The sequence below is a fragment of the Paenibacillus sp. BT-177 genome (assembly GCF_025846815.2).
Lineage (GTDB): Bacteria > Bacillota > Bacilli > Paenibacillales > Paenibacillaceae > Paenibacillus > Paenibacillus polymyxa_C.
This window is the reverse complement of the sequence record NZ_JAOYTP010000011.1, coordinates 57,672-111,267: the sequence shown is the minus strand read 5'-3', so window position 1 is coordinate 111,267 and position 53,596 is coordinate 57,672. Positions and strand designations below refer to the sequence as shown.

General features: G+C 46.5%; 45 protein-coding genes and 1 riboswitch (1 of these 46 running past the window's edge). Of the genes, 16 read left to right on the top strand and 29 right to left on the bottom strand.

Translation table 11 applies throughout. From position 1 onward, the window contains the following. The first annotated feature begins 625 nt into the window (after nucleotides 1-625). A complete protein-coding gene (locus OIU26_RS23015) occupies nucleotides 626-760 on the top strand; it encodes an SDR family NAD(P)-dependent oxidoreductase (RefSeq protein ID WP_436449196.1) in 135 nt (44 codons plus the stop codon). 396 nt (nucleotides 761-1,156) lie between these two features. Here OIU26_RS23015 and map read toward each other — a convergent pair whose 3' ends face one another. Further along, the gene (gene map, locus OIU26_RS23010) at nucleotides 1,157-1,903 is read right to left on the bottom strand and encodes a type I methionyl aminopeptidase (RefSeq protein WP_013369117.1); all 747 of its coding nucleotides are present in this window, start codon (nucleotides 1,901-1,903) and stop codon (nucleotides 1,157-1,159) included. 193 nt (nucleotides 1,904-2,096) lie between these two features. Here map and OIU26_RS23005 point away from each other — a divergent pair, with 193 nt between their 5' ends. The 3 genes from OIU26_RS23005 (at nucleotide 2,097) to OIU26_RS22995 (ending at nucleotide 4,850) form a co-directional block, all read left to right on the top strand. Next, nucleotides 2,097-2,792, top strand: coding sequence for a GntR family transcriptional regulator (locus tag OIU26_RS23005; protein ID WP_264218135.1), 696 nt, complete (start codon nucleotides 2,097-2,099; stop codon nucleotides 2,790-2,792). Between the two features lie 239 nt (nucleotides 2,793-3,031). Beyond that, nucleotides 3,032-4,579, top strand: coding sequence for a gluconokinase (gntK, locus tag OIU26_RS23000; RefSeq protein WP_264218134.1), 1,548 nt, complete (start codon nucleotides 3,032-3,034; stop codon nucleotides 4,577-4,579). 91 nt (nucleotides 4,580-4,670) lie between these two features. After that, complete coding sequence (locus tag OIU26_RS22995; RefSeq protein WP_080567850.1) at nucleotides 4,671-4,850, top strand: hypothetical protein; 180 nt, start codon at nucleotides 4,671-4,673, stop codon at nucleotides 4,848-4,850. 183 nt (nucleotides 4,851-5,033) lie between these two features. Here the strand turns inward: OIU26_RS22995 and OIU26_RS22990 are convergent, their stop codons facing one another. From OIU26_RS22990 to OIU26_RS22980, 3 genes are all read right to left on the bottom strand, one after another. After that, entirely contained in the window at nucleotides 5,034-5,153 is a 120-nt protein-coding gene (locus OIU26_RS22990) for a hypothetical protein (protein WP_013369112.1), read from the bottom strand. A gap of 107 nt (nucleotides 5,154-5,260) precedes the next feature. Then, nucleotides 5,261-6,088 (bottom strand): protein kinase domain-containing protein, encoded by an 828-nt coding sequence (locus tag OIU26_RS22985; RefSeq protein WP_264218133.1) that lies wholly within the window; start codon nucleotides 6,086-6,088, stop codon nucleotides 5,261-5,263. Between the two features lie 145 nt (nucleotides 6,089-6,233). Next, nucleotides 6,234-7,049 (bottom strand): MerR family transcriptional regulator, encoded by an 816-nt coding sequence (locus tag OIU26_RS22980; protein WP_264218132.1) that lies wholly within the window; start codon nucleotides 7,047-7,049, stop codon nucleotides 6,234-6,236. A 538-nt stretch (nucleotides 7,050-7,587) separates the two neighbouring features. On the opposite strand from OIU26_RS22980, the gene OIU26_RS22975 reads away from it, so the two are divergent. Then, nucleotides 7,588-8,544, top strand: a complete 957-nt coding sequence (locus OIU26_RS22975) for an L-lactate dehydrogenase (RefSeq protein ID WP_016818814.1) — start codon at nucleotides 7,588-7,590, stop codon at nucleotides 8,542-8,544. A 106-nt stretch (nucleotides 8,545-8,650) separates the two neighbouring features. On the opposite strand, the gene OIU26_RS22970 is transcribed toward OIU26_RS22975, so the two are convergent. Genes OIU26_RS22970 through OIU26_RS22950 form a run of 5 tightly spaced genes read right to left on the bottom strand, consistent with a single transcriptional unit; the run spans nucleotide 8,651 to nucleotide 13,173 of the window. Beyond that, the gene (locus OIU26_RS22970) at nucleotides 8,651-9,379 is read right to left on the bottom strand and encodes an ABC transporter permease (protein WP_264218131.1); all 729 of its coding nucleotides are present in this window, start codon (nucleotides 9,377-9,379) and stop codon (nucleotides 8,651-8,653) included. Then, a complete protein-coding gene (locus OIU26_RS22965) occupies nucleotides 9,379-10,095 on the bottom strand; it encodes an ABC transporter permease (RefSeq protein WP_264218130.1) in 717 nt (238 codons plus the stop codon). Before OIU26_RS22965 ends, OIU26_RS22970 begins: the two co-directional genes overlap by 1 nt. Beyond that, nucleotides 10,092-11,009: an ABC transporter ATP-binding protein gene (locus tag OIU26_RS22960; RefSeq protein WP_264218129.1), complete on the bottom strand. Its 918-nt coding sequence runs from the start codon at nucleotides 11,007-11,009 to the stop codon at nucleotides 10,092-10,094. Before OIU26_RS22960 ends, OIU26_RS22965 begins: the two co-directional genes overlap by 4 nt. 59 nt (nucleotides 11,010-11,068) lie before the next feature. Then, nucleotides 11,069-12,499 (bottom strand): sensor histidine kinase, encoded by a 1,431-nt coding sequence (locus OIU26_RS22955; RefSeq protein ID WP_264218128.1) that lies wholly within the window; start codon nucleotides 12,497-12,499, stop codon nucleotides 11,069-11,071. Next, the gene (locus tag OIU26_RS22950) at nucleotides 12,499-13,173 is read right to left on the bottom strand and encodes a response regulator transcription factor (RefSeq protein ID WP_064962229.1); all 675 of its coding nucleotides are present in this window, start codon (nucleotides 13,171-13,173) and stop codon (nucleotides 12,499-12,501) included. Before OIU26_RS22950 ends, OIU26_RS22955 begins: the two co-directional genes overlap by 1 nt. 150 nt (nucleotides 13,174-13,323) lie before the next feature. Here OIU26_RS22950 and OIU26_RS22945 point away from each other — a divergent pair, with 150 nt between their 5' ends. After that, nucleotides 13,324-15,126 (top strand): alpha-glycosidase, encoded by a 1,803-nt coding sequence (locus tag OIU26_RS22945; protein ID WP_264218127.1) that lies wholly within the window; start codon nucleotides 13,324-13,326, stop codon nucleotides 15,124-15,126. 730 nt (nucleotides 15,127-15,856) lie between these two features. Here the strand turns inward: OIU26_RS22945 and manZ are convergent. From manZ to OIU26_RS22920, 5 genes are all read right to left on the bottom strand, one after another. Continuing rightward, the gene (gene manZ, locus OIU26_RS22940) at nucleotides 15,857-16,699 is read right to left on the bottom strand and encodes a PTS mannose transporter subunit IID (RefSeq protein WP_269203258.1); all 843 of its coding nucleotides are present in this window, start codon (nucleotides 16,697-16,699) and stop codon (nucleotides 15,857-15,859) included. 11 nt (nucleotides 16,700-16,710) lie between these two features. Continuing rightward, nucleotides 16,711-17,481 (bottom strand): PTS mannose/fructose/sorbose transporter subunit IIC, encoded by a 771-nt coding sequence (locus tag OIU26_RS22935; RefSeq protein ID WP_013369101.1) that lies wholly within the window; start codon nucleotides 17,479-17,481, stop codon nucleotides 16,711-16,713. A 31-nt stretch (nucleotides 17,482-17,512) separates the two neighbouring features. Then, on the bottom strand, nucleotides 17,513-18,001 hold the full coding sequence (locus OIU26_RS22930) for a mannose/fructose/sorbose PTS transporter subunit IIB (protein ID WP_013369100.1): 489 nt from the start codon (nucleotides 17,999-18,001) through the stop codon (nucleotides 17,513-17,515). Between the two features lie 2 nt (nucleotides 18,002-18,003). Continuing rightward, a complete protein-coding gene (locus tag OIU26_RS22925) occupies nucleotides 18,004-18,423 on the bottom strand; it encodes a PTS sugar transporter subunit IIA (protein ID WP_013369099.1) in 420 nt (139 codons plus the stop codon). Between the two features lie 199 nt (nucleotides 18,424-18,622). After that, entirely contained in the window at nucleotides 18,623-21,415 is a 2,793-nt protein-coding gene (locus OIU26_RS22920; protein ID WP_165083849.1) for a sigma-54-dependent transcriptional regulator, read from the bottom strand. 254 nt (nucleotides 21,416-21,669) lie between these two features. Between OIU26_RS22920 and rpoN the strand changes: the two genes are divergently transcribed. Further along, nucleotides 21,670-22,986 carry an RNA polymerase factor sigma-54 gene (gene rpoN, locus OIU26_RS22915; RefSeq protein WP_264218126.1) on the top strand — a complete coding sequence of 439 codons (1,317 nt, stop codon included), beginning with the start codon at nucleotides 21,670-21,672 and terminating at the stop codon, nucleotides 22,984-22,986. Nucleotides 22,987-23,127: 141 nt separating this feature from the next. On the opposite strand, the gene OIU26_RS22910 is transcribed toward rpoN, so the two are convergent. The 3 genes from OIU26_RS22910 to OIU26_RS22900 all read right to left on the bottom strand — a co-directional run bounded on the left by OIU26_RS22910 (nucleotide 23,128) and on the right by OIU26_RS22900 (nucleotide 31,018). Then, nucleotides 23,128-24,279, bottom strand: coding sequence for a response regulator (locus OIU26_RS22910; RefSeq protein WP_264218125.1), 1,152 nt, complete (start codon nucleotides 24,277-24,279; stop codon nucleotides 23,128-23,130). A gap of 159 nt (nucleotides 24,280-24,438) precedes the next feature. Next, nucleotides 24,439-27,579 carry an ATP-binding protein gene (locus OIU26_RS22905; RefSeq protein ID WP_264218124.1) on the bottom strand — a complete coding sequence of 1,047 codons (3,141 nt, stop codon included), beginning with the start codon at nucleotides 27,577-27,579 and terminating at the stop codon, nucleotides 24,439-24,441. Nucleotides 27,580-27,739: 160 nt separating this feature from the next. Then, nucleotides 27,740-31,018 (bottom strand): S-layer homology domain-containing protein, encoded by a 3,279-nt coding sequence (locus tag OIU26_RS22900; protein ID WP_264218123.1) that lies wholly within the window; start codon nucleotides 31,016-31,018, stop codon nucleotides 27,740-27,742. 273 nt (nucleotides 31,019-31,291) lie between these two features. Between OIU26_RS22900 and OIU26_RS22895 the strand changes: the two genes are divergently transcribed. Then, a complete protein-coding gene (locus OIU26_RS22895) occupies nucleotides 31,292-32,272 on the top strand; it encodes an aldo/keto reductase (RefSeq protein ID WP_264218122.1) in 981 nt (326 codons plus the stop codon). A gap of 132 nt (nucleotides 32,273-32,404) precedes the next feature. Here OIU26_RS22895 and OIU26_RS22890 read toward each other — a convergent pair whose 3' ends face one another. Continuing rightward, nucleotides 32,405-33,070 carry a methionine ABC transporter permease gene (locus OIU26_RS22890; RefSeq protein WP_044787773.1) on the bottom strand — a complete coding sequence of 222 codons (666 nt, stop codon included), beginning with the start codon at nucleotides 33,068-33,070 and terminating at the stop codon, nucleotides 32,405-32,407. Further along, nucleotides 33,067-34,089, bottom strand: coding sequence for a methionine ABC transporter ATP-binding protein (locus tag OIU26_RS22885; RefSeq protein WP_264218121.1), 1,023 nt, complete (start codon nucleotides 34,087-34,089; stop codon nucleotides 33,067-33,069). Before OIU26_RS22885 ends, OIU26_RS22890 begins: the two co-directional genes overlap by 4 nt. A 273-nt stretch (nucleotides 34,090-34,362) precedes the next feature. Here OIU26_RS22885 and pdaA point away from each other — a divergent pair, with 273 nt between their 5' ends. Continuing rightward, nucleotides 34,363-35,160, top strand: coding sequence for a delta-lactam-biosynthetic de-N-acetylase (gene pdaA, locus OIU26_RS22880; protein ID WP_058831382.1), 798 nt, complete (start codon nucleotides 34,363-34,365; stop codon nucleotides 35,158-35,160). Between the two features lie 145 nt (nucleotides 35,161-35,305). Continuing rightward, nucleotides 35,306-35,947 (top strand): HAD hydrolase family protein, encoded by a 642-nt coding sequence (locus OIU26_RS22875; RefSeq protein ID WP_264218120.1) that lies wholly within the window; start codon nucleotides 35,306-35,308, stop codon nucleotides 35,945-35,947. Nucleotides 35,948-36,018: 71 nt separating this feature from the next. Here OIU26_RS22875 and OIU26_RS22870 read toward each other — a convergent pair whose 3' ends face one another. Further along, nucleotides 36,019-37,719, bottom strand: a complete 1,701-nt coding sequence (locus tag OIU26_RS22870; protein ID WP_264218119.1) for a glycoside hydrolase family 13 protein — start codon at nucleotides 37,717-37,719, stop codon at nucleotides 36,019-36,021. Nucleotides 37,720-37,990: 271 nt separating this feature from the next. Between OIU26_RS22870 and OIU26_RS22865 the strand changes: the two genes are divergently transcribed. Continuing rightward, nucleotides 37,991-39,082 (top strand): hypothetical protein, encoded by a 1,092-nt coding sequence (locus OIU26_RS22865; protein WP_264218118.1) that lies wholly within the window; start codon nucleotides 37,991-37,993, stop codon nucleotides 39,080-39,082. Between the two features lie 306 nt (nucleotides 39,083-39,388). Here the strand turns inward: OIU26_RS22865 and OIU26_RS22860 are convergent, their stop codons facing one another. The 6 genes from OIU26_RS22860 to OIU26_RS22835 all read right to left on the bottom strand — a co-directional run bounded on the left by OIU26_RS22860 (nucleotide 39,389) and on the right by OIU26_RS22835 (nucleotide 46,798). Next, nucleotides 39,389-40,177 carry an SDR family oxidoreductase gene (locus OIU26_RS22860; RefSeq protein ID WP_264218117.1) on the bottom strand — a complete coding sequence of 263 codons (789 nt, stop codon included), beginning with the start codon at nucleotides 40,175-40,177 and terminating at the stop codon, nucleotides 39,389-39,391. 18 nt (nucleotides 40,178-40,195) lie between these two features. Continuing rightward, on the bottom strand, nucleotides 40,196-41,353 hold the full coding sequence (locus OIU26_RS22855; RefSeq protein WP_264218116.1) for an SMP-30/gluconolactonase/LRE family protein: 1,158 nt from the start codon (nucleotides 41,351-41,353) through the stop codon (nucleotides 40,196-40,198). A 31-nt stretch (nucleotides 41,354-41,384) separates the two neighbouring features. Then, nucleotides 41,385-42,398 carry a zinc-dependent alcohol dehydrogenase family protein gene (locus OIU26_RS22850; protein WP_264218115.1) on the bottom strand — a complete coding sequence of 338 codons (1,014 nt, stop codon included), beginning with the start codon at nucleotides 42,396-42,398 and terminating at the stop codon, nucleotides 41,385-41,387. Between the two features lie 308 nt (nucleotides 42,399-42,706). Continuing rightward, nucleotides 42,707-43,768: an EAL domain-containing protein gene (locus tag OIU26_RS22845; RefSeq protein WP_264218114.1), complete on the bottom strand. Its 1,062-nt coding sequence runs from the start codon at nucleotides 43,766-43,768 to the stop codon at nucleotides 42,707-42,709. A 275-nt stretch (nucleotides 43,769-44,043) separates the two neighbouring features. After that, nucleotides 44,044-46,146, bottom strand: a complete 2,103-nt coding sequence (locus tag OIU26_RS22840; RefSeq protein ID WP_137077692.1) for a bifunctional 2',3'-cyclic-nucleotide 2'-phosphodiesterase/3'-nucleotidase — start codon at nucleotides 46,144-46,146, stop codon at nucleotides 44,044-44,046. 217 nt (nucleotides 46,147-46,363) lie between these two features. Continuing rightward, a complete protein-coding gene (locus OIU26_RS22835) occupies nucleotides 46,364-46,798 on the bottom strand; it encodes a pyridoxamine 5'-phosphate oxidase family protein (protein ID WP_165083831.1) in 435 nt (144 codons plus the stop codon). Nucleotides 46,799-47,068: 270 nt separating this feature from the next. After that, nucleotides 47,069-47,178, top strand: a riboswitch (TPP riboswitch). Nucleotides 47,179-47,374: 196 nt separating this feature from the next. Between OIU26_RS22835 and OIU26_RS22830 the strand changes: the two genes are divergently transcribed. Further along, nucleotides 47,375-48,418: an ABC transporter substrate-binding protein gene (locus OIU26_RS22830; RefSeq protein ID WP_264218113.1), complete on the top strand. Its 1,044-nt coding sequence runs from the start codon at nucleotides 47,375-47,377 to the stop codon at nucleotides 48,416-48,418. 35 nt (nucleotides 48,419-48,453) lie between these two features. Here the strand turns inward: OIU26_RS22830 and OIU26_RS22825 are convergent, their stop codons facing one another. After that, nucleotides 48,454-48,591 carry a hypothetical protein gene (locus tag OIU26_RS22825; RefSeq protein ID WP_165083776.1) on the bottom strand — a complete coding sequence of 46 codons (138 nt, stop codon included), beginning with the start codon at nucleotides 48,589-48,591 and terminating at the stop codon, nucleotides 48,454-48,456. Nucleotides 48,592-48,933: 342 nt separating this feature from the next. Here OIU26_RS22825 and OIU26_RS22820 point away from each other — a divergent pair, with 342 nt between their 5' ends. The 4 genes from OIU26_RS22820 to OIU26_RS22805 are packed head-to-tail and all read left to right on the top strand — an operon-like array spanning nucleotide 48,934 to nucleotide 51,837. Then, nucleotides 48,934-49,227 (top strand): MTH1187 family thiamine-binding protein, encoded by a 294-nt coding sequence (locus OIU26_RS22820; protein ID WP_013369080.1) that lies wholly within the window; start codon nucleotides 48,934-48,936, stop codon nucleotides 49,225-49,227. Next, nucleotides 49,224-50,000: an ABC transporter permease gene (locus OIU26_RS22815; RefSeq protein ID WP_264218112.1), complete on the top strand. Its 777-nt coding sequence runs from the start codon at nucleotides 49,224-49,226 to the stop codon at nucleotides 49,998-50,000. The genes OIU26_RS22820 and OIU26_RS22815 overlap by 4 nt, the downstream gene beginning before the upstream one ends. Nucleotides 50,001-50,045: 45 nt before the next feature. Continuing rightward, nucleotides 50,046-50,999 (top strand): ABC transporter ATP-binding protein, encoded by a 954-nt coding sequence (locus OIU26_RS22810; protein ID WP_264218111.1) that lies wholly within the window; start codon nucleotides 50,046-50,048, stop codon nucleotides 50,997-50,999. Further along, nucleotides 50,992-51,837 carry a TatD family hydrolase gene (locus tag OIU26_RS22805; RefSeq protein ID WP_264218110.1) on the top strand — a complete coding sequence of 282 codons (846 nt, stop codon included), beginning with the start codon at nucleotides 50,992-50,994 and terminating at the stop codon, nucleotides 51,835-51,837. The genes OIU26_RS22810 and OIU26_RS22805 overlap by 8 nt, the downstream gene beginning before the upstream one ends. 176 nt (nucleotides 51,838-52,013) lie before the next feature. On the opposite strand, the gene nfsA is transcribed toward OIU26_RS22805, so the two are convergent. Next, on the bottom strand, nucleotides 52,014-52,757 hold the full coding sequence (nfsA, locus tag OIU26_RS22800) for an oxygen-insensitive NADPH nitroreductase (RefSeq protein WP_013369076.1): 744 nt from the start codon (nucleotides 52,755-52,757) through the stop codon (nucleotides 52,014-52,016). A 289-nt stretch (nucleotides 52,758-53,046) separates the two neighbouring features. Beyond that, nucleotides 53,047-53,596 carry the end of a heavy metal translocating P-type ATPase gene (locus tag OIU26_RS22795; RefSeq protein ID WP_264218109.1) on the bottom strand. The gene runs 1,907 nt beyond the window's last position, so the window shows 550 of its 2,457 coding nt (coding positions 1,908-2,457); its start codon lies off the right edge, out of view; it ends in the stop codon at nucleotides 53,047-53,049.

Here is a 53,596-nt window from a genome sequence, read left to right as displayed (position 1 = left end):
GGCACGCCGCCAGCGTTCGTCCTGAGCCAGGATCAAACTCTCCATTAAAGACCAACCGAAGTTGGTTATAGAAAGAGCGATTAGCTCATGTTGAAACTGACGAGATAAAATATCTCATTGTTGATTTTGCGAACAAAATCAGCTTACTCACTCGTTGTTCAGTTTTCAAAGATCAAATTCTTTTTCACTGCGTTTTTCAGCAGCTATAATATCATATCATGTTCGTTTCAAAAATGCAAGGGTTATTTTTTTCTTCTTTTCGAAGGTTGTTTCGCCCTAGTTATTCTTTTTCGAAACGGCTGTTTTGTTGTCAGCTCAAATAATATACCATTTAGCTTTACTGATTACAACATGTAAAAAATTCCAGTTAATAACCACCGACCGATTTTTTTCAACATCAGTTCTACAACTGTATCCATTAAACCTTTGAATTTGTTTTTCTTCATTATAGACATCGTGAGTATTTAACTGGATCTATTGCATGCAGGCAATTGCTTTAGAGCAAGCATCATTAGCTAAAGTCAGATAATGACCTTGTTTTTGAATACCATAAAACTAATGCATTTAAGTGTATATTGGAGCATGAAAATCGAGATCCAACAAATGCTAAAATGGCGGAGGGTCAATTGTCAATGGTTCTTCCATTGCTGGTCTGAAAGCATTTCCGGCATACGGCGCTTACGTGGCATCAAAACATGCAATTCAAGGTCTTACCAATGAAGCGAGCTGGCGATCCAGCAGTTGCAAAAGGTTTGCTTAATTCTCTCTTACGAAGCTTTCTATATAATTGGATCAACGTTAACGATTGATGTTGGCTTGGTACTTTTTAAAATCACTTACCAAAAATGGCATCCTTGTATATTTCACATATATGTTTTCCCATCACCGTCAGCATCACCCCCATACCTCTGGATCAGCATCAGGCTCTTCTTTTCTTCAGCAGAAAATCAGCCTTCTTCCATAGGTTGTCAGTCCGGTCATTCTCACTACATGCAGAACCGTGAAATACGGGTCCACTTACAGAATTAATCCGCGTCAGAGAATTCTTTTATAGAATGCATGTGGAAAAAGAGGCTGTCCTCTGGACAGCCTCTTTTCTGTAATATGTCTACTAATTTAACTCGTTAGTCTATACGTTACTGATGGATGCCTGCTTTTATTGCTGGGTCAAAATGATTGGACCGTCTGCTGTAATTGCCAGCGTATGCTCGTATTGTGCCGACAAACCGCCGTCCAACGTACGTGCGGTCCAGCCGTCCGCATCAATTTTACTGCGGTATGTGCCTGTATTGAGCATCGGCTCAATTGTAATGACCATACCCTCTTTCAAGCGTGGTCCACGGTGCGGAGGTCCGTAATGCGGAACCTGCGGTTGCTCATGCATTTCTTCACCGATGCCATGCCCAATAAATTCGCGTACGACCGAGAAGCCTTCCGCTTCCGCGTAAGTTTGAATCGCATGGGAAATATCCCCGATCCGATTACCAACAACAGCTTGCTCAATCCCTTTATACAGAGACTCTTTGGTAACGTCCAACAGCTTTTGGGCCTGCTCAGACACATTCCCAACCGCATATGACCAAGCGGAATCTGCCAGCCAGCCATTCAGGTTCACAACCATGTCGATCGTCACGATGTCGCCGTCCTTCAATGGTGTTTTGTTCGGAAAGCCGTGGCAAATAACATCATTAGGGGAACCACAAGTTGCAAACTGGTAGCCGTTATAACCCTTTTGCTCCGGCGTTGCGCCATGCTTCTTCATAAATGATTCTGCAAAGGCGTCAATTTCCAGTGTCGTAATACCTGGCTTAATCATTTTAGCAATTTCCCGGTGGCAAGCAGCCAAAATTTCGCCGGCTTTTTTCATATTTTCAATTTGTTCTTTGGTTTTAATGATAATCATTAAATGTTCTCCTTCTTATCCATGTTCGTTCCACTTTTCACTGTTTCTTTTTTTCTACTTCTATTGTAACGCTAAAAGCAGTGAAATGGAACCGATGTCAATTGATACCGTTTACAAGGGATTAAACGGGGTTTATAATACTCCATAATTTGTATACAAGTATGCAAAATTATTTGCAGGATAGGAGTATTCTATGAAATATCCAACAACCTGGTTACAGGGCGCATCGCTTGGAGAGAGGATTGCTTGTGAACTCCGACTTCAGATTATACGCGGTATGCAGACACCCGGCACTGTTCTATCTGAGAATCAGATTGCTACCGATTTTGGTACCAGTCGTTCTCCTGTGCGTGAAGCCATGAAAGTGCTCTCAAGCGAAGGACTTATCCGCTTGGAGCGCATGGGGGCGGTTGTGATCGGCATGACACCCGATGATATGGAGGAGCTATTCGACGTACGAATGCTGATTGAACATTTTGTTGTTCAAAGGTATGTACATAGGGATAATACCATATTGGTAACCACTTTAAATCAGATGATCGACAAAATGGAAGTCGCTCTCAAGCACAGGGATATCGCTGAATTTTCTCTTCAGGATTTTAATTTTCATGAAAGTCTGGTTCTGGAAGCAGGCCATACCCGTATTCTCCATACCTGGAATGGTATGAGACAGTTGATCCTGACAGTTATGCTGGCTGCGACAGAACAACGATTTGCGTCTAACATCGAAGAATCTCAAGTCACAATTCGCAAGCACCGCACCTTTGCAAATGCTTTAAACCAAGCGAGTGCTCAGGAGTTGTCACGACTTATCGAGGAACATTATCGAGACACCCGCAACGCGGTTAACGATAGCGTTTTGTCCTCCTATAGAAAGACATTATCCTAGTTGCAACTTGCTTGGCAAAGAGCCAATGTACCGCGTCTTTATGCGTGCTCCAGCTGACGCGGCTCTTTTTCCAGACTCAATTGTCGACAAGTATACAATTATCTATACATATTGTTGCCTTCATTCTTTTGAATGTTATGGAACCATCCTCTCCCTGGTCGCTTTCGGTTTGATTATGCTGCTGAATGTGTTAATTTAACGATAATGAGCCAATAAGGTAAGTGAAGGGGAGAATGAATATGACTGAAACCCGATATATGATCGGCGTCGATATTGGCACAACCAGTACCAAGGCAGTGCTTTTCGAAGAAAACGGCAATATTGCCGCGCAGCATCATGTGGGCTATCCACTCCATACACCTGAGCCAGATGCGGCAGAACAGGACCCTGAAGATATTTTCAAAGCTGTCGTAGCGACGGTGCAAGAGGTCATGACACAAAGCGGAGTACCCGCCGAACATGTGCTGTTCGTCTCCTTTAGTTCGGCTATGCACAGCGTACTGGCGGTAGACAAGAACGGTAAACCACTGACCGCCTCCATCACTTGGGCAGATAACCGTAGTGCCAAATGGGCTGAAGCGCTCAAACATAAATACAATGGACACGATATTTACTTACGCACTGGAACGCCCATTCACCCCATGTCACCGCTGACGAAACTGATGTGGATTACACGAGACTTACCGGATGTTGCGGCCCAGACGTACAAATTTATTTCTATAAAAGAATATGTCTTTGCCCGGTTATTCCACCAATATGTCGTGGATCACTCGATCGCCTCCGCTACCGGACTCATGAATTTGAAGCAGCTGGATTGGGACGAGGAAGCGCTCACTATTGCAGGTGTGACGAAGGAGCAACTGTCCGAACTGGTGCCGACAACTCATGTGCTAAAAGGGCTTGACGCAGCCTATGCACATGACATGGGCCTGCTGGAGACGACACCTTTTGTGATCGGAGCCAGTGACGGTGTCTTATCCAACCTCGGTGTGAATGCAATCAAACCTGGAGTTGTCGCTGTTACCATCGGCACCAGCGGAGCCATCCGTACTGTAGTTGATAAGCCTCTCACCGATGCCAAAGGGCGCTTTTTCTGTTACGCCTTGACCGAAAAGCTGTGGGTCATCGGCGGCCCGGTGAACAACGGCGGTATCGTTTTCCGCTGGATACGGGATGAATTTGCAGCCTCTGAGGTGGAAACTGCCAAACGCTTGGGAATTGATCCGTATCATGTACTGACCCAAATCGCGGAACAGGTGCGTCCCGGCTCGGACGGTCTGCTTTTCCTTCCGTATCTATCCGGCGAACGCGCTCCTCTGTGGGAACCAAATGCGCGCGGCTCCTTCTTCGGCCTGTCCCTGCGGCACAAAAAAGAGCACATGATTCGCGCCGCACTGGAGGGCGTACTGTTCAATCTGTATACAGTCATGCTCGCTATGGAAGAAGTCATCGACAGACCGTCAGTCATTCATGCCACGGGTGGATTTGCACGCTCGGAGCTATGGAGACAGCTCATGGCGGATATTTTCGACCAGGAAGTCATTATTCCCGAAAGTCTGGAAAGCTCATGTCTAGGTGCAGCCATTCTAGGCTTGTACGCGTTAGGGCGAATTGATTCGCTAGATGCAGTATCCGGTATGATCGGCACCACTCATCAGCATAAACCTGCGGCAGAGCATGTAGATATCTATCGCGATTTACTGCCGATCTATATTCGCATTTCGCGTAAATTTGAAGAAGAGTTCAAGGATATTGCAGAATTTCAGGCCAAGTCCCTACAATTTTAAATTAGTGGAACCTGTTCTAACACTGTTGCGTATTATCGTTTTATAAGACCTGTCTATGTCAGTTGGATAGGATAAGAAGGAGGATTAGACGATGCTCAAAAACTTACTGCACCGCCTGCTACATTCCACCTCTCATTCCCATAAGCGGCGATACAGCAGCTCAGATCGTTATTACGACCGTAAACGCCATTCTTCATCAGACGGATACAAGAACAGCCATAACGGTCACCGATATTACAAGGATAAACGCCGTCATTACTCCAGTTCCTAGCCAAACCACACGAAGCAGGGGCGGAGTACAACGTAACACAGAAGCAAACCACAGGCTCCTTAAACTTATAAAGCGAAGCCCCTTCTCATCAAGGGCCTTCGCTTTATTGTTGTGCGCCCTTCGTTTTGCAGAGCAACATCAGTGCACCTTACAGGAAATCGGCTATAACCGAAATTACATAAATTACAGAAACAGGGTTTTAGAGATAATCACCAGCAAAATAAACAGTACCAGAATCGCCCCTACAGAGGTCCAGGCACCTACACCGCAACCCATACCGCCTACTCCGCACATATGACTCATTTACAACACTCCCTTCGCTCATTTACAGGATCATTGTATGTAGACCTGGCCTAATGCGTAAGGGGGGCATTCCCCCATTTTTGCGGCGGATGCCTGTTTATTTTCAGCTACCATTCTGGATTAACCTCTAGCAGCAACAATGCTTCCTCCAGCTCCTGCATAAACTGTCGACTGTTTTCATAACGTGGGCGAATTTGAAAAAGCCGCTCCAATATATGACGCACTGGTTGACTTAATACTAATTCTTCCTGCCAGCTTCCAGGCGGTTGATCCGGCTGAGGCTCATAACTGCTATACAGCATAAAGAGCATGAAATGCCCGATATCGTACAAATCGCTGTAAAAAGCGACATCTTGTCGCTCAGGTGCGCGCTTTTCCAGCATGGCTTCGGTGAATACATCCTCCTGTCGTTCTCCCACGGCCAGAGCAAGCCCAAAGTCGATTAGGTACGCCTTCCCTTCGCGGTGAATTACGTTAGGGATGCGGATATCACGATGGATATATCCCCGTTCATGCACATGCAAAACTCGCTCCATTAACTCTAAAATGTAGACGATACATTCCTGCTCCGTAAAGGAACGCTCCTGTTCAAAGATAAGCTCCTCCAAGGTCATACCGGAGACGTATTCCATGACCATATACATTTCGTCCGAATGTTTGTCATTCTCGAGCAGTTTCGGAATATAAGGATGCTCCATCTGTCGCATAATGTGAGCCTCGCGCTGCAATAGCTGAACTGCCTGCGCTCGTTTGCTCGGTCTGGGCAGTTTGACCGCCACCTCCTGCCCGCTGTGCCCATCCAGACAGAGGTAGGTTAAACCATAGCTACCCATGCCTAAAAGCGAACGAACACAATAACGTCCGCTCAGCAAATCACCAGGCTGTTTGGGATAATCCATCCATGATTCATAAATATTCCGCAACCAAGCAAACATACTTAGATCCTTTCTTATACATGCCGCACCACGTTTCCTATGCGACTTGTCCTCGTATTCTTGTATTCCGTTATTATATCATCCACGCCAAAAGACCATCAGAACCGATTAGGTCTGATGGTCTTATTAGACAAGATAATGTTCGTTATGCCTCTCTACGGCTACGCGGTGTCAGACCGAGCCAGGACAACAGCGAACTGCGCGTTTTGCGTTGCCGGCCCTGGTAGGTACGTAAATTAGTGATTAACTGCCGATCCCGTTCTTCCTCGACCCTTTCTTTCATCCAACGTTTATGATCCTCCAGTTGGTTAGATAAGCTAACATTCTTCTCCACCAAACGGCTATGCTCTGCTTCCAGTTCCTCCAAACGGCTCCGCATTTCCGACAAAGCGGTTTGCACCATATCCTGCATCTGCGCCAGCTCTTGCGGCTCTACAGGCTCCTGTGTTTGTACGGATACAGGTGCTTGCTCCAATCTATATTCAATGGCTGATGTCAAAGTCTGAAGCTGCTCCTGCGGTTGCATGGGTTCCTCCGACAATTCCTGAACGCTCATTTCATCCTCTAACTCTGTCAGCTCAACCGTAGCAGCAGCTTGCTCCTGCACGACTGTCTCTTCTCTGTTCTCAGCCGCCGCCATTATTTCTTGCCAGGTTGCGGTCAGTGACTCAGCATCCGAGATAGGTGGCAAGCGGAATTCTTCATCCTCCAGTTGGAAGGGAGCGGTTATTCGCTCAAGTACCACCTGAACGGATTGCTCCATCGTCATATGCTGCTCACGCAACGCCCTCCGCATCACCTTCAAACAATCAACATCCCCAGCACTGAACATTCTCGACTGATTAGCGGAACGCTGAAACACGTATCCCTGTTCTTCCAGCGCCGCTGCATATTTACGAAGGGTACTCGCCCCAATTCCCAGTTGCTTTGCTGCTTCCGTCGTCGACTTGCTTTCTTCCATTTAATCATTACCTCCCCGGATGGTATGGAAAGAAATAAGCTTGTATATGTAGAATTCGCGGAAACCATTGGAAATCCTTTGGCAAAAATGTTCTAATAATGCAGACTACTAAGAACCTTTGTCATAAACGAATACATTATAAAAATACAAGAAGCGACATCGCTGAGAATGCCCCTTCACTATATACTCTTAAGGTTCTTTATGAAGCGTCACATAAATGTCACACTTCCAATAATGTTATGGCAACATTTCTTCCATGAATATGGTCCATGTTATGATTTATACGAAAAGCATTTATAAATAAATGGATATATTCTATCCTGCCCTCCCCTAAAAGAATATTGATAATCCTCGCTTATTCTTTAATTATTCCTAAATAGCTCTCCCTACTCACCTTTCGTTTTTAATTTATCGGAATGAGGGCAAAAAAATGGATATTTTCAAAAGATCAGCAATATGTTATGTTATGTAACGTAAAATGGATTTCAGGCATAATTTGTAGCATATTAACGTTCGCTGGAACGAGGAGGAAACATAAATGAAGGGGAAGGCAAGGAAAGTAGCGATTGTCGGCGCGGGAATGGTCGGTTCGAGCTGTGCCTACTCAATGGTCAATCAGTCCATTTGTGATGAAATCATGATGATTGACCGCACGTATGACCGAGCTTTAGCCCATGCACTGGATCTGTCCCATTGTATGGATTTTACGTCTACACGCACCAAGGTCCGTGCAGGCACATATGCAGACTGCACGGATATGGATGTTGTGATTATAACAGCTGGATCCAACCCTAAACCCGGCCAAGACCGCTTGTCTGTATTGGACGATGCCGTGCATATCACCAGAGAGATTGTGACAGCTATTATGGAGGGCGGTTTCGATGGTATTTTCGTTATTGCCGCTAATCCTGTCGACATTGTTACTTATCTGGTGCAGAGTATATCCGGTCTGCCGCGTAATAAGGTGATCGGCACAGGCACCTCTATTGACTCATCCCGACTCAAGACGTTGCTTTCTGAGGTATTTTCTATAGATCCACGCAGTGTGCAGGGGTATGCCTTGGGCGAGCATGGCGAATCCCAATTCGTGGCCTGGTCGCACGTCACGATTGGCGGCAAGCCGCTCTTGCACATTTTGCGTCAGCATAAGGAACGATTCAGACACGTTGATCTGGATGACATCGCCCGTAAAACAAGGGATGCCGGTTGGGAGATTTTCACCCGCAAAGGTGCCACTTATTTTGGTATTGCCAATGCGCTGGCTTACATTACCCGTTCCATCTTAAATGACGATGGTAAAATTATAGCGATCTCTGCCGTATTGGACGGCGAGTACGGACACACGGATGTCTGCACGGGCGTTCCGGCAATCATCGGCAGTAGAGGAATTCAAGAGGTCATCGAGCTTGAACTGAGTCCAGAAGAACAAGCCAAGTTCGACGCCTCTTGCCGCCTGATCAGCGACAATATTCGTGCCATTTCAGGCTTAGTGTAAGCCCATAGAGTAAGTACCTTATTCAGAACACGAACCTGCCGCACAGCAAAAAAAGCTCCTTGCCCTCATTTAGGGTAAGGAGCTTTTACAGTTCCCACATTTCGTCTTATATCTCTTTATAACGAAATATCGTCAGACCAGCAAACGCAAACACGACAAAGCTACCCAGTACCACCATCAAGAGTGTATCCGTTGGCACCATGAATGCCCCGAAATTGTCTCCTCCACTCGGCATCATCGCCAATAGAGGCTGTGTCCATGGATAGTACGGACCATAGGTCTGAGAGTTGGCGACCAGCATATTGGGCACGGTGAAGACGAAATTCAAAGCAAGCGGTGCAGCAAAGCTAGACCACAAAAAGGACACCAGCAGTTGCAGGGCGGCCAACGGCAGACAAGCAACCCAGCCTGCAAGCAGGCTTTGGGCGATCACGGTCCAAGGAATCGGCCCGTTCATCCCCTGCACAGCTCCAACACCCAGCAGCGCTCCTCCGAACAGCAGCTGAGTCAGTCCGACCATAGCCATAATGATGGTCAGCTTGGCTGCGTACAGACCCGTGCGGGACAACGGGAGTGACATCAGCTGCTTCCAGCCGCCGCCCCCATGCTCAAAACGGCAGACTAGAGACCCAAACACGGCGGTCAGCATCGGCAGGAACAGCATTGCATGTATTGTAAGCATGGCAGCCAACAGCAACAGCCAGTTTCCTCCCGGATTCGCCAGTAAACCAACTAGGACGGCAATCGCCGGGCTGACGAGCGCAAGCAGCCAGACGGGCGATTTCGCCATTTTCAGGCGTTCGACAGAAAGTAACCGTACGTATCCTCCGAACATTACGCCACATCCTTTCGGCTAAAATGAGCTGCGGTCAGCAGGCTGAGAAGTGCACCTGTTGCGCATCCGATAGATGCGAATATCCACGCTTGTGGCGCAACCCATGCGAATTGCGGCCAAGCCAGCGGAAACCATTCGGACAGTTGGGAAGCGAATAAGCTGCCAATGCCTAACGTAATGCCCAGTGTTACAGGCAGAGCTTGATTATGGAACGTGACCGTTAGCCACAACAACAATACGAGTATAGGCAGCGTGCCGCCTAAGGGCCAAAACCCGAGCCGCAGTAGCTCCCCTATCGGTGCGGGCTCTCCCCCAAAGCCAAGAAGCATCCCCAAGGTCCAAGTCCCTACCGTCAAGAGTAGGCAGGACACGCACAGCATTCCAATGGCCAGGGTTAGCTTTGCCATATAAACACTAAATTTGGAAATAGGCAAAGCCAACAGCTGCTTCCAGGAGTTAGAGGTATGCTCCACATTCGCCAACATGGAAGCGACCATCGTGGCTCCTAACACAAGTGCAAGGGGAACAAACAGTGCGATGTTATCCATCAAGCTTTCCCATAAGCGGCCCTTATATCGCGGAATCAGATAGTCATAGCGGAGCCCAAAGTTCAGTCCCTGCATCGCCACCAGCCCAAGAGGACCGAGGTATACCAGGAACCAGATTCCCTTTCTGCGTGCTTTGAGCAGATCCGCTGTCAACGCTCGCAGCATCATAGGGAACCCCCTCCTTTGCCCACCACCTGCATGAACATATCCTCCAACGATTTGCGGCGTTCCTCCACACGATATACGGCATGTGTGTTTTCAACTAATCTTCTAACTAGCAGCGCAACAGCCGCATCATTCATGTTGTCAAAATTCAGCGCTGACCCGTCCTTCACTGAATGGTAGCCCTGTTCACGTGCAATCAATTGGGCTGCTTCCGGCTCCGATACTACGATCCGAATCCCCCCTGCGGACTCCTGACGAAGATTGTGAATCGTATTTTGGAAGACCAGTTGTCCTTCACGGATAATGCCGACGGTATTCGCCATATGCTCTACCTCACTCAACAAATGGCTGGATACCAGTACAGTGATCCCCCGCTGCTTGGGCATCGCCTGTATCAATTCGCGCATTTCCTGAATGCCCTCGGGGTCCAAGCCATTCGTTGGCTCGTCCAGAATAAGCACTTCGGGATTGCCGAGCAGGGCTGCTGCGATACCAAGTCTCTGCTTCATGCCCAGCGAGTAACCTTTAACCGGGCGTTTAGCGTGCTTGGTCAGCCGAACGACCTCCAATACTTCCGCAATGTTCTCTTTCGGCACATTCAAAATACGACGAATAGCCTCCAGATTTTCGACGGCGTTCAAATGACCATAATACGAAGGATACTCTACCAATGAACCGACTTTACGCAAAATATCGAGTCTATGTCTGCGAATATCTTTGCCGAATATACGGATCGTTCCTCGAGTTGGGCGAATAAGCCCAAGTAGCATGCGGATCGTTGTCGTTTTCCCTGCTCCATTGGGTCCGAGAAATCCGTAAATATCTCCCCGCGCTATTTTCAGGTCCAGCTGATTAACCGCGGCGCGGCCTTTGTATATTTTGCTGAGACTGTTCGTTTCAATGATTGATTCGTTCAAGTTCCTCACCTCGACACCTATCGTAACGCGCCAAGTTTAAAGCCAAGGGAACACTGAGTTTAAGTTTTGTTTAAAAAACGGATTTGTGTCCCGGCCGATGAACTGCAAATCTCCCTCTCCAAATTCATTTCGCGAGCCAATAGTTCTGTGATCGCCAGGCCAATTCCAGCTCCTTTTTCACTGGATTGCCGTTCCATTCCCGGGCCTTTATCTGCAATGACCAATGCCTCTCTCCCGTTAACCTTCTGAACTTGAATACCAATATACCGGCCTGAGGCAGCATGACGAACTACATTTTGAAAAAGATTATCTAGCAGACGACGGAAGCCCTGCTCGTCGACATTCCACACCATACTATGCTCGGGCAGGTCGATATCCACTTCAAAGCCTTCCTTTTCCCACACCGGATACCAGCTGGCCGCACACTCGCGCACCAGCCGCAAAATATCACGCGGTTCGTTATTCATGGTGTATTTGCCACTAGATAGGAGATTATAGGTCAGCAAGTTGTCGATCAGACTTCCAAGGTCTTTTAACTTATTTTCCATTAGTGTAATCGACTGCTTCCCTCTGCTGCTCAGGTTTTCTGCATCCAGTGTATACAGATGACTGCGCACAACCGTAAGCGGTGTTCGAATATCGTGTGACAGATCAGCGACCAGCCTCTTCCGCAGTTCCTCCTCCTGACGCTCACGTCCTCGGCTCTCTGCCAACTGTTCGACCATCCGATTAAAAGCTTCCTCCAGTTTGCCGATTTCATCCGGGCGACCGGTGGCAACGAGGATGGGTAACCCATCCTCTCCTCGCTGCGACATGGCGGCCTGAAGCTGCAACAACCTCCGCCGAATGCCTCCAAAAAACAGAAGAGATACGAATATAAAAGCTCCCAGAACCAATAGAATAAAAAGGAGATAGTACATCAACATGCCATTATCAGTAGACGACTGTTCAAAAAACGAACGGGGCACCTTTAATACCATATAGCCCTGATTCACATCATCCTTGCCCCCGCCGATAAAGGCCACGACTGTAAACGGCCCATCATAGCTGGCTTGCTTCATAAAAGCTATAGCCTGCGCTGCGCTCCATTGTTTTGGAATGTTAGGTTGTGTCGGCAGCTCCAGCCTGGTTAACCCTGCGGTATCGACCCAAAATATTTGTGAATCCGGGAACATATTTTGCTGTATTTTACGCAGATGGGCTGAGATTTGCTCTGGACTAGCTCCCTTCAAGGCGATAGCTTCTCGATGCCAGCTATGTTCAGTTTGGGTCGTAGAGGGATAGTAAGGATTCTTAGGCTTGACATCTGTCTGCAAGTTCAACAGTATGCTATATATCAAGGTTGTAACAGGCAATACAATGGGCAACAGCATCATAGCAAACACAATAATGACCAGATAGCGGAACAACAATGAATTACGAAACCGCCCTCCCTGACCTGGACGGAAGTTGCGATGTAATCCTGTCCACCTTTTACGCATACCGTTCATTATGCCTTCACCCGATAACCTACACCACGGATCGTCTCAATGATACGGGGGGTGGCAGGATCAATCTCCAGCTTTTCCCGCAAATGCCGGATGTGGACCATCAAGGTTTTGTCTCCGTCGATATACGGATCTCCCCACACCGCCTCATACATTTGTTCCTTCGTCATAATCTGGCCCAAATGCCGCAGCAAATAAGCAAAAATATGATATTGCTTGCCTGTCAGCGTAATTTCCTCCCCGGTATCACGATTTACAATACGATTATCTGGAGGAAACACAGACAGATGTCCCAGTTGTAGAGATTCTTCGGATACGCTTCCTGATCGCCGCAGCAAAATTTCCATACGTGCTATGAGTTCATCGGGGTGAAAGGGCTTTGTCACATAATCATCAGCAAAATCCAATCCTTGCAGCTTATCGTCAATGGATGTACGGGCAGACAACATGAGAATGGGAAGCTCCGGGTACTCTTTCTTGAGCCGCTTCCCAATGGTGAACCCATCCAGACCAGGTAACATCACATCCAGAATCACGAGTTGGCACGTACGAGCTGCTTCCACAGCACCATCTCCGCTGCGAAGCCAGGTTATAGCGTAATTTCGCTCTTCCAAATACTGATGCGTCCAAGCACCAATATCTTGGTCATCTTCGATGTATAGCACATTTGTTTTCATAATAGACACCTACTTATCGTTTTTCTTTTATGTAATGGGCATTATAGCATTTATGGTACATAACCCACTTAAAAAGGTTAATAACTACCTTATACGACATACGCTTCACAATTTCAAATTTGAATGCAGGTGAACAAGGAGGCCTATCAGATGCTGCTGGAAGCGATATACCACCACCCGAAACGTAATTGGGCTTTTGGTTATGATGATGAAACGATAATTTTACGGCTTCGTGCAAAGAAAAATGACCTGACTTCTGTTCATGTTCTTACCGTAGATAAGTACGACTGGGATCGTACTCGGCAGCTTATTCCGATGTCCAAATTTGCCACCGATGGCAGGTTCGATTACTACGAATGTACTGTAAAGCCTACTCACCGTCGGCTGAAATATGGATTTTTGCTGGAAGATGGCGAGGAACGAATTTGGATGGACGAGGACGATTTCACCACCGAGGAACCTCAAAATGCAGACAGTCTGTTCCAATATCCGTTTTTAAATCCGATTGATATTTTGAAGCCACCCGCATGGGTGAAGGATGCTGTATTTTATCAGATTTTCCCAGAACGCTTTGCCAATGGTGACCCCTCCATTAGCCCGGAAGATGCTGAGGACTGGGGTGGCACACCGCAAAGAGACAATTTTTTCGGTGGCGATTTACAAGGGATTCTCGATCATCTGGATCATCTGAGCGAGTTGGGGATCAACGCCATATATATGACTCCTGTCTTCAAGGCGACGACCAATCATAAATATGATACTGAGGATTATATGGAGGTAGACCCGCACTTCGGGGACAAAAAGATATTAAAAAGGCTGGTGGAGGCCTGCCACGATCGGGGAATCCGGGTACTACTCGATGCGGTGTTCAACCATTCAGGACGTACCTTTAAACCGTTCGTGGATGTACTGGAAAAAGGCGAAGCCTCACCTTACAAGGACTGGTTCCATGTTCATAGCTTTCCGCTGGAAGTGGTCGATGGCACACCGACCTACGATACATTCGGGCTTGAACCGATGATGCCCAAGCTGAACACGGAACATCCTGAGGTGAAAAGGTACCTGCTGAATGTGGCAAAGCATTGGATTGAAGAGGTCGGTATCGACGGCTGGCGACTGGATGTGGCAGATGAGGTAGACCACGCCTTTTGGCGTGAATTCCGCACTACAGTCAAGCAGGCTAATCCGGATGCATATATTTTGGGTGAGATGTGGAACGAATCATCAGAATGGCTTCAGGGCGATCAATTCGATGCGACGATGAATTATCCATTCACCTATGCGGTGAATGATTTTTTCGTCAAAAAAGTGACCGATGCCCAGAGCTTCGCCTTCGCCATTGGACGCCAGCTTGCCCGCTATCCGCAGCAGGCATCCGAGGTTGCCTTTAATCTGCTGGATAGCCATGATACACCGCGCCTACTGACGCTGTGCGGGGGCGACAAGCAACTGATGCGGCTGGCTGCTTTGTTCCAGTTCACGTATATGGGCGCACCCTGCATTTTTTACGGCGATGAGATCGGCCTGGATGGAGATGCCGATCCAGGCTGCCGCCAGTGCATGGAGTGGGATACCGACAAGCAGGACCACGAGCTGTTCAACTTTTATCGTGAGCTGATCGCTCTTCGCAAGGCGCACCCTGTCCTCCGTGATCAAGGAAGCATCACTTTCCTGGAGGCACAACCGGAGGGCGCTTCACTCGCCTACGAGCGGCGCAGCGACGAAGAAGTGTTGCTTGTGCTGCTCAACCGTTCCGATGAGGATCACACTTTTGAATTGTCCATTCCAGAGCAGGAATGGCAATTAGCCTTTGGCGAAGGCCAGTGGTCCGTAGGAGCGAAGGGGCTGCATGCCGAGCTTCCACCTTACGGATATACTGTGCTGAAGGCAGCGCCTGCACGGTCAGTCAAGCCTGCGAAAGAAGGCGACAACAAGACGGAAAGCAAGGCATAGGCTATGTAGACGCGGATGCTGATGAAGATACCTGCCGACTGTAAAAAAAGCAAGATCGCCGGGAACAAGTTATCCAACTTATTCCCGGCGATTTTTTTACGTTGAGGATATAGCTTTTTGTACAAGCTGATTATTTATTTTGGACATCTGTTCTTACTACCCCAACATCCGACGCATTGATAGAAATGGGGTTACCGCCTTGTCCTGTTTGAGCTGAAGAAGATTGTCTAACGTCCACCCTAATTCTTTTGCCCTTAAAGCCAGTTCGTCTCCTTTTTCCCAATGCCATGGCCTCCTTAAGTCTTCGTGGCTTCATAAACCTCTCAATATGACCTAACTGTGAAGAGATATGCTATATGCATATGCCACTGAAGAAAACAGGTCTCGGCGAATATCAGATCATAGAGAAAAGAGGCGATTAGCACCCGCTCTTGCAAGATCATCCAAAAAATTACAACGAACATACTAACAGCAAAAGAGCGGAACCTGCTTTTACAGGCTCAATGTGGCTTTAAAACCATCATTGAGCCTGTTGTGATTAATGATAGAGAATCATTGCTTATGTCAGTTTTCAACAAGCCAGTAGCCTTTCATGACTATCGTTGAGCGCTTGCAGATTCGCTTGTAGATGATTGAATATTTTAATCAGTAAAATTTAAAGCGTTTACAAGTTAAGCGGCAGGTTGCCGGTCAGAGACGATTGCTTGACCGGATCACTTTACAAATTGGCTTAAGCCAATACACCAAGAGCGTATCCAATAATTCCTATTGCGAATAAAGCAAAAATCAGAGCTATAGCATTCACTTTCTTTTTGAGCAGTCTCATGCATAAAAAAGTCAGCAAAAGAGGTAACAGTCCAGGTATCAATTGATCCAGAATCATCTGAATCGTCGTAACAACCTCTACTCCATCCGAACGGGTATATCGGGATACTTCGAGTGGTATATTCAGAGTAGTCCATTTAGATACGAGTGCGCCCATAACAAATAGTCCCAGGATGGAGGCCGATTCCGTAAGCTTTTGCAGCCGGTTTCCGGACATGTCGGACACAATCTCCGTCCCTTTTTGGTAGCCGTATTTCAGTCCGTACCACTTGGTAGCCAGGCGAATAACATTAAAGAGCAAGAAAAATAGGACAGGCCCGATAACGCTTCCGGACAACGCAATGGAAGCTCCTAATGCAGCCAGAACGGGGCGTAATGTTCCCCAGAAAATAGGGTCCCCTACTCCAGCCAAAGGTCCCATTAAGCCAACTTTCACGCCACTTATGGTAGCATTATCAATCGGCTGTCCATTGGCTTTCTGCTCCTCCATAGCGGCCGTTACCCCCATAATCGGTGCAGAGATAAACGGTTGAGTATTAAAAAACTCCAAATGCCGCTTTAGTGCTTCTTTTTGGTCTTCCTTCTTGCTGTATAGCCGCTTGATTGCCGGAATCAAGGTGACACAAAAACCAATCGACTGCATACGCTCAAAATTAAACGATCCCAGCAGGAACCATGAACGGAAAAACATTTTGTTTAAATCGCTTTTGGTCAACTTTTTTTCTTCCATAGTACCCCACTCTTTCATTAAGAATTTCTTTAGAGCTCTTCAATTTCACCCACTTGATCTTTGCGCTGGCTATATTTGGGATTGAGCTGGATATACAGCAGAGCCAGAACCGCTCCCATGATTCCAAAGCCAACCAGATTGATGCTTGTAAATGCCGCGATGACAAAGCCCAAGAAAAAGAAAGGCATCAGATATTTGGCTGCCATCATGTTAATAACCATGGCATATCCTACAACGACGATGAATCCCCCTGCAATTTGCAGCCCTTTTGTAATGACCTCCGGGATGGCATCCAGCAAAGTCGTAACTAGACCGGTTTCTGCTGCAATAGCCACCAATACGGCAGGCAAAGCGACACGTAATCCCTGAAGAAGGAGGGCTATGAAGTGACATAATTCAATTCCTTTGAAATTTGAAGATTCGGCATATTTATCTGCCAGATGCTGAAAGAACACGGTAATCGTTCTAACAAAGATAGTTAACACTTGTCCGCCAGCCGCAATCGGAATCGCAACGGCAATTCCCGCACCGATCGATTGGTGCCCGACAATAACCAATATGGTTGAGACTACACTGGCCAAAGCCGCATCCGGAGCCATGGACGCTCCGACATTCATCCAGCCCAAAGCCAACAATTCCAGCGTACCGCCTAGAATAATACCGGTTTTGAGATCTCCCAGGACCAGACCGATCAGTGTACACGCAACTATAGGACGATGAGTCTGTCCTTCATCCAAAACACTGCCCATTCCGCAAATGGCTGCAACCAGCGTGACCATTACGATTTCAAAAACACTCATGTTTGACCCCCTCTCTTATGCGTACGTGTTGTTAAAACTGGACATTTTGGAGCTTGTTAATCAAATTAATTTTAGGATCACTGGCCACTTTTCTAATCTCCAGTTCTATCCCCTTTTCGTGCAATTTATAAAATGCCTCTACATCCTGCTTGTCTACGGACACTGCTCCGGTAATTTGTGTTTTGCCTTCTTTGAAGCACATTCCACCTACATTTACCGATGTAAACGGTACCCCACCTTCTACAACCCGCAGTACATCCGTGGGATTGGTAAACAGGAACAAGGTCTTGAAATCGTTATATTTAGGATTGTTATAAGCTTCAATCGCTTTCGCAATCGTGACAACATAAGCTTTAATCCCCGGCGGCGCCACTTGTAACAATAAGGTTTTGCGCAGCGTATCCGCAGCGACCTCATTGCTGACGGCGATAATTTTGTTACACTTCGTTTCCTTCACCCACACAGTAGCCACCTGACCATGAATCAGACGGTCATCAATACGAACAAATGATATTTCCATACCTATAATTCCTCCTCTGTTTGTATGTCCCGGATGACACGAAAAGACTTCATTGAATCCTGACCCGCACGGATGGCCAGATCACTCAGATTCTCCACGTTCTCCAGCCCTCTATTGGTCAGCAGGTCTACGATCATTGGCAGGTTTACCCCTGTTACAATGTCCATTTTTTCATACCTGGCCACAATCCTACTGGCCGCATTATAGGGACTGCCACCAAACAAATCGACGAGAAAAATCAATCCGTCCGTCCAATCAATTGTTTCCAAGGCCGCTTTGTACTTCTCAACAAGTCCGTTAACACTTTCACCTGGTTCAAACGTTACACCCACCACATTTTCCAGATGGCCGAAAATCATTTCCGTGGATCTTAGGATCTCTTCGGAAAATTTTCCATGAGTGCCAACAATAACACCTATCATTTGTTTCACCCCCTCCTTGCATCCTTCGCCTATACTTATATGCAAGTCTCATGCCAAGATTCTGTATGATGCGATTAACTATCAAAAAAAAGACCAAACCCTCGGCTGCTCCGGGAATTTGGTCTTTTCTCACCAACTACTTATTATCCTTATCCGCATGATTAATACACATCCAGCATCGTTTTATACACTTGCGCCACTACTTGGGGATACAGTTATATACTTCGCTTAGGATTTCGCAAATATAATATTTTTCATCATTAGTCAGCTTAATGTTAATACTGGAAGCAAATATATTGCAGGAACGGTTCACCACATCGATTAATCGTTGGTCAAGCAAGGATACATCCTCCTGATACACTAGCCCTTCTCCAATGACCATTCGTTCCAGCGCATGAGCCGTATGAACAGCAAGCTGAACCTTCTTTGCATAATGGAAATCAGCCTCCAGTTCCTGTTCCAGCTGCTCGATAAATTTCATCAAAATCCCCAAAATTTTGTGAGGATTCAAATAAGTCATAAACTCCTTTAGCGTATCCTCACATAGATCTCTTACGACCACGCTTCCGTGTTCATGCATAACAGGCAACTGATTGTTGAGCAACAATTCTCTTAATGCCTGTTCACCGCTTGCCTCGATCAGTTTTTCCAAAGGGATAAACGGTACATTGAGCTCGCTTGGCCGCTTAACCCCAATCACCGCAAGAAGCGTATGCTTGGCCCGTAAATCCTTCACCACTTTATCCAATTCCCTGACCTTTGCCGGTACAACAACTATTTTCTCTTCGGTTAAGTCATAAACAACCTTCTCTACAAACTCCTTTAGCTTGGCGGCGGCACCTTTGCCGGAGGAACAGACTGTCACGATTACCTTATTACTGGTCTTTTCCGCTTTCACTCCAGCATTTCCAGTGTTATATCCGCGAAAATCCTTCAAAGATTGATAAATTTCCTCTATATTCATATCAAAAATACTGGCCTTTCGCACAGCCTCCAACACAAGCGGGGTTGAAACCATATCGATAGTCTTCACCTTAATCCCGACACGTTCCATAATGGTTGCTTCAAGATTGAGCAAGGAGCCCATATCAACCAGCAGCAATACGCCTCTGCCATTGTCAATGTCCTTCACTTTATCCACAATAACTTCCAGGATTTCTCTAGGACTAACATCCAAAGGCATGTCTACTGCGCAAATATTTGAGCTTCCCAGCAGGCTGTCGACAACGCTAACGACACTGCTTGCCGTACTGTTGCCATGTGCAGCTACAATGATTCCCACATTTCCCTGGTGCTCCTCTTCTACCGATTTCAGAAGAATCGCCACATAGGTAGTCTCGGCATCGGGTACGTTGACTTCAAACTTGGACTCGATCAAATCCTTGATAATAAGTGCCAGTCTGTATTCTTCATCCTGATCATTCATCGGATCATAGATTTGTTTACTGACATATTTTTTCTCCCGGATTCGCTTTAAGAAGGCACTCAAATGAAGACTGAAGGCATAAACAAACCTGTCGCTGTAATTTCTATTCAATTCTTTTTGAGCCATCTCTTGCACCTGTTCAGCGAACTCCAGAATATTTCTGCCTACGATCTTAAGAATCCGTTCCCGTCCCCCTTTGATGTTATAAAATCGGTTATAGAAACTTTTGATGTGAATATTGACATCTGTAGTTATAAACTTATTGATAAAACTGTCATCGAGTCCTTCTTCTTTGAGCATCCCTATCTTGTCTTCAATCAATTTGTACAGGTTGAACGGCAGTTCAGAAGCGTCTGCTTCATCCATTCCTTTGCTGCCTTCAGGAGTAATATACAGCGAGGAGTTGACCATCTCCATTTCGGCAATCTCCTTGCGGTTCTTCCCCATATTAAATAGACCTTCCTTGATATTTCCGGGCAAAATTTTAAAATCAAGTTCAATCTCTTCCTTATTTTCATGTATGCTGTTCAAAAATCCTTTGGCACACACAAGCTGAATGTTCGATTTCAACTGACCGATATTGCCATAGGTTACGCTGCCAATCAGTGCTTTTACAGTTTCCAATTCAACCCTAATGGGCTTGTTCACACGATGGGCTTCGTTTGCAAAGAGATGCTTCAGGATCAAAAACCGCTCCTCAACGGTCCGCTCTTGCAAGGAAGGAATGTTGATCGTAATCGGTATCCGTCTGATAAAGGTTTTCAACATAGAAGAACCGGGATCTTCGGTCGTAGCGCCGATGAGCAGCACATTCGCTTCCCGCTTGCGCTCCGACTCGCCCAATTTGTTGTAACTGTTCGTGTCCATGAAATAAAATATCATTTCTTGGCCTTCTGGGGGCAGCCGATGAATCTCATCCAAAAACAGGATGCCCCCATCCGCTTTCTCAACCAGCCCCTCTTTCTCCCGATCAGCCCCGGTAAATGCTCCTTTTACATGACCAAAAATGTGGGAAAGTAGCAGTTGAGGGTTATTATAATAATCGGCGCAGTTAAATACGATAAACGGTGCTTGCTCTGAAAAGCGCTTCATATATTTACCATAATTATACATCAACCTAGCGAACATTGTTTTCCCAACGCCAGTCTGCCCCACAATCAGCGTATGTAAGCCCTTCGGCGGGTATAATATTGCCGCTTTTCCCTGCTCAACCTGGTTTCTCATACTCCCCATGAAACCGATTAAGGCGTGAAACGGATCCACTTGCTCTCCAGGCAGCAATATTTCATGAATGCTGTTGACTTGGATTTGTTTCTCTTTAAGCTGAACCCGAAAGATCTCCTCGATCACCTGCTTGTGCAAAAACTTGACGGGTCTCCCCTTGATTTTAATAATCAAGTCGGCGCGAAGTAGACTATTAAGCTCCTTGCTTACATTATTTCTTAACATATTCTGTTGATCGGCTATTTCCGCAGCCGTAATTCCACCGCCGTCCTGCAAGGCCTCTACCGACAGTTTCTTTGTACCATTGGCAATATACTCTAAGATCTCATCAATTCGTTTCACGGTATTCCCCCATGCTGACTAGTTCTTATTTAATTAGTATATAAAAAAAGAAATAATCCTCTACAAGAAAATAAACTGACAAGTTAATCATTAATCTGATACCCTTTTTATTGAATCTATCCAAAACTCAAATTCAACCCATTCCATTCACTTCTTTTCCAAGATCAAAGGTTGGCAGTATAATTGCATAAGCTTCACGAATAAGCTGCATAAAAAGTTATTTTTGTTTCCCAGTAAGGAGCTGAGATAAAATAATGCGCTACGGATTACAGCAAGAGCAAACATTCAGGCTGGCTATGACTCCAGAATTACGACAAGCCATCACGATTCTTCAATATTCTTCGGTCGATCTGATGTCATATCTTCATGAGCAAGCAAATGAAAATCCGATCATTGATTTGGCAGAGATCGACATGTCCATCGAAAGAATCAATACAGAAGAAGAATATTCGCCACGAAAAAATGATAATCCGGTAGACCTTCTGGATTTTGTCTCTAATCCCGCAGATAATTTATATAGACATCTTAAAGCGCAGCTTGGGATGGTCAGCGGGCTATCCAGGCTACAACAGATGATTGGCATGTTTCTGATTGGGAATTTAAATGAAAAAGGCTACCTTGAGCTGGATGTAAATACAGTTGCCGGAATACTTGACGTTCCCACCGATGAGGTTGAAAATATACTTGCCCTGATTCAAGGCTTTGAACCGGCAGGAATCGCTGCCCGCAGTCTGGAGGAATGCCTTCTTTTGCAGCTGCGATATGCCGGGAATGATGATGTTTATCTGGAAGAAATCGTGCGACATCACATGGTCAATCTTTCATGTAACCGCATACAAAAAATCGCGGATGCTCTGGGGATCGACATTCACATGGTACAACAAATTACCGATCAGATACGCAAGCTGAATCCTTGTCCGGGAGCGGCATTTGCTCCATATGAACGCCAGCATCATATAGCAGATATCTCAGTGGAGAAATTTAAAAACGACTACATTGTGACAGTTAATGATATCACAGTCCCACGCGTCGGGATTAATCCTTTTTACCAAAGTATGCTTCGAAAGCCGGCTATGGAGGAAGAGAAACGATTTCTTCGTGAGAAGATGAATACGGCATTATGGCTTATTCATAGCCTTGAGCAGCGCCGCCTGACCCTGATGCGTGTGGCCCAGGCTATTGTTGATAGGCAGCGGGAATTTTTTGAGCATGGCGTTTATCATCTGAAATCGATGACCCAAAAGGAGATTGCTGAAATAACCGGCCTGCATGAATCCACGATCAGCCGGGCGGTCAGTAATAAATACATGCAGACGCCCCGTGGATTGTTTGAACTCAAATATTTCTTCACCTCCGCCCTAGGATCGAAAGACGGAGATGCTACTTCATCAGAGAGCGCAAAAATGCGGATAAAGCAGATCATCGACGGTGAAGAGAAGCAAAAACCATTTTCAGATCAGGCAATCACAGAACTGATGGCAAAGGAAGGACTAGAGCTGTCACGCAGAACGGTAGCCAAATACCGAGAAGAATTGGGGTATTTATCCTCCGCCAGGAGAAAAGTGTATTAAAACTTCAGCAAGCGATTGTGAAAACCAAGAAGCAGCGCTATCACATTCTACCGGCTGCCTCCCTCGTAGAATCTCCAATAGAATAGGCCAACCAGTAACCTCTGGTTGGCCTATTCATATGACCTGAGCGAGTACAGCAGTCTACGCAGGTAGCGTCTGTGTTTTCAATTGCACGTACAACTGGTGTGTAACCTGATGTGGCTCAATACCCAACTCATCTTCCAATAAGCTGACGAAGCTTTCATAATGCTTTTGAGCAGCTGTATACTCGCCCAACTGGGCATAGGCTGTCAGCAGCAGACCACAGATATCATCTGAGTAAGGCTCCCTCTGCTGTAGGCTGAGCAAGCGCTGGACAGACTGCCGGGCGCGACCTGAACGTAGCTCTTCTCTAGCCAGTTCTGAAGCACATGCCAGATACATATTGCGTAGTTTTTCTCTTTTTGCATACGCCCATGGGTAATCGTGCTCCTCCAGATAATTGCCACGGTACAGAGCCAACAGGTTCTCGATGCGCGGTGTACCGCCGTTGCCAGATGCCGCCCATTCGGAAATTCCCCGCTCGAATAGCTCCACATCTGTAACCCAGCCATTACGGTTCAAACGATAGCGATCCAGATTGTATTCCAGCTTCGTATCTTGCATCCGTTCTTTCAACGCCTTGCGGATTTGGTAAATGGACGTGTGGAGATGAACAACAGCCTTGTCCAAATGGTATTCGGGCCACAGCGCATCCAGCAATTGCTCCTTGCTAACCCATTCCCCTTCATGATGTAGTAAAAAGGAGAATAGCTCCTGCGACTTTAATGTACGCCATTTGAATGGCCTTGCTCCCACGGCTCCTTGTCCATCCTCCGAAATTTCAAGCTTTTGAAAACAACGCACTTTGGGTAATTGCTCTGCTGCGGCGACCGAGCTGGAAGGACGGGAATCTGCCAGCCTGGCTACAATCCGATCTAACGTTTTATTAAGCCGCCGGGCATGAACAGGTTTTAACAAGTAATCCAGTGCTTGCAGTTCGAATGCTTCAATAGCGTATTCCGAATACGCAGTCACAAAGACGATATGAATATGTGAGTCCAGCTGTTGAATCCACTCGGCGGCCTCCAGTCCGTTCATCTCCGGCATTCCGATATCTATAAAAACAATATCCACGCGTTCTACCGCCAGATGATCCAACCCAGCTTGTGCAGACGTATATTTGCCCATGACCGTTAATCGTCCGTCCGCCTCCAGCAACCGTTCCAGGTAGGTTAATGCCGACCTCTCATCATCAATCAATATCGCCTTCATCTGTGTCCGCGCCCCCTTCTTGCTGCAACCATCCATCACAATGCTCTATGACCAGGCTATCTGCTTTATCATCCGATTTTTAATTTCTTATATTTTATATATCGTATAAACTCAGGCGCGACATTAGCTTTTTCCGGCAGATGCACTGTAATTTTTTATTCATTCAGTAGGGGGAGATAAGATCGTTTCCGGCACACGGAAGCTTACCGTCGTCCCTTGCATAGGATTGCTTTCAATCCGCAATCCTTCTCCATACATATGGATCAGACGGCGATGGATATTACGTAGACCCACACTGGACGATACATGCTCCTCCGACAGTAGCTGTTGCAGTCGCTCTGGTGGAATCCCTACGCCGTCATCGGTCACGCTGACCACAAAATCGGCTCCATCTTCTTGTACAATCACCCGCACTGTTCCACCTGTGGCCCGTTGCATCACACCGTGTCGTATCGCATTTTCCACGATGGGCTGAATGCTTAATGGCGGGATCAGCGACCGGATGTTCCTCCCTACCTCTATAGTCACCTGCAACCGTTCTTCAAAACGGGCTTTTTCCAATGCCACATACGATTCTACCAATTCCAGCTCCTTGCATAGCGGAACTGTATTCTCCCTGTTCTGAAAATCAAAGCTTCCGCGCAAATACTGGCTCAGCTCCATAAGCAGCTCTGCTGCTTTATCCGGGTCTACTGCTACGGTCGAAACAATAACATTTAATGCATTGTACAGAAAGTGCGGCTTGATTTGTGCCTGTAAAAAGGCCATCTCCGAACGCACTGCTTCCTCTGCCGAATGACGCATGTTCAACAGAGTGCGCACACGCGCCTTTAATTCCTCCGCATCAACAGGCTTACGCAGAAAGTCATTTGCTCCAGCCATAAAGCCTGCATGGATATCGCCGGGCAGATCGCGCGCTGTCAGCAGCAACACGGGTAGCTCGGAGAGAGAATACCGTTCGCGAATCCGTCGGCATAGCTCAATACCGGACATTTCTGGCATCATCCAGTCCGTAATAACTAGATCAAATCGGGCACGGCCATTCAGCAGATGAAGCGCCTCCTCAGCATGGTCCACAGCCACTACGCTACAACCTGTGGCGTATAACAGCTCTTCCAATACCCGAAGGTTAACCCCATCATCATCTACAGCCAGCACTCTGTAAGGAACATTCCTCACTTGCTCTAATCCATCCTCTTCAAGCGGATTCACACCCTGATTCGAGGTCGCACCAGGCTGCAATATAATCTCAGACAAGACATGTTTTTGAACTTCATGTTTCGACGTACCAGTCTCTGCTAAGGGCAGTGTAAAATAAAAGGTCGAACCCTTGCCCAATCTGGATTCTACTCGGATATAACCTCCATGCAGCTCCACCAGACGACGGGTTATGCCTAACCCAAGCCCAGTTCCACTATATCCTTCGTCCTCAGCATTCGCCCCTCGATTAAAAGGTTCAAATATGTGCGAAAGATGATCTGGGGCAATACCTGGTCCGGTATCCTTCACACTGATCTCCACTTCACGGTTCCTCACCTTGGCAGAGATTACGATTTCGCCTTCCTCCGTAAATTTCATCGCATTACCCAATAAATTATATAAGATCTGATTCAACCGGTCCTCATCTGCATCCACCTTGGGCAACGAATTGGGCCATTCTTTGACGAATTGGAGCTTTTTCTTACCTACGTTATGACCCAATACCTCTAGCACAGAATTCACGGCAGTCTGGACATTTACAGGCCGACGGTTTAAGGCTAATCTTCCATTTTTTAAATTAGAAAAATCTAAAATATCGTTAATCAAATAAGACAGTCTGCGCCCTACATTCACAATCAAGGCCAAGTTGTGCTTTTGCGGCTCATTGAATTGTGCCCCGTAGCGGTCTAGCATGGATTGAGCGATATTAATAATTCCATGTAGAGGAGTACGCAGCTCATGTGACGTGTTCGCCAGAAATTCGTCCTTTAACCCATCCAGTGTTAGCAACCGTCGTGATAGGTTCTCAACCTCCATGAACGAATGTACAAAACGTTTGGCCAGCAACAGTGTTTGAGCCAATACGAATATGAGCATTTCATAGGCTGTCACCCCACGTACATCTCCCCAGCCCAGAACATACACAAAACTAGTCACCACAATCATAAGAATGCTCATAATACTAATGACTAGCAGCGCAGCGTCATCCGTCCGTTGAAGAAGTCCACGAATCAGAATCAGTAATACATACCCCACACTGACTACACCAAAAAGAAGAATAAAAGTCTCAAAGGATGAAAGGACCAGTGTAGGCAACAATAGCCCCATACCCAGCATCAGTGCGGTTACAATATTATATAGAAGCAGCACGATTCGATTCATAACAATCTGTGTCGTCAGATGAACATACCGAATCAGAAAATAGTAGAACAGCGTCGAAGAGAACGATTGAATTTTCAATATCCATTCATAAGGCAAATCCGGCATCCCCCAGACTAGCAGCTTCTCTCCATGTGTCAGAATGTAAAATAGTGCCGCGATGCAAAAGCATGCTAAGTAAAGCAGGGCCTTCTCTTTTCTACGTAAAAAGTACAGCATGATAAAAAATACGGTAGGGATAAAAAATCCTGCAACCAGTACGGTGTCCTCTGCCATTGCTACTTCACGGCTATGCGTAATACTGGCATAATCCCCAAATAGCAGCGGATAAATGATCCCCCCAGAGGAATAGCTATAATTAGCCACATGCACGGTAATATCAGCCGAATGTCCATCTACTGCAGCAAACCCAACAAAGGGGGCGTTGCCCTGCTTGCCCTTGTCGGCCGAAACAGAGGGAATACCACTTGCCCCCACCTCTGCTCCGTTAATCCATACTCGGCTGGAGTTGCGAATATTTTGCATATGGATGCCGTACAGATTTTCCACTTTTTCAGGCAACAGTACACGAACATGATAGGTTCCATATCCAGTCGCCTGTCCCCCAGGCATCCACTGATTCCATCTACCAGGCACATTCACAATTTTGGCAGAAGATCCGGTGCCTAATCCCAATTTGGAGGAGTTTTGACGATTTCCCCAATCCTGATATCGCGTTTCCTGAAAAGATGAAGGCTGCAAAAGCTGATTAGGATAAAATCCCCACTCTCCTCCCAACTGTACAGCACCTTCCTTGTCGGGGTCCCAATTACGCAAATCAATAACACCGTTGTGAGCTTTCCAATGACTGTTTCCGGATAATACACCCGACACTAACGGATATACCGGCAACGCAACCGCAAGCAGAAGTATAATAAAAAATAAAACACCCTGTTTTTTCATAAATCCCCCGCTCTTTTCAATAACGTCTATCTTTTTGTATCGGTTATTCTATCCAGCTACATTAGAAGCGTTGTCCACACAAAAAGGGACGCCCGCTGCAGATAAAATCTGCGCGGAATCGTCCCCTTCTATACATCCTTGTAGTTTCTAACTTTTCTTATTAAGGAATCATACTATCATCATTACCACCGCCAGGAATTAATCCTGAACCGTCACCACTGCTGTCGCCAGTTCCTGTTCCGTCGCTATCACTTGGCGATGTGGTTCCATCGCTGCTGTCGCTACTTCCTGTTCCGTTGCTATCGCTTGGCGGCGTTGCTCCACCACTGCTGTCGCCGCTGCCTGTTCCGCTGCTTTGTTGCTGGCTGGCTATAAAATCTTTATACTCCTGAATCGCATCTTCCAGATTCATGTAATTTCTCTTAACTTCCGGCATAGGATAATACGGGTCCAGACGATTGAATGCATCCACTACTCTGTGAAAGTAGACCGTCGTAGGATCTGTACCATTTACTGTAAGCAGATTGTTCGCAATGTTCTTGAGCTCATTGATATCAAGATCAGTTACGATCCATTTGGATTGGTAGTTCGAAAGCGCTGTAATCAAATCTGTGTTAGCCTGGTCTACCTGAAGCTGTGTAATATCCGGAGTATTAAGCACAAGGTTTGCCTGATTAATTTGCCCTTGAAGCTCTTCGTTATCTTGTTCGGTATAATGACGGCCGAACGTCTGAACTTCATTATTAGCAATACTTATGTTGAAATTTAACAACATGGTATCCACTGCTATTGGTGCAGCATACTGGCTCTGTACTTGTTGCAACTCCTCGTATACATGAACAACGTCTTGTAATTCAAAGCTGGACAAACCTAAGAAGATAGAGGCATGCTCTGAAGCAGAAGACAAAGCTTGCTGGGCTTCAGCGCTTAATGCGCCTGAATTTTGCACCAAAACTTCATTGATCGATGTCTGCATTTCAATGATTTTGTCTCTCAACTGTAGCCTTTTCTCATTATATTTTTCAATATAGGTCCCTTTAGCCTGACTTAATTGATTATAAGAGATCACCAATTGTTCCTCAGGAGTAAACGGCATAATGAGTGCAAAGTGGGCTTGTACTGTTTGTTGATCTAAAAGCATCATTTCCGTATTCAAGTAATTACGAGCCACAGGGTCAGACAGCAGTTTGAGTTGAACATCTTGAACCAGCTGCTGCAGTTTTTCCCGAGTTGTAGCAGGCACTGGCGCAGTGAATTCCGCAAGCCTTTGACTCAGCTCCATATTCAAGTTCAATACATCCAGCTGCGTCATAGCGGTGTGCATCTTCTCTGTATATTCCTGAATGAGGTTGTCTAGTTCAGTATTTTGAGAACCACTCTGATCGTAGATAACCTGCGCTTCTTGTAAAGTATTTTTAAGCACTGAGAAGTCCACTGCTTGCAGTGCTAGGAATGATTCTGTGGCACCTTCTATTTTTTGTGTCCATTCCTCCAACTGCTCCGTTGTAGATAATGGATTCAGATATACTTTTGATCCTTCCCTCACTATGGACTTGTAACGCGCTTTGTCCGTTTTCAAATTCTCCACACGATCCGTTACATCGAGAAAATGCAGATAGGTATCTCTGAGTTTTACTGATGCTTTGTATACCTTGATTACTCGACCCAAGCTTTCTACTTCCCGATCCACAATATTCTGAGGCGCATTCCCTTCCAACACATTGTTGCCAAATCGAATCGCTTGACTTAGCGAGTCATCCCAAAGAGACGGAAATTCGTCACCAATCATTCGGTTTTGTTCAAGGGTAGTCGAAGCTAACTGAATCAGTCTAGTTAATTCCTGTGTTCCAATCACCGGTTCTGTGGCTGAGGCCGTGTACACAGAAACATCCTGTTTCAATGTGCTGAGCGCTTGATCTACTTCTGTCTGTGTAGCTGCCGTATTGTTCAGTACCAGCATAGCTTGATTGATTGCTCTAGACAGGCTTTCCTTCGCTGCGGCTGGGTAAAGCGTCTGATCCGTTCCACCCTCATCTGCACGCTCCAGCAGTTCTTTGGCTGCATGGACTTCCGTCTCCAACTGACTGCGGTCTACGCTGATAATGTCACTGTCGTGTTTTTTCTTATCTTTGCTGTCTGTATCCGTGATAACCGATCCAGCAGAGGATGAGTTCTTTGTGCCATTCACGAGACCAATAGCTTCTTTCACCACATCATAGTTAATGATAACATCCCGCGGCTGTTTTTGTTCCGGCAGGTTAAGCTGGCTGATTGCCGCTCCCTTAGCCAACGTAATAAAAGGAACGCCCACATATTGAGATGCATCCAGCAAACCAATACTACCGTTAACCAACAGCTTGCCGAGTCCCTGTTGTAATGAAACACGGCTAATCACAGCATTCCCTTCGCTCACGATCGATGCATCATTTTTCAGCGTCAAGTTGTCAATCTTTGTCGTTCCGGTTGCTGTCAGCTTGGCATCCTTAGAGCCTAACTCCACACCAGACCATGTCGTATTTTCCAAAATGGCCGATACAGACTGATTTCCTGAACCTTTGATTTCCAATACGCCTGTGGAGTACATGTTTTTCAAGGTTACCGAACCATTGACGATTAGGCGTCCATCAAAAGACACACCCTTACCGTCAAATACGCCACCGTCTGCGTTAATTTCCAGCTGTTTTACACCTGTAAGTGTACGCAAATTACGGTTAAGATCGATTTTTGCCCCTTTTAATACCGCTTTGTTATTTTCACCGAACAAGCCTTGCAAAGATCCTTCCAGCTGGTAGGGGATATTTCCGATTCGAACAGTATTGCCCTCTGATTTCACTTCTCCTACTGGATGATCCAACAGGCTAACGAATACTTCCGCACTACTCTCCCGGTTCAATGGATTTTTCAAATCCGTTGCAGAAGCATCCTCTGATAACAAACCATAATTGCGAGCTACCTGAACTGCATTTTGCTGTGCGTCCGTAGTACCTGCATCCTGCAAGTCCATTGCGCGTACTAGCGATACGATCAGTTCTTCCTTGGTAATGGCATCTCCCGGACGGAACAGTTCTCCGTTGCCTGTCATATACCCGGCTGCACGTACGGCCTCAATATAGGGAGCACCCCATGCATCCGAGGACACATCCATAAAAGATGTTTGCGGCTGATTGTTCACTTCCAACTGGAACAGACTGCACAAAATTTTAGCCGCTTCTGCGCGGGTCAAATTCTTTTGTGCCATAAAATCGCCCTGATTACCACCTGTCATCAAACCCAAAGTGTGAGCTTGTGTTACAAATCCAGTTTCACTTTGCGTATCTGCTGTCGCTGCATAAGCAGTCTGGGCACCTCCCAGCCAAGGCAGAGATACGATGGAGCCTGAAGCAATCCCCAGTACCATTGCAGATGCAATCCATTTATTTCGATTTACAAGTTTCAACATTTTCACTCCTAGAAGCTATTTATTGGCATATATCCTGTTATATCAAAGGCTTTAGTCATGTTTAGTTCTACGATTTATGCAACCAAGGAACTATGCTAAAAGAAGTATACGAAACCCTACTGAACCGATTCTGAACAATTAGACCTATACGAATCATTCCACAGCAAAAGTGCTTGGCTTGGAATTAACTCCATATGGCATAATATCCGATGTAAGCAGGTGGAGTAGACTAGAGTTGAAGAAAACCATATCTAGGAAGCGAGGTATAATCAAATGGACTATGTTAAGCTTGGAAATACCGGCTTGGATGTATACCGGCTTTGTCTTGGCTGTATGGGCTTCGGGGTCGCTGAACGATGGATTCATCCATGGATACTAGATGAAGAGCGCAGTCGTCCAGTTATAAAAAAAGCTCTGAAGCTAGGCATTAATTTTTTTGATACCGCAAATGTATATTCAGATGGAACTAGCGAGGAAATTGTCGGACGGGCTTTAAAGGATTATGCGAATCGAGATGAAATTGTCCTAGCAACGAAGGTTCATTTCCGTATGCATCAAGGCCCCAATGGTGCTGGACTTTCCCGAAAGGCCATCATGAGCGAAATTGATAAGAGCCTTAAGCGACTGGGGACAGATTATGTGGATCTATATCAAATCCATCGCTGGGATTACAATACCCCTATTGAAGAGACGATGGAAGCATTACATGATGTTGTGAAGGCCGGAAAGGCAAGATATATTGGTGCTTCTGCCATGTATGCATGGCAGTTTCTGAAGGCATTGCATGTCGCTGAGAATAATGGATGGACACGGTTTGTATCAATGCAAAATCATTTAAACCTCTTATACCGTGAAGAAGAGAGAGAAATGCTGCCGCTTTGTAAGGAGGAAAAGATCGGTGTAATTCCATACAGCCCGCTTGCAGGAGGTAGATTGACGCGGGATACGCAGGAAACAACACATCGGTCTGAAACCGATCAAGTGGCAAAATCTAAATACGATGCAACTGCAGATTCCGATCGATTGATTGTGGAGCAGGTTGCGACAATCGCAGAAAAACGTGGAGTTCCCCGCGTTCAAATTGCTCTTGCCTGGTTGCTGCAGAAAGCACCGGTGACTGCTCCCATTATCGGTGCTACAAAGACATCTCATCTCGAAGATGCGGTAGCTGCTCTATCAATTACGTTAACACCTGAGGAAATTGCGTCGCTGGAAGAACTGTATGTTCCTCATCCAGTAATTGGTGCTCTATAATAGTAATGTAATAGTAGTTTTCATATAAGAAACAGCAAAAACGCCCTATCCAGTTACATAGGGCGTTTCTTGATCAGTAATAACGCTAAAACCTAACATACCAACTATATATTTTTATATCCGTTTTGTTCATTAACCCCTGCGTGCTTTGCGGGAGAGCAGATTGCCCAAGGACTGAACACCTTGTACAAACACGACTAGAATGATAACAGTGATCAGCATTACCAGCGTATCAAAACGTTGATAGCCATACGCTATCGCCAGGTCGCCAATCCCACCGCCACCGACCGCACCAGCCATAGCCGTTGCACCAATCAGTCCAATGGCGGCTGTCGTTAACGATAAAATCAAAGAACTGAATGCCTCGGGTAGCAAAAAGTATCGAATGACCTGAAACGGAGTCGCTCCCATCGCATCTGCTGCCTCCAATATCCCCGGGTTGACCTCCAACAGCGAATTTTCCACCAACCTGCCGATATAGGGTGCTATATATATAATCAAGGGGACAATCGCCGCACTGGTCCCAATAGATGTATGCACAATCAGACGAGTTAACGGAATGATCGCTATCAGCAAAATAATAAACGGTAAGGAACGGACAATGTTAATGATCGGATTTAAAATACCGTACAGCCATTTGTTCTCCAAAATTCCGCCTGAACGGGTGACAACAAGTAAAATACCGATAGGGATCCCAATCAGAGCGCCAATAAATAATGATATGCTGACCATGAGCACGGATTCATACAAAGCTTCCCACAGTTGATCCCAAGTTATCGTGGTTCCTGTAATCATCATAGACTCTCCACCTCCTGAATATGGACTCCTTTGCTCTTGATAAAATCAACAGCCTGCTGAACGGCCAGCTGCTCACCGCGCAGTTGAAGTGTCATATAGCCAATCGTCGTTTCTTGTATCTCCGTCATGTTGGCAAACAAAATGTTCACATGGATATCATGCTTCCGAATCAATTCATGAACCACTGGGTCGGAAGCTGCCTGTCCGATAAATTCCAGCTTGTAGATGCGTTGCGACTCTTGTTGCTCGAACGTTTGCAGCACACTATCCGGTACTTCATCGTGAATAACTGTGCGTACAAAGCTTTGCGTCGTTGGATGCTTCGGCTGCCCGAATACCTCCAGTACATCGCCCTGTTCAATGATTTCCCCCTTCTCCATTACAGCTACCTTGTTGCAAATCCGCTGAATGACCGACATCTCATGGGTGATGATCAATATGGTGATCTTGTATTCCTTGTTAATTTTGCGAAGCAAATCAAGAATAGACTGCGTGGTCTGCGGATCAAGTGCCGAGGTTGCCTCATCACAGAGCAAAATGGACGGGTTGCTCGCAAGCGCCCGCGCAATCCCGACACGCTGCTTTTGTCCGCCGGAAAGTTCGCTGGGATAGCTATTTGCCTTATCTGATAATCCTGTGAATGCCAGCAACTCTGTTACACGCCTCTCAATTTCCCGCTTGTTGCGTTTGAGCAGCACCAACGGAATGGCAATGTTTTCAAATACTGTTTTCGATTCCAGCAGATTAAAATGCTGAAAAATCATGCCGATCTTCTTCCTTACTTTTCGCAGCCCCGAGGTCGAGTAGGCATTTAAGCTCTCCCCTTCGACAAGAACCTCACCGGTCGTTACTTTCTCCAGACGATTGACCAAACGGATAAGCGTACTTTTCCCCGCACCACTGAATCCGATAAAACCAAAGATATCTCCTTTATCCACTGTGATATTTATATTTTTTAACGCTTGAATGCTTAAGCCTTTTCTTACATAGGTTTTGGATACATTCCTAAGTTCAATCATAGCTCCTAACTCCTCCCGCTCCATCAAGTATGTAAAATCTCTCTGAGTTGATTTCTTTCCTATGGCACGAACATCGAATCAAATTTAAATCCGAGTATTTTAGTAAGTTTTATAGAGTATACTACTTCGATTTTATATTGATGTCAATATGTGTTTTAAGTTTGGTGCAAGCATTTCTTTCTTTGCATAAATGAACATGATATTGCAGATGGTATGGAATATGCCGAAGTATACACATCTTACCCGAATCAGGGCGGAAGCGGAGGAACATAGATGAAGCAAATATTTACCTTGTGGCTATGCATTGCATTGATGGGGATGTCCACAGTTATGGGAGAATCAGCATCAGCTACCCAAGCTGTGGACGGACAGCCGTATCATTTTGGATTTAAAAAAAGTAAGGGAGGCGAGCTTCCTTCCATCGCACAAGAAGGCTTTATGCACCTGATTGAAAGACAAGGCGGCATCTTTTTGGGGGATACGACTAAGAAAGAATTGTTTCTTACTTTCGACAACGGATACGAAAATGGATATACTCCCAAGGTGCTGGATGTATTGAAAGCCAAAAAGGTTCCGGCCGCCTTCTTTGTAACCGGGCATTTTGTAAAAGACCAACCGGATTTGATGCGCCGCATGGCCAGCGAAGGCCATATTATCGGAAACCATTCATGGAGCCATCCTGATATGAGCACCATTTCTTCGGCAGAGATTCGGTCTGAGCTGGATCGGGTACGAACTGCGTCTGCAGAGCTGACTGGGCAAAAGGAAATGAAATATGTCCGGCCACCGCGCGGCATTTTTAATGAAAAAGCATTGGCATCCTGTCGAGAAGCCGGATACACGAGTGTGTTCTGGTCGGTGGCCTACAAGGACTGGGACACGAATATTCAGCGAGGAACAGACTATGCCTATCGCCAAGTTATGCAGCAGCTCCACCCTGGAGCGGTCATTTTGCTCCATTCTGTATCCAAGGATAATGCCGAGGCACTTGGCTCGATCATTGACGAGGCTCGCAAGCAAGGATATGAGTTCAAAAGCCTGGATGACCTTAAAGTTAAGCACTATCACTAAAAATAGCATCTAACTTAATGACTCAATACCGTCATCAGCCCGATCCACATCTGCCCTAGCAGACTGTGTGAATCGGGCTGATTAGTTTACGAATAAGGAAGGTCATGGATATAATGACGTAAGAAACGATTTGGAGAGCACTTTTTTGGTCCGCGACATGCTGCCCGTACTTCCTGAACGCTTTCACAACTACACCCTGATTGGTGGTAACGGCTCAATGATCTCCCAAAAAGGCAGTGTAAAATACGTAGAGTCCTTTCTTCCTGAAGTAAAGAATGCTCTACTCACACTGCTAGAAGAGCACCAAGCCACCTACCTGATTGACAGTGAGTGGGATTATGCATATACAGGCGCAGCTGATCATCCCATACTCAACAATGTGGATGTCAACAAGTTGGCGCAAAAGCTACCTTTGGCGTCCTTGAAATCCATTGTAAAAATGCTCATTTTAACTGCTGACGATACGGAAGGCTTGGCTGCTAAGCTTCTACCGCTGGGTGTGGTCATTCATCAGCACCGTAATGAACAGGTACTGGACATTAGCCCCCAGAATATCCATAAATGGAACGCGCTTCAGAAACTTGGTGTGCAGCCTCGTCAATTTATCGCCTTTGGCATTGATGCGAATGATATTCCAATGTTCAAAGAGGCACACCATGCCGTCATGATTCACCACCATGCTGAACTGGCTGCCTACGCGACTGAATCTATCCCCAATGAGGGGGAAAGTCAAGAAGAACGGATTATCGCCAAAATACGTGAATTGGCTGAAACAGTAACTATTTAGTCCAACGCTAAGGAAGGGAAGGTCCCTCTATGGGCCTTTCCTTTCTCTTACCATCCAAAGGATAACAACGCCTATTTCAAGGTTAGCTTATACACTCTAGCTTCATAAGGCCGCAGCTTCAAGGCGTGCAAATTTTCTCCTTTTACCGGTTCGTAGTTGGAGAGAAGCAGCTCCGCCTTGGCGGCAGGAAACTTCTCACCGTCGGGCCAGTGAAACACGGGATCACGGTCAAAGAAATTCAAAATGACTAGCAAACATTCTTGTCCCAACATGCGTGAAAATACATATAGCTCTGTATCAAGTGGCAACAACAGCTTGTATTCGCCATAGACTATGACCTCATGTTGTTTGCGCAGAGCAATCAACTTACGATAATAGTGGAAAATTGAGTTCGGGTCATTTCTTTCTGCCTCTGCATTAATGTGCGTGTAGTTATCATTAATTTTCATCCACGGCTCTCCATCAGTAAATCCGGCTGCAGGCCCGGCATTCCACTGCATGGGAGTACGTGCATTATCCCGACTTTTTCGCCAGATCGCGGCCATAATCTGCTCTTCCGGCTCACCGATCTTTCGTTGCTGCTCATAATAGTTTAACGTTTCCACATCCCGATAATCATCAATCGACGGGAAGGCAATATTCGTCATTCCAATTTCCTCCCCCTGATAAATATAAGGCGTACCCTCAAGCATATGTGTGAAGGTTGCCAGCATTTTGGCTGATTCCGCACGGTACTGTCCATCATTTGCAAAACGCGAGAGAGCCCGCGGTTGATCGTGATTGTTGAGATAGTTGGCATTCCATCCTTCCTGATGAAGCACCGTCTGCCAACTACTCATTATTTTTTTCAGTTCCACCAGCGTCCACGACTTGTACTTCCATTTTTCCGTTCCTAACCCTTGTGCATCAATAAACATGTGCTCAAACTGGAACACCATATTCAGCTCATGCCGCTGATCTCCCACATAATCCAGTGCCTGTTCCGGTCCTAAACCGGACGTTTCGCCAACCGTCATTAAGGGATAACGCTCCAGTACTTTTTCATTTAGCATCCGTAGAAGTACATGAACCTGTTCCAGATTGGAAAAGAGCTGATAGGCACGCACCAAGGTTTGTTTGTCAGGATTATGCGCATCCGGCAGCCCTTCTGCTTTGACAATATGGGCAATGGCATCAAAGCGGAAGCCATCGACTCCCTTTTTTAACCACCATTCCACCATACGATAGAGTTCACCCACCATCTCTTCATTTTCCCAATTCAGATCCGGCTGATGCTCCGAATACAGATGCATGTAATATTCGTCTGTAAGCTTGTCATATTTCCACACAGAACCGGAGAAATACGATTCCCAGTTGTTCGGATATCCGCCATTTTTGCCTGTTCGCCATATGTAGTAGTCCCGCTTCGGATTATCCTTGGATGAGCGTGACTCCGTGAACCACGGATGCTCATCCGACGTATGGTTTAATACCAAATCCATCATAATTTTGATGCCTCGTTCATGCGCCTGATGAAGGAGTTCATCAAAATCCTCCATCGTTCCAAACTCATCCATAATGGCATAATAATCGCTAATGTCATATCCGTTATCGTGATTGGGCGACTTATATATCGGGCAAATCCAGATCACATCAATCCCCAGCTCAGACAGATAATCCAGCCGAGACAAAATGCCGCGCAGGTCCCCTTTTCCGTCTCCGTCAGAATCCTGAAAACTGATCGGGTATATCTGATAAACAACAGCTTCCTTCCACCATATTTTTTTAGGCATGTTTCCCTCCTGTATCTTCTCTGTACATCCAATAGCTTATGCTCTTAACATACACGCAATACCTGTATACGAATCGTCGGGGCAGGGAAATGAGGGACATGTAAGCTTGCTTGGGCACACAAGCAGAGCTGCTATAGCCTACGATATATTTTTTAATTTATTTTTTTGAAAATCAGGTTGTATACATGGACTTGGCGTTACCTATATTTATGAACTACCCATATACTTGAACCAAAAGCGGTGCCATTCTTGAATTTAGGGAGGAATTGAAATGAACCTTCGACCCAAGGAGCCAAAGGATTTGATTGTGGAATCAGCTGTGATCCCGCCCAACATCCATGTGGATGTGGAGTCAGCCACTGAGGGGGGAACACGCCGCCTGATGCTTAGCGATAACCCGGAGACGCTTACCCATGTGACGGTACCTACCGAGCAAGCCACTTTGTGGCATGATGTGGTTCGCACCACCACCCGGACAGTCAAGCACCGGATTTTCGGCTGGCATTATAACAAAATCGGCAGCCCTGTTAAACTGGGCATCACCATAGAAAATAAAAGCACGGCCCGTCTGGAAGTACGCCATATTGAACGTGCCCTGGAGATTGTACCTGAGGATGGCAACTGGATTATTGATGTCGGGCAATCTATTGCCAAAAGCTGTTTGGCAGGTACAATGAAACGTCTGAAGCCAGTAGACCGTCACAAATTCGGCAAAGGCACCGCCTTGCTGGAGGAATTTGAGCTACCCGAAGGATCGCTGGCTGGATTCATCTATGACCTCACGGTAGAATATGCCGAAGGTCACGGTACGCTGGACTATGTGATTCGCACCGTAGTCAGCAAAGATACGCAGACTGATCTGCGCGAGATTCATGAGGATGCGCTCCCTCCTGTACCCCCGCCACAGGCGCATCCACGGGGCGTATGGTCCTTTTCTGAAACAAATGCGCGTATGCCGGAGTATGTAGTAGGACAAAGCGCCAACTACCGAGCATGTGCCACTAAGAAGCTGAACGGCGAAACTCCTGCAGATCTGCTGTTTACAGGGAAACGCAGCGAGCTGGGGCCTGCGCTTGATAATCGCGGACAATTCGGAACGATATATAACGCAACCATTCCTATCGTTAATCACAGTAGTGAGGTACGTACCGTACGAATCTATGCCAATCCACGTGGAGGCGCGTTCGCCGGGTCTGTACGCGTGGATGGTCATGTATACGGTATCCCCTTGCTACAAGATAATACCAAGGTATGCCGACTGACTGACATCCGCGTCCCGCCTGGCCAGTCGAGCTATTCTCTTAGCTTCATGGTTGCAGGTAGCGCGACTACTCCGCTGGGTTTATACGTGATCACACTATAACTGTGTTCACGATGACTGGATGAGCGAACGTGGGACCAAAATTTTCACAGAATATGGTCTGCTTTATAGTAAATGGAGCTGTCCCAAAGCTGGTTTTAAAATTTATTGGACATTCATGGTTCGTCATTAGTATAAAAAAGCGCGAGTGCAAGGGTTATTCCCCCTGTAGCTCGCGCTTTTTAGTTCATGCTCACCCATTTGAGCAGGTTATGGTCAAGCGAAGGCACGTAGTCCTCTTCGCCGCCATACCCGGCATCGTCGATGACCATACCCGGTTACCCAGTTTGTGTCAGAATAAATATCGCTCTATTTGAACCGCTGGACCTGCCCCGAAGGCATAATGGTCAACTCTGGAATATTGACATGCTCCGGCTGCTCTAGTGCATAAAGGGCAGCTTCTGCAACATCATCGGGATGCAGCGGCAAAACGCTCGAAGCAAACGCCCGAATTTCCTGCTCGGGATATCCGGCCACCTGCGAAAATTCCGTCGCCACCGCCCCGGGGTGAATCGCAGTTACACGAATTCCTTGCGTACTGGTCTCCAAACGCAATGCAGAGGCTATGGCGCTAACGCCGTACTTGGTAGCGCTGTATAGTCCTCCTCCGGCAACCACTTCCTTCGCTGCAATAGAGGAGACAATGACAACATCCCCCTTGGCCTGTTCCCTCATTGGCTGAAGTCCGTACTTCAGTGTCAGGACAAGACCGTGCACATTCGTCTTGTAAAGCTCCTCCCACCTTTCCAGTTCCACTTCTGCCAGTGGGCTTCGATACCCGAAGCCGGCATTGGCAACGATAATGTCAAGCCGTCCCCAGCGTTCAAGAATGGCGTGGACCGCCTGCTGTACGTCTTCAGCTTTTTGGATATCAGCAGGTATTGCCATGACCTCGTACAATTCCTCTTGGTGCAAGTCGCGAACCAATTCATCCAATCGCTCCTGACGGCGTGCCAATACAGCTACATACGCGCCTCGCTTTGCCAGTTTTTTTGCAATCGATGCCCCAATGCCGCTGCTTGCGCCTGTAACCAAAGCTACTTTCCCGGCCAGGCTTTCCTTCGCTTTCCAGGATAATCTCAACTCATCCAATATCATGTTATACCCTCCCCAGGCTTATTTGGTTAAAATCACACGATGAACACCCTGGCTGCCTCCAGGAGCTGTACCTATATATAAATATCCGTCATGATTTACAGCTGTGGTTACCCCATAAAGCGAGCCTTCAGGATCATGCCAGCTTCCGATGAGTTTACCCTGCGGATTAAGCTCCACAGCAAGCCCATGCTTCACAGGTGTGCTTGCACCGCTGAGCAGCGATTGAGGCAATTTGGCCATCATTCCAGCCAGCCACGGGCTTCCATGCATCTGATCTACAAAGGGAATACGTGTCGTGAAGAGACCGACCCAGAAATGGCCTTGATCATCACGCGTAATGTTATCCGGAAAACCGGCAAGATTATCCACAAAAATATCCGAAGTCCCCTTCTTAGGCCCTTTGAGCCAGTATCGGGTCAATTGGTAGTGATACGACTCTGCCACAAGCACAAAATCTTCGTCCGCAGACAAGGCAACCCCGTTCGCAAAATAAAGGCCTTCCAACAGAACTGTCGTCTGCTTGGTCGCCGGATCATATTTCAGCAAACGTCCATGTGGCTTGTTCTCGGCGATTTCTTTGAAGACTACACTGCCATAATTGGAGGTGTCAGAAAAATAAATAGTACCATCTTTGGCAATATCCAGCTCGTTGGCCAAATAGATCGGTGTGCCGTCGACTTGATTGGCCAACACCGTCACGTTTCCGGAAGGATCTACCGACAGTAGCCCCTTCTTAACATCCGTAACGATCAGATTTCCACTTACGTCAAATATAAGTCCATTGGGCGTTCCTTTGGTATCTGCATATAGCTGAGCCTTTTGTGGATTGCCCTTAGTATCAAAGGCAACCTTATAAATTTCCCCGTCGGAGTCTCCCGTATATAAATTTCCTTCCTTGTCAAAGGTGATAAATTCCGGAAACTTAGGGGCATCTGTAACAAGCTCTGCGGAGCTGAGTTTGTTGTTTTGTTGCCATGGACCCGCTTGTTCAAAAGAGGGAGCCGAAGGTGCAAGCCATTTTGCAGGCTGCACAGGGGGAGGGATGAGCATAAAAATAACCACTCCCAGAAGGATTACCGCCAGCAGCGATAATCCGCTTCTGCGTACCCATTTACGCGGTTTCTTATTCTTTCTTCCTTGAGAATCTTTGACAGATAAATCAGGTTTACTGGGCATTAGAGTGCCTCCTATGTGATGTGAATAATATTTATAATTGAACGACGATTTTACCGAAATACTGTTTTCCTTCAGCCAAAAGTGCGAAGGCTTCGCCGATTCGGCTGAGCGGGAATACTCGGTCAATGACAGGATGTAAACGATGGCGGGAAATGGCACGATTCATCTTTTCGAAATGTTCCCGGTTACCAACTTGGCTGCCACGAATCGTCGCAGCCTTCTGCAAAATGCTGGTGACATCGAACTCAGGAATAGTCAAGCTCGATAAGAATCCGACCATGCTCACAGTCCCTCCGGTACGAAGTGCATTGATGGATTGCGCCATTGTTGCCGCTCCCCCTACATCCAGGACATGGTCAACTCCGCCGCCTGTCAGCTCCAGAGCCACCTTATCCCACTCGGGAACTTCCGAATAGTTGATTGTCTGCCATGCGCCGAGATCCTTTGCTCGTTCGAGCTTGTCATTGCTGCTCGATGTGATAATTACCCTTGCTCCCGCCATCAGAGAGAATTGAAGCCCAAAGATGGAAACACCGCCTGTTCCTTGCAAGAGCACCGTATCCCCCGCTCGCAGCCCGCCGGATTCCATCAGCATGCTCCATGCGGTTAATGCCGCAATCGGCAAGGTGGAAGCCTCCTCCCAAGAAAGGTGATCCGGAATGGCGACGACCCCTTCTTCATGCAGAACGATATATTCAGCCGCTACTCCACTGAGCGGGCCTCCCAGACTGTCCTTTAAGACCTCCGCTCTCGTGCTCCCACCAATGAATTTCTGTTGTAAATTTGCCGCTACCCTTTGTCCAACCTGAAATTTTGTCACCCCTTCGCCCACAGCTACAATTTCACCCGCTCCATCGGATAATGGAATGAAGGGAAATTGAATGCCGATCGGCATTACTCCGTTGATAACTACCAAATCCCGGTAATTAAGAGACGCTGCCCTTATGCGGATCAGAACTTCCAGCCGTCCTGGCACCGGTATGTCAAGTTCCGTCAAGGTTAACTCTTCAAAGCCAAAACCATTTTTCAGTTGCACTGCTTTCATTTTGGTTGTCCTCCCTGTAATGCTAACTTTTTACCTAGTATGAATACAGTGTATTGTATAGGAAACACTGTTTCCTATACAATACACTGTATTCAATTATCTTCAAGACGTCAATCTTTACTTTAAAAATAAAAACGGCAAGCATGACAAAAAACGCGAGTTGCAGGGGTGAAATAACCTCTGCAACTCGCGTTTTTTTACATTAATGGTGATATAAGCACTGTCCAATAGAATTGGAATTTGCTTATGCCACATTCTTATTTAAGCTCAAATTTTCATAAAATACGTCTTCTTTAATTTGTTCCTGACTATATTACGCTACTAAGTATAAAATTGGAGGGCGGCGTAGGCTCCGGCTTACCAAACAAATAACCCTGGGTCAGTGACACACCTGCATCACGACAAAATTCAAAATCCTCCATTTGCTCTACACCCTCAGCTAACACTTGACCACCAAAACGAAAAGCGGATTCCACTATCCCTGTAATTTGCCGTTTCTGATCACTGTTATGATGACAGCCATCAATTATACTGCGGTCAATTTTAACATAATCGGGCTGGAGGCAATTCATAAGCTCTGTCGTAGAATAGCCTGCTCCTACATCGTCCAGCGCCACTGAAACTCCCCGTGTACGATACTGTTCAAAGATTTGATGCAAAAAATTCAGGTCGTCTATTTCTTCCGTCTCTACGACCTCAAACACAAAATCCTCCGTATTCATAGATAACCGTTCAATCGTCTCAAAGGTATGATTCAAGCAATAAGCCGGATTATAAATGGTTGAAGGGAGAAAGTTAATAAATCGTTTAATCCCCGCCGGAAGGCAGGTCGCACTTTTTTCAATAGCGGAAATACGAGCCGAGCGATCCAAATGAGCATGCAATCCAGCTTCACGGGCGACTTCAAACAGTCGGAAAGGCTGAAAAGACTTATCTGGCTGTGATGGACGCAGCAAAAACTCAAAGCCGATGATATTCAGCTTGTAGTCAACAATAGGCTGCATATGGCTGGTAAAGTTTTGATTATTAATAATACTCACCAGATCCGGATGTTGCAGTCGAGCTTGCAATTGACCAAATAAAAGCCATTCCTCAAATCCCTCAACATGTTGCAAGCCAGTCACCACAACTTGCATTCGGCTCAAGCACTCCTGCGGCAGACGAGCCAGTCCGTTAACCAGCTGTTCCAACTGTGAACGGCTGTCATAGCGAAACACGATGTTACCCTCACACCAATGTTCTTGTTTCATTTGTTCCGATAGCATGCCCAAGCCCTCTAATGCTGGAGTAAGCGACACCCTAGAATGCCTAATTTTCAGCAATCCTTGATCCTTAATAGGTAATATGATGCTGCAATTGCTGCAAGTCATAATGGTCCTCCTCGGAACAATTTCCCGGTTTTTTCACCATTATATCACAAATAATTAGAACAAAAGTACTATATAATTACGTGTTTTTACAAAAAATTAGCTTATTCTCAACAACAACTTAGGACTTAAGTACATATTCGACAAAAACAAAACCTTTTTTGCACTCATGATAAACGCAGGTACTGTTGTATTTGATATCAAAAAAAGCAGCAAGTCTCTTGTTTAAAGAGACTTACTGCTTCATTCTGATATGGAGTGGAAACTAAAACTCCAAGTTACTTGGACGCCTTTGGTTTCGTTGTTTTAGCTGGTTTTGCAGCTGCAGGTTTAGTCGTTTTAACAGCTGGCTTCGCGGTTGCTTTCGCAGGTGCCGCAGCTTCCTTCACAGACGTCGTTGCTGCACTAGGCTTAGCGCCAGCTTTCAAGCTGTATTTGGCAAACCCGTCTGCCGCGCTGCTCAAGTATGAAATTTGTTGATTTCCGGCCAGCACATCTTTGGCATCAGGAGAGGACTCAAAGGTAACCTTGGCCTGACCAAAAGGAGCAATAGACCAGTTGCCGTCCGCTGACGGGTTAATCGTTCCGTTCGTACGGATATAATCAACAACGACTTGGCGACTTTCATCTGGTGCTGCCATCACAATACGTTTGCCATCTGGGTTGGCCAGTTTGGAGGAGGAAGCACGATAGTTATTGGTCGCAACGATAAATTTCTGTGCAGGATCAATAGCCTTCCCATTGTATTGCAGATCCTTAATACGATGGGCTGAAGAATCAATAATAGTTCCCTTGGCATCATATCGTGCAGGCTGAGTTACATCAATCTGGTAATTCACACCGTCAATCACATCAAAATTGTAGGTTGGGAAATCTTTGTTGATCAGCGATTGTTCCTCTGTTTTGCTAGGATCAATGCGGTTGAACTGACCCGCAGACCATTCCAGCCACTCCTGAATTTCAGCACCAGTAACTTCTACGGCATGAACCGTGTTCGGGTACACGTACAGATCGGACACGTTTTTAATCGCTATTGTACCTTCAGGAATGTTGGTATAATACTCGGCACCGTTACGACCACCGGCTTTGAACGGAGCGCCTGCCGACAACACGGGAAGCTTTTCGTATTCTGTTCCTTTGAGATGGTTTTGAACATACCATTTCTGTGCATTTGTCACAATTTGAATGGATGGATCATCCTGCACTAATGCAAAATAGCTGGTAATCGGTGCAGTCGTTGTTCCGACAGGTTGACGAATATAATCTAACGTTCCTTGATGCTCTTCTTTAATCGCATCAACTAGTTTAAATTCAGGAATAAACTGCGCAGCCTGATTGGTGGTACTTACAACCGGACGCACTTGAGACTGAGAGTCGATGACGTTCCACTCACGGTTTTTCTTTTCCAGGCTCAGATCAATAATGCCTAGATCCTTGCCCCAAGAAGAAGCTTCTACAGCCGGTACACCATTAATAGTTCCTTTGTCCAAATCTAATCCGCTCATATCTTTAAAATCTGAGCTTGGGAAAGATTTGTGAGCATGCCCAAACAGAATCGCGTTAATTCCGTCTACCTTGCTCAAATATTTAACGGCATTTTCCATCATTGGCGTTTGCGGCACATCTTCATAGCCTGTATGTGCAAGTACGACAATAATGTCAGCCCCTTCTGTTTTCATTTGTGGAATAAACTTTTTGGCTGTTTCCACAATATCCTTTGTAACGACCTTATCCTTCAAATTGGCTTCATCCCACTGCATAATTTGAGGTGTTACCAGACCGATGACACCCACTCTGAGTGTATGCTCTTCGCCCTTCTCATCCATTACTGTTTTATCAAGAATCTGATAAGGGGTGAAATAATTTTTAGTAGCTTGCCCCCCTTTATCAACATAAACGTTCGCATTTACATAAGGAAAATCAGCTCCCTTGAGCGATTTGTCCAGAAAGTCGAGACCGTAGTTGAATTCATGGTTGCCCACTGTAGCTGCATCATAGCCCATTAAATTCATCATCTTGTAGACCGGATGAACACCGCCTTCTTTCTCAAAGGTTTTATTGCGAGCCATATAATCGCCTAATGGATTGCCTTGCAGCAAATCACCATTATCGAACAACATACTGTTTCTTGTTTCACTACGTGCCTTCTGGATCAAACTAGCTGTACTAACCAAGCCATATTCGTTGGTTTCTTTGTCCGAATAGTAGTCATAATTCATCAGTGCCCCATGAATATCCGTTGTCTCCATGATCCGCAAATTCACCGTAGCGCTATCGCGAGAGTCGCTAGCTGCCCAAGATGGAGCGGCTGAAAACACCAGTAGGCTACAAGCTACAACTGCTGCTGTAAACCCTTTAAACCAATTTTTACGAAATAACAAAATATACCCCTCCTTATTAAGGTGTATGCCTCATATACATACTTTTGCACATATATGTAAGCTTTGAACCCACCATTCCTATTTTAATCCAACGCCAGACAAAAGAGTAGTCATTTGCTTAAAATATTTATGAAAAAATAATTATTTTTCGCATAAAAAAGCCAGTAAATCTCCTGAAAAGGTTGGAAATTTACTGGCTTGTCCGTTTATATTGTTTCTATTTCGTCCACACCTGGCGCTCTGTTTGTTGACCGACGTACTCAATACGAGTCGGATTGACGTCTAAAATGACATAATCGGGATCATCAGGTCCGGAAAACCACTTTTTCAGAGAATCATTCCACACTTGCTTGCGCAACCCCTCATCAGCTGTAACCTGGACGGTAGCCTCCACTTCCAAGACTTCCTTCGTGCCACCCACTTCATAACCCAGCAGCAGATAAGCATTCGGATTCTCCTTTAGCTCTTCCACTTTATGTGTTTTGCGATCCGTCGCCAGATGAATGTTCATTCCAACGTTAAAAAGGGCCATATAGCGTACTTTCGGTTTTCCGCCCTCTACCGTACCTAACGAGCAAAATTTGTTGTTATCCAAAGCCTTCACAATAGCTTGTTCCAGCTGACTGCGATCCAATGTCTCCGTTTTACCCACAGTACAACAACTCCTTTTTACGAATTAGAATTCTATAGAGTCTATGCCACTTGGCACCAGCTCTCCTAAACATACAGTGTAGCTGTTCTGAAAATAACATGACCAGAACAGATCTGAATGATTCATGTTCATTTTCAGATCAAAGCTCACAGTAAAAGTGTACCCTGTCGTTCGGCAAATGAACCGTGAGCGCTTCCTTAAGGCTGGACAGACCCGCCTTCAAGGCATATAATCGTCGTAGTAAACCCGAATAAACGAACCCATTAAACCATACAATGCCAGGGGTGCTGGAATCGGCCGGCTGAGAGTGTGTCCCAAGACACTGACCCTTACAACCTGATCTGGGTAATGCCAGCGTAGGAATGCTTAAGCAAGATGTGCCTTTTATTAAAACAGGACATCCCTTACTTTGGTATATACAAGCGCAAGCGTCCCGGAATCCCGGGACGCTTTTTTTGTTGAAGATGAAGTTGTTGGAAAGATTGCATTCCGGCAGATGTTATTTTTGTGAAAATGGGGAACATAAGCTGTCTGATTGGACGGACAACGGGTAATTAAAAAGGAGAGAACACAACGATGAAGCGCATGAAAATGTTAAGCCTGGGTCTAATCAGTCTGTGGCTCATGGCTCTGACTCTGACCGCTTGCGGCGGCAATCCCCCTACATCTCAAAAGGAGGCTCCTGCTGCCGACACTTCAACGTCTACCTCGGCAAAGGGGCTCAAAGATGTTAAAGTCGTGCTCGACTGGACACCCAATACGAATCACACAGGACTCTATGTCGCCAAGGACAAAGGATTTTACGAAAAAGCAGGCTTGAATGTTCAAATTGTTCAACCAGGCTCAGGCGGGACCGACCAAATGGTTGCTTCGAATGCTGCACCTTTTGGTATCAGCTATCAAGAAGGCGTCACTCAGGCTCGCATCCAAGGCGTGCCGCTCGTATCCATCGCTGCGGTGATTCAGCATAACACCTCTGGCTTCGCAGCCCCGGTAGACCGCGGAATTAAAAGCCCGAAAGACTTCGAGGGTAAAAGCTACGGCGGCTGGGGTTCACCTGTAGAAGAAGCGGTCATGAAATCCATCATGGATTCAGACCAAGGTGATGTGAGCAAAGTGAAGATCGTCAATATGGGCAATGCAGACTATTTTACAGCTGTGAAGCGGGATATTGACTTTGCCTGGATTTTCTACGCATGGACCGGGATTGAGGCCAAGCTTCGAGGTGAGCCATTGGATATGCTATATGTAAAAGATTATTCCAAAAACCTCGATTACTATACACCTGTAATTGTGAGCAATGAACAGACGATAAAAAATGATCCTGAGCTGGTTAAGGCGTTCATGGACGCTACCGCGCAAGGCTATGAATACACTATCGCCCATCCAGAAGAAGCGGCAGATATCTTAAGTAAAGCTGTGCCAGAGCTGGACAAAAAACTGGTACTCGCTAGTCAAAAATGGCTAAGCCCGCGTTATCAGGACGATGCCGCGCAATGGGGCGTACAAAAAGCGGAGGTATGGAAAAACTACTCGGACTGGATGTATGAACGCAAGCTGCTCAGCAAACCTTTGGAAGTCGATAAGGCCTTCACAAACGACTTCTTGCCCAAGCGTTGATCTTGTAAATAGAGCTTGAAGTAGCCTTTGTGCCACTACGCGGACGGATGATGCTTTCCATCGCCACCGCCCCCGGATTTCCGGATTAAAGCATCAGCAGGGTAGAAATCCGGGGACAAAAGCGACCGCTTCGCTTGTACAGCACCATTCCGTCCGCTTCGTTCTCGCTCCACTTGGTTTATTCTTTAGTCTCATAGTATCTAAGCGTAAAAGCAGGTGTGCATGTGTGTAAAAATGCCACACAACCCTGCTTTAAAAATAAGGTGCTTATAAGGCGGTTGGCAGCGTAGCGATTCATTTGAATCTTGAGAAGCGAAGCGTTCGCCTGAAAGCTTTCTTTAGGAAAGCTAGCTTCGGAAGCATATGCTCAGGGGGATTCTTACCTTTAAAATTTAATTCAAAGAATCCCGCGGCAACAGCGATCGTAAGATCAAATGAACCGTGAAGCGGTCTCCCCGCCTTAAACCAATTTATTTTCCTAATAACTTAAACAAAAAAGGACAGGTGAAATTCGCATGGCTAACACATTGCTCAGTATTCAAGTCATCCCTAAAACTCCTAATAACGAAGACTCTTATCCATATGTAGACAAGGCGATTGAGGTCATCCAGCGTTCCGGCGTCAAGCATCAGGTGAATCCATTGGATACCACAATGGAGGGCGAATTGGACGAATTGCTGAAAGTCGTCAAAGACATGCATGAGGCTTTGACGGAAGCTGGAAGTCCCAGCGTCATTTCACAGATCAAAATCGCACATAACCCACAGGGCATCAGCATGAACAAGCTGACCGAGAAGTATCGCCCATGAATGTGAAAGGCAAGAACGCATCCTGGTGGAAAAGCGTATGGCCGCCCCTTGTGGCGGTCCTCTTCTTTTTAGCGGCATGGCAGGGAGCGGTTTACTATTTACATATTGAATCCTGGCTCCTGCCAGCTCCATCCCTAATCGTACAAGAGGGCATGGCGCAATCGGCGTTGCTTGGCACCCATACATGGGCTACGGTTCGCCTGACGCTTGCGGGATTTGCTATAGGGACAGCAACGGGACTGCTGATCGCCATCGTTCTTCATACGATTCCTTTTCTCAAATCTGCTCTATACCCGCTCTTGATCCTTAGCCAAAACATTCCGATTATCGCCCTCGGTCCGTTGCTCATGGTATGGTTCGGTTTTGGCGTGCTGCCCAAGCTTATGGTCATTACATTAGTATGCTTTTTTCCCGTGGCTGTAGCGGCCATGGACGGGCTGACACGGACAGACCGTATGATGATGAATTACATGCGAATGTCAGGTGCAAGCCGCAGGACTATTTTTCTAAAGCTAGAGCTACCACACTCCCTGCCACAAGTCTTCTCTGGCGTTAAAATCGCTGCTACCTATAGTGTGATGGGCGCGATCATTGCCGAATGGATTGGGGCCAGTGAAGGAATTGGATATTATATGTTGCTGCAAAAGTCTGCCTATCGTACGGATCTCATTTTTGCCGCTATCGGTATTATTGTTGCACTCAGCTTGCTGATGTTTGTCGTTATTTTACTACTGGAGAAATGGTTGGTTCGCTGGAAACCTGATCAAGAATAACATCCACATATTGCATTAAAGCATCAATGAAAGGACGTGGCACATATGAGTCTGCATCCGACTGACTTGACATCACCACCCGTCGCTGATGAACAGCGACAAGCCGGAGAACTGCAGGTAATGACGCCTTCCCCTCCTGCTTTGGAATTGGACGGGATCAGCCTCGCCTTCCGGGAAAAGCGAAGCTCACTGCCTGTACTGCAGGATGTATCCCTTACCGTTAAACCGGGCGAATTTGTTTCTCTCATCGGTCCGTCAGGCAGTGGCAAAAGCACGCTATTTCACATTATCGGAGGGCTGCTCAAGCCGCAGCAGGGACGTATCCGTATGCATGGACGGGACATGACTGGTGAACGCGGGCATATCAGCTATATGCCGCAGCAGCCCGCCCTTTTCCCGTGGCGCACCACGCTGGACAACATACTGCTCGGGCAGGAAAATGCACCACGAAAGGATGCAGCAGCGGGCTCCCGATACGGCAGCGAACGTGAACGTCGAAAAGAAGCCTTGCAATGGCTCGAACAGGTTGGACTGGGCAAGTTCGCGAAGGCGTATCCGCATACGCTATCTGGTGGCATGCAGCAGCGCGCGGCCTTTCTTCGCGCCCTGCTCAGCCCACAGGAATTAATGTTGCTGGATGAGCCGTTCAGCGCACTCGATGCGCTGACACGTGCAGATATGCAGCAATGGTTATTGCGGATGTGGGAGAAGAACCGCCGCTCTGTATTGTTCATTACCCACAGCATTGAAGAAGCGCTGCTGCTCTCCGACCGCATTTATGTGCTGTCGGCGCGACCTGCTTCAGTGATGCATGTCGTAGATGTTCCTTTTCCCCGCCCGCGTAGGGAAGAAATCACCCTGGATCCACGCTTTATGGAATGGAAACGGACCATGACTGGCTGGATGCGCGAGGAAAAGCACAAACTGGACGGCGACATGGACGCCGCTGAAAGCATCCGCAAAAACACCTCTGACGACAGGGTAAACCATTATGAATGATTGGAACATGCACTCTGCATTGAGATTGAACGCGGCAGCAATTGTTCCCTTAATCGACGCGCACATTCATGTAGACAGCTACCCGCCTGAACAACAGGAGCTATTGCTCGCTTCGCTTGCCGACAACCATGTAGAAGCCATCATAGCTGTGTCCATGCATCTCGCCTCCAATCAAGCCAACCTGCGCCTAGCTGAGCGTTGGCCCGGGCTAGTACGTCCAGCCTTCGGCTTTCATCCCGAACAGGCTCTGCCATCACAAGCCGAGCTTGACCTGTTGTTCCACTGGATGGACGAACATGTACAGCAGATGGTCGCGGTGGGTGAAGTCGGCTTACCCTATTACAATCGGCTGGAAGCCTCAAGCAGCGGAGATGCTTTTGACCTCGCTCCCTACATAGAGCTACTGGAGCGTTTTATCCAGTTTGCAAGCAAGCATAGCAAACCCATCGTGCTGCACGCCGTTTATGAAGATGCAGACATTGCCTGCGACCTGTTGGAACGTCATGACGTTACGCAGGCGCATTTTCACTGGTTCAAGGGCTCTGCCGCCACGACTGAACGTATGGCCCGTAATGGCTATTATGTGTCCTTCACACCGGATCTCCTGTACGAAGAAGAAATCCGCAGTTTGGCTAGACAGTATCCGTCTGATCAGGTCATGGCAGAGACAGACGGCCCATGGCCGTTCGAGGGCCCTTTTACCGGACAGCAGACACATCCACGGATGACTGCTGAGGTCATTCGCGCCTATAGCAAGCTGACCCGTCAAGATGAAGCTGCTGTTCGTCAATTATTTTATGATAATACGAGTCGCTTCTACTCCCTGTCTAATTCATAAAGACATATCTGCTACATACTAAAAGGCTCACAACCATAACTTGTAGTCAAAGCAAAGAACCTCCTTATATACGCGAAACTTTATCATGCGTAATTAAGGAGGTTCTTGTAATTTTACATACACGTGTTGCTCAAATTCGGCTCATCCATTGCAACGCCTTTTGACGTTGCTCCACTTTATTGCTTCAAGAAACCCTTCTGTTCCAAAAATGGCTTCAACTGCAAACGCGCTGGCTCGGTCAATCTCGTGGCCATTTGCTCAGACCAAGGTGTAGAGCGTTGACCGCCCGTACGTTCCTTCAGATATTCAGCTGATGTATGGTCGTATACCTCTACAGCTTTCATCGTCTGATTTTTATCGTAACCGTTCATATGCAAAACACCGGACAATGGAAGACGTGGACGCAAGCCTGTTTCCTGATCCGGTACACCAATGCACATACCGAACACTGGATATACCAGCTCTGGTAACCCTAACAACTCGGATACCTCTGCTATTTTAGTACGAATGCCCCCGATGTAAACGATGCCCAAGCCGAGTGATTCAGCGGCCACCGCTGCATTTTGTGCAGCTAACGCGGCATCAATGGTTGCAACCGTATAATTTTCGACGGACCCTTCATAGGAAGGCTGGCCTGGCTGATGATGAATCGTCACCTGCTTCAAACGATACAGGTCTGCGCACCATACCAGAAATGTCGGGCACTGCTCGACGTAAGCCTGCCCTCCTGCCAACTCGGCCAGTTTTGTTTTTAATGATGGCTCGGTAACGGCAATAACGGTATATGCCTGCACATTGCTGGACGAGGATGCCATTTGGCCAGCTGCCACAATAGCTGCGAGCTGCTCGTCGGTAATGGGGTCTGACTTAAATTTTCGCACAGACCGATGGTTCATCAACAAGGAAATCGTATCATTCATGACTGCTTCACTCCTAATCCATAATATAAACTCTTTATCTGCTTCAAGCTGTGAGTACACGAAAAGGTTCTTGCATGCTTGCATGGCACTCTTACAAATATTATGAAACTTTCGCGAATGATAAGCAACCTGACGCGATGAAGAATGACTGCATGAATTAAATAAATAAAAAAACACAACAAAAAAGCAAGTACGCACAAAGCCAAAATTGTGCGTACTTGCTCTAATTACAAAAATGATATCGCTGCAAATATCCAACAGCATGCATCTGCCTAATACATCAATACGTTTACAGCTTCACCCGCTGGAGACGCAGCGCATTCAGTACAACCGAAACAGAGCTGAATGCCATGGCCGCTCCGGCCAACCATGGAGCCAGAAAGCCCAAAGCAGCAATCGGAATGCCGATCACGTTATAACCGAGCGCCCAAAACAGATTTTGCCGTATGTTTGTCATGGTCCGGCGGCTCATTTCGATCGCATCCGGAATGCTATTCAGGTTACCACGCATGAGAGTAATATCGGCAGCCTCCATGGCCACATCTGTACCTGTGCCCATTGCCATCCCTATATGGGCTGTAGCCAGCGCTGGCGCATCGTTAATACCGTCCCCGACCATGGCTACGATCTTGCCCTGGTCCTGAAGTCGCTTCACTTCCTCGGCCTTTCCTTCAGGCAGCACTTCCGCCAGCACCCGTTCAATTCCCGCCTCGGCGGCAACGGCCTTTGCCGTCCTTTCATTGTCACCTGTAATCATAATGACTTCAATGTTCATCGCCCGCAGACGGGCAATAGCTTCCCGCGATGTTTCTTTAATTGTATCCGCCACGGCCACTAAT

Coding starts and splice junctions, on each gene's coding strand:
- OIU26_RS22900 (WP_264218123.1), bottom strand. CDS start 31,018: ATGTTGAAACTTGTAAATCGAAATAAATGGATTGCATCTGCAATGGTA.
- OIU26_RS22855 (WP_264218116.1), bottom strand. CDS start 41,353: ATGCCCAGTAAACCTGATTTATCTGTCAAAGATTCTCAAGGAAGAAAG.
- OIU26_RS22945 (WP_264218127.1), top strand. CDS start 13,324: ATGCTGCTGGAAGCGATATACCACCACCCGAAACGTAATTGGGCTTTT.
- OIU26_RS22865 (WP_264218118.1), top strand. CDS start 37,991: ATGAACCTTCGACCCAAGGAGCCAAAGGATTTGATTGTGGAATCAGCT.
- OIU26_RS23005 (WP_264218135.1), top strand. CDS start 2,097: ATGAAATATCCAACAACCTGGTTACAGGGCGCATCGCTTGGAGAGAGG.
- nfsA (WP_013369076.1), bottom strand. CDS start 52,757: ATGAATGATACGATTTCCTTGTTGATGAACCATCGGTCTGTGCGAAAA.
- OIU26_RS22845 (WP_264218114.1), bottom strand. CDS start 43,768: ATGACTTGCAGCAATTGCAGCATCATATTACCTATTAAGGATCAAGGA.
- OIU26_RS22995 (WP_080567850.1), top strand. CDS start 4,671: ATGCTCAAAAACTTACTGCACCGCCTGCTACATTCCACCTCTCATTCC.
- OIU26_RS22975 (WP_016818814.1), top strand. CDS start 7,588: ATGAAGGGGAAGGCAAGGAAAGTAGCGATTGTCGGCGCGGGAATGGTC.
- pdaA (WP_058831382.1), top strand. CDS start 34,363: ATGAAGCAAATATTTACCTTGTGGCTATGCATTGCATTGATGGGGATG.
- OIU26_RS22815 (WP_264218112.1), top strand. CDS start 49,224: ATGAATGTGAAAGGCAAGAACGCATCCTGGTGGAAAAGCGTATGGCCG.
- OIU26_RS22955 (WP_264218128.1), bottom strand. CDS start 12,499: ATGAACGGTATGCGTAAAAGGTGGACAGGATTACATCGCAACTTCCGT.
- OIU26_RS22980 (WP_264218132.1), bottom strand. CDS start 7,049: ATGGAAGAAAGCAAGTCGACGACGGAAGCAGCAAAGCAACTGGGAATT.
- OIU26_RS22820 (WP_013369080.1), top strand. CDS start 48,934: ATGGCTAACACATTGCTCAGTATTCAAGTCATCCCTAAAACTCCTAAT.
- OIU26_RS22970 (WP_264218131.1), bottom strand. CDS start 9,379: ATGTTCGGAGGATACGTACGGTTACTTTCTGTCGAACGCCTGAAAATG.
- OIU26_RS22990 (WP_013369112.1), bottom strand. CDS start 5,153: ATGAGTCATATGTGCGGAGTAGGCGGTATGGGTTGCGGTGTAGGTGCC.
- rpoN (WP_264218126.1), top strand. CDS start 21,670: ATGCGCTACGGATTACAGCAAGAGCAAACATTCAGGCTGGCTATGACT.
- OIU26_RS22950 (WP_064962229.1), bottom strand. CDS start 13,173: ATGAAAACAAATGTGCTATACATCGAAGATGACCAAGATATTGGTGCT.
- OIU26_RS22850 (WP_264218115.1), bottom strand. CDS start 42,398: ATGAAAGCAGTGCAACTGAAAAATGGTTTTGGCTTTGAAGAGTTAACC.
- OIU26_RS22860 (WP_264218117.1), bottom strand. CDS start 40,177: ATGATATTGGATGAGTTGAGATTATCCTGGAAAGCGAAGGAAAGCCTG.
- OIU26_RS22910 (WP_264218125.1), bottom strand. CDS start 24,279: ATGAAGGCGATATTGATTGATGATGAGAGGTCGGCATTAACCTACCTG.
- OIU26_RS22985 (WP_264218133.1), bottom strand. CDS start 6,088: ATGTTTGCTTGGTTGCGGAATATTTATGAATCATGGATGGATTATCCC.
- OIU26_RS22885 (WP_264218121.1), bottom strand. CDS start 34,089: ATGATTGAACTTAGGAATGTATCCAAAACCTATGTAAGAAAAGGCTTA.
- OIU26_RS22810 (WP_264218111.1), top strand. CDS start 50,046: ATGAGTCTGCATCCGACTGACTTGACATCACCACCCGTCGCTGATGAA.
- OIU26_RS22830 (WP_264218113.1), top strand. CDS start 47,375: ATGAAGCGCATGAAAATGTTAAGCCTGGGTCTAATCAGTCTGTGGCTC.
- OIU26_RS22930 (WP_013369100.1), bottom strand. CDS start 18,001: ATGGAAATATCATTTGTTCGTATTGATGACCGTCTGATTCATGGTCAG.
- OIU26_RS22935 (WP_013369101.1), bottom strand. CDS start 17,481: ATGAGTGTTTTTGAAATCGTAATGGTCACGCTGGTTGCAGCCATTTGC.
- OIU26_RS22905 (WP_264218124.1), bottom strand. CDS start 27,579: ATGAAAAAACAGGGTGTTTTATTTTTTATTATACTTCTGCTTGCGGTT.
- map (WP_013369117.1), bottom strand. CDS start 1,903: ATGATTATCATTAAAACCAAAGAACAAATTGAAAATATGAAAAAAGCC.
- OIU26_RS22870 (WP_264218119.1), bottom strand. CDS start 37,719: ATGCCTAAAAAAATATGGTGGAAGGAAGCTGTTGTTTATCAGATATAC.
- OIU26_RS22895 (WP_264218122.1), top strand. CDS start 31,292: ATGGACTATGTTAAGCTTGGAAATACCGGCTTGGATGTATACCGGCTT.
- gntK (WP_264218134.1), top strand. CDS start 3,032: ATGACTGAAACCCGATATATGATCGGCGTCGATATTGGCACAACCAGT.
- OIU26_RS22805 (WP_264218110.1), top strand. CDS start 50,992: ATGAATGATTGGAACATGCACTCTGCATTGAGATTGAACGCGGCAGCA.
- OIU26_RS22890 (WP_044787773.1), bottom strand. CDS start 33,070: ATGATGATTACAGGAACCACGATAACTTGGGATCAACTGTGGGAAGCT.
- manZ (WP_269203258.1), bottom strand. CDS start 16,699: ATGAAAGAGTGGGGTACTATGGAAGAAAAAAAGTTGACCAAAAGCGAT.
- OIU26_RS22925 (WP_013369099.1), bottom strand. CDS start 18,423: ATGATAGGTGTTATTGTTGGCACTCATGGAAAATTTTCCGAAGAGATC.
- OIU26_RS22965 (WP_264218130.1), bottom strand. CDS start 10,095: ATGATGCTGCGAGCGTTGACAGCGGATCTGCTCAAAGCACGCAGAAAG.